The following is a 57,671-nucleotide window of genomic DNA, read 5'->3' on the forward strand; positions in this document are numbered from 1 at the left end:
CGGCTCAAAATGCATTGCATTCACAGGCGCTTTTGGAGCTGAAAAAGCAATATTGCGATATAAATAAGTGTCTCTATTGCGAATTGGGTGCTTCCTTATTAAGAAAATCTCCCAAATACGTTTAAATTTGTAGTATGACGACTCTTGTTTCCAACATAAGATACTATTTGGAAAGACATGGCTTTTATGTTTCTTCCCGAATGGCCGATAAACTTGGTATGAGGGCAAAGAATGTAAGATTGTTCTTTATTTACGCTTCATTCTTTACCATGGGAGCTGGCTTTATCGTTTATCTTACCCTCGCCTTCTGGCTTAAATTAAAAGACCTTATCTATACCAAGCGAACTTCGGTATTCGACCTATGAGAAAGTTGATCGATTCAAGAATTAAACTTGCTATTCTGCTCATCATTCTGGTGTTTTTCATCGGAGTTGTAGGTTTTAGATTTCTGTATGATTATTCCTGGGTGAATGCTCTTTATATGACGATCATTACGATTAGTACTGTTGGTTATGGAGAAGTACAGCCTATGGGTACGTATGGGAAGATCTTCACCTCACTTTTTATACTTGCCGGACTTTTTATTTTTGGTTTTGGCCTATCAACCATTACCGAACATATCTTGAATAAAAACAATATTGGTAATCTAAAGCGTAACAGAATGAAAAAGAGAATAGATTCTTTTAAAGATCACATTATCGTTTGTGGATATGGCCAGAATGGAAAGCAGGCTGCTCAGAAACTGGTTGATTACCGAAAGGAGTTTGTGGTGATAGATGATAATGAAGAAGTGTTTCAGGGGATTGAAGATAACGGACTGCACTACCTAATAGGCAATGCCACCGAAGATGAGGTGCTTGCCAGTGCAGGAGTGGATAGGGCTTCAACTTTGATTTGCGCTCTTCCCAGGGATGCCGATAACCTTTTTATAGTGCTTTCTGCCCGGCAACTCAACAAGGACCTTAAAATCATTAGTCGAGCGACTGAGGAGAACAGTTATAAGAAATTGAAACTGGCTGGAGCAGATAACGTGATCATGCCAGACAGGATTGGGGGTAGTCATATGGCCTCTTTGGTGGTTGTCCCGGACCTGGTGGAATTCCTGGATAATCTCTCGGTTTCCGGTCAGCAGGATAGCATAAATGTAGAACAGATCCCCTTTGCCAAGGTGTGTGCGGATGGAAGGGAAAAGACCATTGCCGAGACTGACATAAGAAAACGCACTGGCTGTTCTATAATTGGATATAAATCCCCGTCGGGAAATTATGTGGTGAATCCCGAACCCGGTCTTAAACTTGAAAAGGATTCAAAACTGATCATGATAGGCAGGCCGGAACAAATTGAGAGTTTGAAGAAGTTCTATGCCGTCTGATTAAATTTATTGTGGATTTGGTTGTTTATCGGTATTTTCATTAACAATTAATTCACAATTTAACTCCCAAAAGTTTGAAATAGCCTAATTTTTTAGCATATTCACCCGCTGTAATTTTAACGTTAAATTAATAACCGAAATTCTATATGAGAAAGTATTTGCTTTCAATGTTCTTTTTATTGTCATTTTTTGGGCTTTCTGCACAAGAATTGAATGTAAAAGCTAAAGTTGGTAACCCTTCTAATGTAATCAATAACGGGTTTATAGAGCTCAATGTTACAGGAGGTACCCCTCCATATCAGTATAAATGGTCTAATCAAGCCACAAGTCTCACTTCTAACAGGTCTGAAGGCCTTACTGAAGGCGTGCCATATACTGTGGTTGTTACAGATAGTGAAGGAAATTCTGTACAAAAAGAATTTACGGTAGAGGCAGAGGCTATTACCGAGCATTTTAATGGAACATTTGCTCCAATAGTGGCCGGAATGGGAAGTGTTCTTTTCTGGGATCCTTTTTCTGCGATCGGTATTTACGATCCGGTTGTTTATGCCGATGTTAAAAGAATAGAAGCTCCCCAATGGAATGCTCAGGAGGATGCCAAATTCGTTCTTAAAGAATGGAAGGTGGCCGAAGGAGAGCATGTTGAAGAAGGAGATCTTGTTGCAGTGGTATCAAAGAATAATGAAGATATCAATGCATATGCAAACGCAACAGGGACTTTGAAGCATTTCCTAGATGAAGGAGATGTTATTTATAATTCTGAAAATAAGGCTCATATAATTGAACAGGGGGCTCAGTATTTTGCGAGTATCCAGTACGATGAGCCGGTGGCCTTACTACATCCTAACGGGGACCCTCAGCAAAAGAATATCCCTTTTATCGTAGTATGGCTTGTTTTAGGAGCCTTGTTCTTTACTCTTCGACTAGGCTTTATAAATATCAGGGGATTCAGGCATTCGTTACAGCTTGCTAAAGGTAAATTTGATGATCCAAACGCCCCAGGGCAGGTAACTCACTTCCAGGCGTTGGCAACTGCGGTTTCGGGAACTGTAGGTCTTGGAAACATTGCCGGTGTGGCCGTAGCTATATCTCTTGGAGGAGCCGGAGCTACCATGTGGATGATCGTAGCAGGATTGCTTGGTATGTCTTCTAAATTTGTGGAATGTACGCTTGGTGTAAAATATAGATTTATCAATTCTGAGGGCCGTGTGTTTGGTGGGCCAATGAACTACTTAAGATATGGTCTCGAGAAAAGAAATAAAAGAGGCCTCGGGAAATTCCTGGCGGCTTTCTTCGCTATTCTGGCTATCGGAGCTTCTTTTGGTGGAGGTAATATGTTTCAGGCTAACCAGTCTTTCTCAATTCTTGCCGGAGAGTTTCCAATGCTTGTTGGAAACGGATTCTGGTTTGGGGTTGTAGTTGCGATCTTCGTTGGAATTGTGATTATCGGAGGTATTAGTAGTATTGCGAAGGTAACCGGTAAGATCGTGCCAATTATGGCCGCGATCTATGTTCTTGGAGCTTTTGTGGTGATTGGCGTGAATATTGAAAATTTAGGGCCTGCCTTTGCGGCTATCTGGGACGGAGCATTTAGTCCAAGTGCGCTTAAAGGTGGAATAATAGGAGTGTTAATAGTAGGCTTCCAGCGTGCCGCGTTCTCGAACGAGGCCGGTGTTGGTTCTGCCGCGATCGCTCACTCTGCAGCGAAAACCAATCATCCCCCTTCTGAAGGTTTCGTTGCTTTACTTGAGCCTTTTATCGATACGGTAGTAGTTTGTACCCTTACAGCTCTGGTACTTATCTTTACAGGTATGCATGAAGTTGAAGGGGTTGGAGGAGTTGAGCTTACATCTACTGCTTTTGGTAGTGTGATCTCATGGTTCCCATACGTCCTGGCAACGGCAGTTTTCCTTTTTGCATTCTCAACGATGATCTCATGGTCATATTACGGAATGAGAGCATGGACCTATCTCTTTGGAAAAAGTAAGAAAACGAGATGATTTATAAATCTCTTTTCCTTGTATTCGTAGTGGTAGGAGCTTCTGTTAGTTTAGGAGCGGTTCTGGACTTTTCAGATATGATGATTCTTGCAATGTCTTTCCCTAATATTATTGGATTGTACATTATGATTGGTGAAGTAAGCGACGACCTCAAGGAATATTCTCACCGGCTTAAGAAAGGTGAGTTATTTCAGAAGCCCGCTAAATCTAAAGCCCAAAAGGCCGAGGTTTCCTAGACCTTTCTGAAAAATGAAATTTCTAAAATCCCATTTTGCACTTTCACGAAGTCAGCAAAATGGGGTTTTTGTATTAGTAGGTCTGATAATCATTTTTCAGGTGATCCTCTTTTTTGATTTTTATCCTGAAGATACATCCGAGCCTGTTCCTGAAGCGCAGATCGAGGCATACGCAAAACAGCTTGATTCTTTAAACAGTATAAGCCCTGGGAAAAAGGATACACTATATCCTTTCAATCCTAATTTTATAACAGATTTCAAAGGCTATGAACTTGGAATGAGCGTGGAAGAAATAGACAGGATTTTGGCCTACAGGGAAAAAGGAAAGTGGATCAATTCTACTGAAGAGTTTCAGAAGGTTACAGGAGTCTCAGATAGTTTAATGAAAGTTGTAGGCCCTTCCTTCAGGTTTCCTGAATGGGTGAGGGGAAGGCCCGCTGCTCCCACAAATTTTTCAAAATCTACCAGTGAAACGGTAGCTTTGGCCGACCTTAATTCAGCTACGGCCGAAGATCTGAAGACAGTTAACGGAATAGGGGATGTGCTCTCTAAGAGAATCGTCAAATATAGGCAGAGCATAGGAGGATTTAGATCCCATATTCAACTTAATGACGTATACGGTCTTTCCCCTGAGGTGGTTGGGAATATCCTTCAGCGATTTGAGATACAGACTGCCCCGGATATAAAGTTAAAGAATATCAATACGATTGGGGTAGATGAAATGTCAGACTTACCCTATTTCAATTACGATCTTGCTCAAAAAGTGATCACTTACCGCAGGCTCAATGAGGGTATCACATCTTTTGAGGAATTGATAAAAATCGAAGGTTTTCCTTCCGATAAAATCGACAGAATTAAATTATATTTGGCCTTGCAATGAAATTCTGGGAAATTTCATTCCAAAATTGAGAATAATTTATTGAGAGATTGATTGTCTTTAGATATCAGTCAAAACAGCTTGAAAATGAGTAGATATTTTACAGAGGAGCACGAACTGTTTAGGAAAAGTTTTAAAGAATTCTTGCAGAAGGAGGTGGTACCTCATATAGAGAAGTGGGAAGAGACCGGAACCATAGAGCGCTTTATTTGGAAGAAATTTGGCGAGATGGGTTATTTTGGTCTGGAACAGCCTGAAGAATATGGTGGTTTGGACCTGGACCTGTTCTATACGGTGATATTTCTTGAAGAATTACAAATGATCAATTCCGGAGGATTTGCTGCAGCTATGTGGGCGCATGCTTATTTAGCCATGACTCATCTTAAGTATGAAGCTAGCCACGAGTTGAAGGAAGCTTATCTTACCCCGGCTATTGAAGGAGAGAAAATAGGATGTCTTTGTATATCTGAACCATTTGGTGGTTCTGATGTTGCAGGGATGAAGACCACAGCGATCAAAAAAGGGGATAAGTATATAGTGAATGGCTCCAAGACATTCATCACAAATGGTGTCTATGCCGATTTCTATGTGGTCGCTGCCAAGACCGATCCCGAAAAAGGTAATAAGGGGATGAGTATTTTTCTTATTGATAAGAAGGAGAAAGGTATTTCAGCTACTAAACTCAACAAATTAGGATGGAGAGCTTCAGATACAGCAGAAATTGCGTTCGACAATGTGGAGGTTTCTGCCGAAAATCTGCTGGGTGAGGAAGGGAAAGGCTTTAATTATATAATGCAGCATTTTGCGATGGAAAGACTTATTATGGGGATAAATGCGCATGCGCGATCTGAGTTTGCTCTTGAATATGCAATGGGATATATGAAAGAACGGGAGGCTTTTGGGAGAACTCTTGATAAATTCCAGGCTTTAAGACATTCGGTTGCCGAAATGGCGAGTGAGATTGAGATGATGAAAGAATTTAATTATTCGGTGGCCCAAAGACTTAATGATGGCGAGTATGTGGTGAAAGAAGCCAGTATGTCTAAATTACTTTCAACCAAGATAGCAGATGAGGTTATTTATAAATGTCTCCAGATGCTTGGAGGTTATGGCTATATGGAAGACTATCCTATGGCACGTTTATTCCGTGATAGCAGGTTGGGGCCTATTGGCGGGGGAACATCAGAAATCCTTAAAGAGATTATCGCCAAAATGGTACTAGATAATAAAGAATATAAGCCAGCTGCAAAATAGAATTTTGGCGAAATATAGATTCCTATTCGCCAAAATGGTATTAGATAATAAAGAATATAAAAATTATATCAGGCCCGGGACTCTATTCCCGGGCTTCTTTTTTTAGGTCATCATAAAACGTCTTTCTGATCTTAGGTCCCGAAATGAAAGAATCCTTCATTTCTTCATCTGTATGGAATTTCCCGGTAAGGCTTTCATCGTTGACGATCTCTTCCTCACTTTTCCCTTCATTAATCGCCTTTAAAATATTATCTCTGATTTCCTCCAGCATTTTCATGTATGCTTCATATTCTGCATAAGTAGCGATCTTACCATGGCCCGGAATGATCCTGGTGTTTTCATTTATCAGGGACAATCCGGTTCTGGCAGCTTCTATATCTCCCTTTACTGAGCCACCACTTTCTAGATCTATATAAGGAAATCTTCCGTTAAAAAAAGTGTCGCCGGTATGTAAAACATTGCTCTGGGGGAAATATATTAAAGCATCCCCATCTGTATGAGCATTATGAACATGTGCGACTACAATATCATTGCCGTTAATATGGAGACTCATATTCTGATCAAAGGTAACCACTGGTAATCCATCCATTCCTAATTCTTCATTATTCTTCATTCTTTTCCTGACATTCTCATGAGCGAAAATAAGAGCACCTTCTTCCTGGAAATTTACATTTCCTCCCACATGATCGCCATGATGGTGAGTATTTACCAGGAATTTCACAGGCTGGTCACTCAGGGACTTTATTTTGTCCATTATCTTTTGAGATAGAGGCGCAAACTGATCATCTATCATAAACACGCCGTCCTCTCCGGTCAGGATACCAATGTTTCCGCCAGCTCCTGTTAACATATAAACATCCTTGTTTACAGGGATGATTTCAATTTCGACATTATCAAAATCCTGAAAGGCTAAAACAGAAGAGTAGCTAAATAGCAGGAATAGGAAAATGGAAGTAAAATTTTTCATAGTTCATATTTTTAGAAGCTTAATTTACAGAAAATTATAATATAGGGCGGGTATAAAAGCTTACAATGAAATATCTCAAATAAATATTGGCAGATAATTAAAATGAGTTATCTTTGCAGCCGATTCCAAAAGAAAGGAGGTGATGACACTATGTTAATTATACCAGTTAAAGACGGAGAAAATATAGATAGAGCTCTTAAGCGTTTTAAGCGTAAGTTCGATAAAACCGGAACTATGCGTCAGCTAAGAGATCGTCAACATTTTACAAAACCTTCTGTTGAAAGAAGAGCACAGATCCAAAAGGCTCAGTACATTCAGCATTTGAGAGACGCAGAAGATATCTAGTATCTCGTGAAGCGATTGTAAAATCAGTCGACAATAATATTGAACTGTTGATAGATTAAAGTTTACTAACTTTGTTTATCAACAGTTTTTTTATGCCCTTTTCTGCCTTTCTAGACTATCTTCAGCTCGAAAAGAATTATTCTGCTCATACAGTGAAGGCGTATGCGACAGATTTGCATGAATTCCAGCGTTTTCTGCAAGAATCTTTTGGGGAAGAGGATCTTCAGGTTGTGAATTATTCCCAAATTCGAAGCTGGATAGTTCATCTTTCGGAAAATGAAATCTCCAATCGTTCCATAAACAGGAAGGTCTCTTCCTTAAAAGCTTATTATCGATTTCTGCTAAGAATCGGTGAAATAGATTATTCTCCTTTGACTAAACATAAGGCGCTCAAGACTGCTAAAAAAGTTCAGGTTCCTTTTTCTGAAGATGAGATCATCCGGGTGCTTGAAAATATTGATGATTCCACTTTTGAAGGAATTCGGGACAGGTTCGTGGTAGAATTGTTTTATTCAACGGGCATCAGGCGCATTGAGCTTATTGAAATCAAACTAAGCGATCTGGACCTTGCTTCGGGTGTTTTGAAGGTGCTTGGAAAAAGGAATAAGGAAAGATATATTCCGCTGATAACCTCTGTAAAGAATACAGCGGTGAAATACCTTGAATTCAGGAAAGAAAAGATCCCTTTAGATTGTTCCTATCTCTTTTTGACTTCCAAAGGAGAGAAACTATATGAAAGTTTTGTTTATAGAATTATAAATAATTATTTTAGTGAGGTATCTGGTAAACTAAAAAAGAGTCCGCATATCCTGCGGCATTCGTTTGCCACTCATTTATTGAACCAGGGTGCTAATCTAAATGCGGTAAAAGAATTGTTGGGTCACTCCAGTCTGGCGGCGACCCAGGTCTACACTCATAACAGCATTGCCGAGCTTAGCAAGATCCATAAACAGGCACACCCCAGGAACAATAAGAATTAACTTAATCTTTTTGTTTAATTAAATTCTACTGAATATGAAAGTAAATCTGCAGTCCGTAAACTTCAATGCCGATCAGAAACTGATTGACTTCACTCAAAGAAAACTTGATAAACTGGAAACCTATTTTGATAAGATTATTTATGCCGATGTTTACTTTAAAGTTCAAAATACGAGCGGCAAGGAGAATAAAATAACTGAGATTTTACTAAGTGTACCAGGTGGAGATATAATGGTAAAGAAAACCTGTAATAAATTTGAAGCCTGTGTGGATGAATGTGTTAATTCTTTACAGCGACAACTCATTAAAAGGAAGGAAAAAATGAGCGCCCATGTTTAGCTGATTTTTTTGGAAATTATTTTTTGATAAAGGAATAATTTATATACATTTGCAGTCCGTTAGAAATAGCGGACTTTTTTATGTTGAAAAAGTGGCTTTAAAGGCCGATGTAGCTCAGCTGGCTAGAGCAGCTGATTTGTAATCAGCAGGTCGTGGGTTCGAGTCCCTCCATCGGCTCTTGAAATACTGAAATAGTAAAATTTGGGAGAATTTTGAATATTTAAAACGCTAGGTTTTAAGCTGTTAAAATTTTCTTCTTAAAATTTGAAATAAATGCTTTGGATGGTGCTTCAAATTTACTTTAATTTGCAGCCGTTTTAAAAACCATCATGAAGCTTAGTCGAAAGACTACGGTTCTATGAAATAGTGATGAAATTGGGGAGATACTCAAGCGGCCAACGAGGACAGACTGTAAATCTGTTGGTTTTTACCTTCGCAGGTTCGAATCCTGCTCTCCCCACAAAGATTTTTTTGAAAATCGCGTAGAAAATTCATTTTCTTAAGCGATTTGAGAATAAAATCTTGGTAAGGGTTTACCCTTACGGGATCACCAAATGAAATGCGGTAATCCTATAAAAGAATGCGGGAGTAGCTCAGTTGGTAGAGCGTCAGCCTTCCAAGCTGAATGTCGCCGGTTCGAACCCGGTCTCCCGCTCTAAGCAGTATATTATCACGCTACAGGCGTGATTTTCGGCTGCATATAAATTAAGATCAGGATATTCCCCGGTCAATAGGAATGGGTAAAATTAAAGGTTTTCCAGCCTTTTCATTTTTTACTTTATTCTTTAGATTATCCAGTATGGGTTATATCGGCGCTGTACCTCGATCCTGATTTTCCATAAACCGATATAGGTTTATGGTTGTTGCTGTTTAAAAAACAGTAGGTTTTTAGGCCGACGTAGCTCAGGGGTAGAGCGTTTCCTTGGTAAGGAAGAGGTCACGGGTTCAATTCCCGTCGTTGGCTCTAGTTTTGTATAAAATTGAACACTAATATATAACTAAGATTAAATAAGTATTAATTATGGCAAAGGAAACTTATGATCGTTCCAAACCGCACCTTAATATTGGTACAATTGGACACGTAGATCACGGAAAAACTACTTTAACTGCGGCTATTACTAAGGTTTTAGCTGATGCTGGATATTCAGAGGCTAGTGCTTTTGATCAAATTGACAACGCTCCTGAAGAAAAAGAAAGAGGTATTACTATTAACTCTTCACACGTAGAGTATGCGACAGCAAACCGTCACTATGCTCACGTTGACTGTCCTGGTCACGCCGATTATGTTAAGAACATGGTAACTGGTGCTGCTCAGATGGACGGTGCTATTCTTGTTGTTGCTGCGACTGATGGTCCTATGCCACAAACTCGTGAGCACATCCTTCTTGGACGCCAGGTGGGTATCCCAAGAATCGTAGTGTTCTTGAATAAAGTTGACCTTGTGGATGATGAGGAGCTTCTTGAGCTAGTTGAAATGGAAGTTAGAGATCTTCTTTCTTTCTACGAGTATGATGGTGATAATGGTCCTGTAATTTCAGGTTCTGCACTTGGAGCTCTAGAAGGAGATGAAAAATGGTCTAAGACTGTACTTGAGCTTATGGAGGCTGTTGATAGCTGGATTGAACTTCCAGAGCGTGATGTAGATAAGCCTTTCTTGATGCCGATTGAGGATGTATTCTCTATTACTGGTCGTGGTACTGTTGCGACTGGACGTATCGAAACTGGTGTTGCTAACACTGGAGATCCTGTAGAGATCATTGGTATGGGAGCTGGAAAACTTACTTCTACTATTACTGGAGTTGAGATGTTCCGTAAGATCCTAGATAGAGGTGAAGCTGGTGATAACGTTGGTATCCTTCTAAGAGGTATCGAGAAAAATCAGATCTCTCGTGGTATGGTAATTACTAAGCCAGGATCTGTAACTCCTCACGCTAAATTTAAAGCCGAGGTTTATATCCTTAAGAAAGAAGAAGGTGGACGTCACACTCCATTCCACAATAACTACCGTCCTCAGTTCTACGTACGTACAACTGACGTAACGGGAACTATCAGTCTGCCTGATGGAGTTGAAATGGTAATGCCTGGTGATAACCTAACTATTACAGTAGAGCTTATCCAGCCAATTGCAATGAATGTTGGACTACGTTTCGCAGTACGTGAAGGTGGTAGAACAGTAGGAGCTGGTCAGGTAACTGAGATACTAGACTAAGAATTGTTTTAATATAAAAAGGTATCCCGTGAAGAGCGGGATGCCTTCACTTATATTTACGGGTTTAGCTCAGTTGGTAGAGCACTGGTCTCCAAAACCAGGTGTCGGGAGTTCGAGTCTCTCAACCCGTGCAAATATTTTTAAAGGAAAATGGCAGGAATTGTTAATTACATATCAGAATCGTATAACGAGTTAAAAAACCACGTTACCTGGCCAACCTGGACAGAAGCGCAAAAACTTACAGTTCTTGTAGCGGTTTTTTCGATTATATTTTCATTGGCAATTTGGGGTGTTGATACACTGTTTAGCGGTGCTATTGAGCAATACTTCGAATGGGTTAAATCATAAATTATAACGGCAATGGCGGAAGCAAAGGATAAAAAATGGTATGTGGTTCGTGCCGTTAGCGGACAGGAGAACAAGGTTAAGGACTATATTGAGAAAGAAATCGCTCATTTAGGACTTGAAGACTTTGTTGAGCAGGTTCTGGTTCCTACCGAAAAGGTTATCCAGATTAGAAATGGAAAAAAGGTAAATAAAGAAAGAGTTTACTTTCCAGGATATGTTATGATTCAGGCTAACCTTGGAGGGGAGATTCCTCATATTATAAAGGGTATTAACGGAGTAATAGGTTTTCTTGGTGAAACAAAAGGAGGAGATCCTGTGCCGCTTAGGAAATCTGAGGTGAACAGAATGTTAGGTAAAGTAGATGAGCTTTCTGTGAAGTCTGATAATGTTGCAATTCCGTTTACTATAGGAGAGACTATTAAAGTTATTGACGGGCCGTTCAATGGATTTAATGGTACTGTGGAAAAGATAAATGAAGAAAAGCGTAAGCTTGAAGTGATGGTGAAGATCTTCGGAAGAAAAACACCGTTGGAGTTAAGCTATATGCAGGTAGAAAAAGTATAAAAATAACTGTTACATATTTTTTGATAGTTTTTTCAGCTTCCACTCAACAAACTATCACTCAAAAATTTGAAAAATGGCAAAAGAAGTAAGTAAAGTTGTAAAACTACAAGTTCGCGGAGGTGCTGCTAACCCATCACCACCAGTTGGACCTGCTTTGGGTGCTGCCGGGGTAAACATCATGGAATTCTGTAAGCAATTCAATGGTAGAACTCAGGATAAGCAAGGAAAGGTACTGCCAGTTGTGATTACTGTTTATTCAGATAAGTCTTTTGATTTTGTTATCAAAACTCCACCTGCAGCAGTACAATTGATGGAAGCAGCTAAGACTAAGAAGGGTTCTGGCGAGCCTAACAGAAAAAAAGTAGCAAGTGTTTCTTGGGATCAGGTTAAAACAATTGCAGAAGACAAAATGCAGGATCTTAATGCATTTACCATAGAATCTGCAATGAAAATGGTTGCCGGAACAGCTCGTTCGATGGGAATAACTGTAAAAGGTGATGCACCGTTTTAATCCAAAAAGAAATTAGAAAATGGCAAAATTAACTAAAAAGCAAAAAGAAGCTCAGGCCAAGATCGAAAATGGGAAGACCTATACGGTTGCCGAGGCTTCAGCTTTGATAAAAGAAGTTTCCAACGAAAACTTTGACGCTTCTGTAGATCTTGCGGTTCGTTTGAACGTAGATCCAAGAAAAGCAAACCAGATGGTGAGAGGTGTGGTAACGCTTCCTCATGGAACTGGTAAAGACGTTAAGGTTTTGGCGCTTGTAACTCCAGATAAGGAAGAAGAAGCAAAAGAAGCTGGTGCCGATTACGTTGGATTAGATGAATACCTTGATAAGATCAAAGGTGGCTGGACTGATGTTGATGTGATCATCACTATGCCTAGCGTTATGGGGAAACTTGGACCATTAGGACGTGTTCTTGGACCAAGAGGTTTAATGCCTAACCCAAAGACAGGTACTGTGACTATGGATATCGCAAAGGCAGTTTCTGATGTGAAAGCTGGTAAAATCGATTTCAAGGTTGATAAAACCGGAATTGTACACGCTGCAATTGGAAAGGCGTCTTTCGATGCTGAAAAGATCGCAGGGAATGCAAGAGAATTATTAACTACGCTGGTAAAATTGAAGCCTCAGGCCGCAAAGGGTGTTTATATGAAGAGTATTCATATGTCTACCACTATGAGCCCGAGCGTGGCGATAGATACTAAAAGGTTTACTGAGCAATAAAATTAGGTTATGACAAGAGAAGAAAAATCACAGGTTATAGAAAATTTAACTGCCCAGTTAGCCGAGACAAATACTATCTATTTGGCTGACATTTCTGGCCTTGATGCCGGAAGTACTTCTAACTTACGTAGAGCTTGTTTTAAAGCTAATGTGAAGTTATCGGTAGTTAAAAATACGTTGCTCGCTAAAGCTATGGAAGCCACCGAAAAAGATTTTGGTGACCTTTCAACAGTTTTAAAAGGCAATACCTCTATCATGCTTTCTGAAACCGGAAATGCTCCGGCGAAAGTTATTAAGGAATTTAGAAAGAAATCTGACAAGCCTCTACTTAAAGGAGCTTTTGTAGAAGAAGCGGTTTATGTAGGCGATAATTATCTTGAAACACTTGTTAACATCAAGTCTAAAGAAGAAGTTATCGGGGATATTGTTGGACTACTTCAATCTCCTGCCAAGAATGTTGTTTCAGCACTTAAATCAGGTGGTGGAAAACTTGCGGGAATCCTTAAGACTCTTTCAGAAAAAGAGGGATAATATAGTACGCACTTTTTAACAATTATAAATTTTAAAGAACTTTTTAAAAACGATAGAAAATGGCAGATTTAAAAGATTTCGCAGAACAATTGGTTAACTTGACCGTAAAAGAAGTAAACGAGTTAGCTGATATTTTAAAAGAAGAATATGGCATTGAGCCTGCTGCTGCTGCAGTAGCTGTTGCTGGTGGTGCTGCCGCTGGTGGTGGTGAAGAAGCTGAGGAGCAATCAGAATTCGACGTAATTCTTACCGCTCCAGGTGGATCTAAACTTGCAGTAGTTAAACTTGTAAAAGAACTTACAGGTCTTGGACTTAAAGATGCTAAAGAACTAGTTGACGGTGCTCCTAAGCCAGTTAAGGAAGGAGTTGCTAAAGACGAAGCTGAAGCTCTTAAAAAGCAATTAGAAGAAGCAGGAGCTGAGGTTGAGCTTAAATAAGCTTGACGAAAGCAATATTATTTAGGTTTAGGCCTCAGGATATGCTCCTGAAGGTCTAAACCCTTTTGCGTATATAGAGCCTAAGCTCTTTTCGCACTTATTTTTACATAAATTATAATCCCGTCCATTGATGTTAGCAAAGCAAACTGAAAGATTGAGTTTCTCTTCTGTGAAGAACAAGCCTGCATATCCGGACTTCCTGGATTTGCAGATTAAGTCGTTTCAGGACTTCTTCCAATTGGAAACCAAATCAGAAGAACGGGGAAATGAAGGTCTTTACAACACCTTCATGGAAAATTTCCCCATTACGGACACCCGTAATCAATTTGTACTAGAATTCTTAGATTATTTTGTGGACCCGCCAAGATATTCCATCCAGGAATGTATCGAGCGCGGACTAACTTACAGTGTACCGCTTAAAGCGAGACTTAAGCTATACTGTACCGACCCTGAACACGAAGATTTTGAAACCATCGTACAGGACGTATACTTAGGGACTATCCCTTATATGACGCCGAGTGGTACCTTTGTTATTAATGGTGCCGAGCGTGTAGTGGTTTCTCAGTTACACCGTTCACCGGGGGTATTCTTTGGACAGTCTTTCCATGCCAATGGAACAAAATTATATTCAGCCCGTGTAATTCCTTTCAAAGGATCATGGATTGAATTTGCTACCGATATAAACAGCGTAATGTACGCATATATCGATCGTAAGAAAAAATTACCTGTTACCACGCTTTTCCGTGCTATCGGATTTGAGCGTGATAAGGATATTCTGGAGATCTTTGACCTTGCTGAAGAGGTGAAAGTTTCCAAATCTGGACTTAAAAAAGTCCTTGGCCGCAAACTTGCTGCCCGTGTATTGAACACCTGGTATGAAGATTTTGTTGATGAAGATACAGGAGAGGTTGTTTCAATTGAAAGAAACGAGATCGTCTTAGATCGTGACACAGAGCTTGAAAAAGAGCATATTGAAGAGATCCTTGAAACCGGAACTAAAACTATTCTTCTTCATAAAGAGGATAATTCTACCGGGGACTACGCGATCATTCATAACACTTTACAAAAGGACCCTACCAACTCCGAAAAGGAAGCGGTAGAACATATCTATCGTCAGCTTCGGAATGCTGAACCGCCAGATGAGGAAACTGCTCGTGGAATTATCGACAAGCTTTTCTTCTCAGATCAACGTTACAGCCTTGGAGAAGTAGGTAGATATAGAATGAACAAAAAACTTGGTCTTGATGTTGAGATGGATAAGCAGGTGCTTACCAAAATAGATATCATAACCATTGTTAAATATTTAATTGAGCTAATTAACTCAAAAGCTGAGATCGATGATATTGATCACCTTTCTAACCGTCGTGTTAGAACTGTAGGTGAACAGTTGTCTCAGCAGTTTGGTGTTGGTCTTGCACGTATGGCAAGAACCATCCGTGAGAGAATGAACGTGCGTGATAACGAGGTGTTTACTCCAATTGACTTGATCAATGCGAAGACATTATCTTCTGTGATCAACTCTTTCTTCGGAACAAACCAGTTATCTCAGTTCATGGACCAGACCAACCCTCTTGCAGAGATCACGCACAAGCGTAGACTTTCGGCACTAGGACCAGGTGGTCTATCCAGAGAAAGAGCAGGTTTCGAGGTACGTGATGTTCACTATACTCACTACGGAAGACTTTGTCCGATTGAAACTCCTGAAGGACCAAACATTGGACTTATCTCTTCACTTTCGGTTTATGCGAAGGTTAACGGAATGGGCTTCATTGAAACACCATACCGTACAGTTACTGACGGAAGAATAAACATTTCCGAAGAACCGGTATACCTTAGCGCTGAAGAAGAAGAAGGTAAAAAGATAGCTCAGGCTAACATCCCATTAAAAGATGACGGTACTATAGAAAATGATAGGGTTATTGCCCGTATGGAAGGTGACTTCCCGGTAGTGGATCCAAAAGAGGTTCATTATACCGATGTTGCACCAAACCAGATCTCTTCTATTTCAGCTTCATTGATTCCATTCCTGGAACATGATGATGCGAACCGTGCGCTGATGGGATCTAACATGATGCGTCAGGCTGTACCTCTTCTAAGAGCTGATTCTCCTATCGTTGGAACAGGTCTTGAAAGACAGGTTGCTACAGATTCACGAGTACTTATCAATGCTGAAGGTGAAGGTGAAGTAGAATATGTAGACGCTAATAAGATTGTTATTAAGTACGATCGTACTGATGAGGAAAGAATGGTAAGTTTTGACGATGATTCCAAGACTTACGAACTCATCAAGTTTAGAAAGACCAACCAGGGTACCAGTATCAACCTGAAGCCTATCGTTAGAGTAGGTGACAGGGTTACTAAAGGTCAGGTGCTTTGCCAGGGTTATGCAACCGAAAATGGAGAGCTTGCACTTGGTAGGAATATGAAGGTTGCCTTCATGCCTTGGAAAGGTTATAACTTTGAGGATGCGATCGTGATTTCAGAAAAAGTGGTAAGAGATGATATTTTCACCTCTATCCATATAGATGAATACTCACTTGAAGTAAGAGATACCAAACTAGGTAATGAAGAATTGACCAACGATATTCCAAACGTTTCGGAAGAGGCTACAAAAGACCTTGATGAGCACGGAATGATCCGCGTTGGTGCTGAAGTGAAACCCGGGGATATCCTTATTGGTAAGATCACTCCTAAGGGAGAAAGCGATCCTACTCCAGAAGAAAAACTTCTTCGTGCGATCTTTGGTGACAAGGCCGGTGATGTGAAAGATGCTTCATTGAAAGCTTCTCCATCATTGAGCGGTGTTGTTATTGATAAGAAATTGTTCGCGAGAGCTATTAAAGATAAGCGTAAGAGAGCACAGGATAAAGAAGATGTTGCAGCACTTGAGAAGAAATATGATGCGAAATTCGCACTGTTGAAATCTCAACTGGTTGAAAAACTCTTTGCTATTATTGGTGGTAAGACAGCTCAGGGAGTATCTAACGACCTTGGAGAAGAAGTTCTTCCAAAAGGTAAGAAGTATACTCTTAAGATGCTTAACGCTGTAGACGATTATACTCACTTAACAAGTGGTACATGGACTACAGATGATCACCTTAATGAGCTTGTTGCAGATCTTATCCATAATTACAAGATCAAGGAAAATGATCTACAGGGTAATCTTAGAAGAGAGAAATTTACCATTTCTGTTGGAGATGAGCTTCCATCAGGAATTCTTAAACTGGCTAAAGTTTATATCGCTAAGAAACGTAAGCTGAAAGTTGGTGATAAGATGGCAGGACGTCACGGTAACAAAGGTATTGTTGCACGTATCGTTCGTCAGGAGGATATGCCATTCCTGGAAGACGGGACTCCGGTTGATATCGTGTTGAACCCACTTGGTGTACCATCACGTATGAACATCGGTCAGATCTATGAAACAGTTCTTGGTTGGGCAGGTCAGAAATTAGGTAAGAAGTACGCTACTCCTATTTTTGATGGTGCTACTATCGATGAGATCAATGAGCTTACCGATGAGGCTGGAATTCCAAGATTCGGTCACACTTATCTTTATGATGGTGGTACCGGTGAAAGATTTGACCAGCGTGCAACGGTTGGTGTGATCTACATGCTTAAGCTTGGTCACATGATCGACGATAAGATGCACGCCCGTTCTATTGGACCATACTCACTTATTACCCAGCAGCCGCTTGGTGGTAAGGCACAGTTTGGAGGTCAGAGATTTGGTGAGATGGAGGTATGGGCACTTGAAGCCTATGGAGCATCCAGCACTCTTAGGGAAATCTTAACCGTGAAGTCTGATGACGTGATCGGAAGAGCTAAGACCTATGAGTCAATTGTGAAGGGTGAGCCAATGCCTGAACCAGGATTACCAGAATCTTTCAATGTATTAATGCATGAATTGAAAGGTCTTGGATTGGATATTAAATTAGAAGAATAAAGAGTCACCAGTATGCGGTAAGCAGTATTTAGTAATGATTTACTCAATACTGCTTACTAAAACTGATTACTAGATAAAAAGTATTATGGCTAGAAATAATGATAAAAATACAGTACAGAGGTTCAACCAGATCTCTATAGGTTTAGCTTCTCCAGAGTCCATCCTCGCGGAGTCTCGTGGTGAGGTGCTAAAGCCGGAAACCATCAACTACCGTACGCACAAACCTGAGCGTGACGGATTGTTCTGTGAGCGTATTTTTGGTCCTGTGAAGGATTATGAGTGTGCCTGTGGAAAATACAAAAGGATCCGATATAAAGGGATCGTTTGTGACCGTTGTGGTGTAGAGGTTACCGAGAAAAAGGTACGTAGGGATCGTGTTGGTCACATTAACCTTGTTGTGCCTGTAGCTCATATCTGGTATTTCCGCTCGCTGCCTAACAAAATTGGTTATTTGTTAGGGCTTCCTTCCAAGAAGCTGGACATGATCATCTACTACGAAAGATATGTAGTGATCCAGCCAGGTATCGCGAAGGATGAAGATGGAAAACCATTAAAGAAAATGGACTTCCTTACTGAAGAAGAATATCTGAACATTTTAGATGAACTTCCTCAGGAGAATCAGTATTTAGAAGATAGCGACCCCAATAAATTCATCGCGAAAATGGGTGCTGAATGTCTTATCGAGATCCTTAAGAGAATAGATCTTGATGAGCTTTCATACGAATTAAGACATAAAGCTAACAACGAAACTTCCAAGCAACGTAAGACAGAAGCTCTTAAAAGACTTCAGGTTGTGGAAGCTTTCCGTGATGCTAACGCAAACCGGGAGAACCTTCCGGAATGGATGATCATGAAAGTGGTTCCTGTAATTCCACCGGAATTAAGACCACTTGTACCTCTTGATGGTGGGCGTTTCGCAACTTCAGACCTTAATGATCTTTACCGTCGTGTAATTATCCGTAATAACCGTCTGAAGCGTTTAATGGAGATCAAAGCTCCTGAAGTGATCCTGCGTAATGAAAAACGTATGCTTCAGGAATCGGTGGATTCATTGTTCGATAATACAAGAAAATCATCAGCAGTTAAAACTGATTCTAACCGTCCGCTTAAATCACTTTCAGATTCATTGAAAGGTAAACAGGGACGTTTCCGTCAGAACCTGCTTGGTAAACGTGTTGATTATTCTGCACGTTCGGTGATCGTTGTAGGACCAGAATTGAAGATGTTTGAGTGTGGTCTTCCAAAGAACATGGCAGCCGAGCTTTACAAGCCTTTTATCATCAGAAAACTGATCGAAAGAGGTATAGTAAAGACTGTGAAATCTGCTAAGAAGATCATCGATAAAAAAGAACCTGTAGTTTGGGACATACTGGAGAACGTATTGAAAGGACATCCGGTATTATTGAACCGTGCCCCCACGCTTCACCGTTTGGGTATCCAGGCATTCCAGCCTAAACTAATTGAAGGTAAAGCAATTCAGCTTCACCCACTGGCATGTACCGCATTCAACGCCGACTTTGACGGTGACCAGATGGCGGTTCATTTACCACTTGGGCCAGAAGCTATACTTGAAGCACAGCTATTGATGCTAGCTTCTCATAACATATTGAACCCTGCAAACGGTTCGCCTATTACTGTACCATCTCAGGATATGGTGCTTGGTCTTTATTATATGACCAAACACAAGAAATCTACTGAGGAGGAACCTGTAAAAGGTGAAGGACTTACTTTCTATTCTGCAGAGGAGCTTGTTATAGCTTACAACCAGAAGAGAGTAGACCTTAACGCGGGAATCAAAATCAGAACTAAAGATTATAACGAAAAGGGAGAACTGGTTAACCAGATCATTGAAACCACTGTAGGTAGAGTTTTATTTAATGAAGCTGTACCTGAAAAAGCAGGATATATCAATGAGGTACTTACTAAAAAATCCCTTCGTGAGATCATAGGTAAGATCCTTAAAATTACCAGTGTACCTGAAACTTCTGAATTCCTTGACGAGATTAAACAACTTGGATATGGATTCGCATTCCGTGGTGGACTTTCCTTCAGCTTAGGTGATATTATCATCCCTGAAGAGAAACAGGCTATGATCGATGAAGCCAATGAGCAGGTTGAAGGTATCATCGGTAACTATAACATGGGTCTTATTACGAATAACGAACGTTATAACCAGGTTATTGATATCTGGACTTCTACCAATGCGGGTCTAACCGAATTGGCTATGAAACGTATCCGTGAAGATAAGCAAGGATTCAACTCCGTATATATGATGCTTGATTCCGGAGCTCGTGGTTCTAAAGAACAGATCCGTCAGCTTACCGGTATGCGTGGTCTTATGGCCAAGCCTAAGAAATCTAACTCTGGTGGTGGTGAAATTATCGAGAACCCGATTCTTTCTAACTTTAAGGAAGGTCTTTCGATTCTTGAATACTTTATCTCTACTCACGGTGCTCGTAAAGGTCTTGCAGATACCGCACTTAAAACGGCCGATGCTGGTTACCTAACCCGTCGTCTGGTAGATGTTTCTCAGGATGTTATCGTAAATGAAGATGACTGTGGAACTCTAAGAGGTGTTGAAGTTAGACCGCTTAAGAAGAACGAAGAGATCGTTGAATCACTTGGAGAAAGAATTCTTGGACGTATCGCACTTAATGATGTGATCAATCCATCGACTGATGAAGTTATTGTTGCTTCCAATGAAGAGATTACCGAAGAAATAGTAGCACAGATAGATGAAGCGCCGATTGAAAGTGTGGAAGTACGTTCTCCGCTTACTTGTGAGGCGAAGAAAGGTATCTGTATCAAGTGTTACGGTCGTAACCTGGCCACGAACAAGATCGTTCAGACAGGTGAGGCGGTAGGTGTTGTGGCAGCTCAGTCAATTGGTGAGCCTGGTACACAGCTTACACTTCGTACCTTCCACGTGGGTGGTATTGCTGGTAACATTTCAGAAGAAAATAAACTTGAAGCTAAGTTCAACGGTATTGCCGAGATCGAAGACCTTAAGGTTGTGAAGGGAGAAGCTCCTGACGGAGGTACAGCAGATATTGTTATTTCCCGTACAGCTGAAGTTAAGATCAAGGATAAGAAGACCGGAGTTGTTCTAAGTAATAATAACATTCCTTACGGTGCCCAGATCAATATTGGAGATGGTGCGGAAGTTTCTAAAGGAGACGTGATCTGTACATGGGATCCATATAACGGTGTGATCATTTCTGAATTCGCCGGTAAGATCAAGTACGAAAATGTTGAACAGGGTGTGACTTATCAGGTTGAAATCGATGAGCAGACAGGGTTCCAGGAAAAAGTAATTTCTGAATCGCGTAACAAGAAGCTTATCCCAACCCTTCATATTTTAGGTAAGAAAGATGAAGTGATCCGTTCTTATAACCTTCCTGTAGGTGCTCACCTGATGGTGGACAACGAAGAGAAGATCGGAGTTGGTAAGATTTTGGTGAAGATACCACGTAAATCTTCTAAAGCAGGGGATATTACAGGTGGTCTTCCAAGGGTGACAGAGCTTTTCGAAGCACGTAACCCATCTAACCCAGCGGTTGTATCTGAGATCGATGGTGTGGTATCATTCGGTAAGATCAAGCGTGGTAACCGTGAGATCATCGTAGAATCTAAACTTGGAGAGGTTAAGAAGTATCTTGTTAAGCTTTCTAATCAGATCCTTGTTCAGGAGAATGACTATGTAAGAGCTGGTATGCCACTTTCTGATGGTTCTATTACTCCGGAGGATATCCTAAATATCAAAGGTCCGAACGCTGTACAGCAGTATCTTGTGAACGAAGTTCAGGAGGTATATAGGCTTCAGGGTGTGAAGATCAACGATAAGCACTTCGAGGTTGTAGTACGTCAGATGATGCGTAAGGTTCAGATCGTAGATCCGGGAGATACTATCTTCTTAGAGAATCAGCTGGTTCACAAAGATGACTTCATCGATGAGAATAACAAGCTGTTTGGAATGAAGGTTATCGAAGATGCCGGAGATTCTGAAAACCTTAAGCCAGGAAAAATTATCACTCCAAGAGAACTTAGAGATGAGAACTCTATTCTTAGAAGAGAAGATAAGAACCTTGCAACAGCAAGAGACGTAGTTCCTGCGACTGCAAATCCTGTTCTTCAGGGTATTACCAGAGCTTCGCTGCAAACTAAGTCGTTCATTTCGGCTGCTTCTTTCCAGGAAACAACCAAAGTGCTGAACGAAGCTGCGGTAAGCGGTAAGATCGATGAACTTGAAGGATTGAAGGAAAATGTAATTGTAGGTCATAAGATCCCTGCAGGTACAGGTATGAGAAAGTACGATAGCATCATTGTTGGTTCTAAAGAAGAATTTGACGAAATGCTTGAGAAGAAACAGGAAGTTAACTATAACTAATCCTGATAATAATTCAGAAAAGAGGCTCGCAATCGCGGGCCTTTTTTTATTTATCCCGATATTTGAAATATGAAGGATCACCTTAAAGATTTACTGGAATACTCTCATTATTTTAATGTTGAACTTATTAAAAAGTTTAATGATGGTGATTTGCATCTTGCAATTCCTGAAAATTCACTGAAAGTGTTTTCTCATATCCTGAATGCCCAGCATATCTGGAATAGCAGGTTGGAAGAGAGGGAAACAGAATTTGATGTCTGGACAGTTCATTCCAAGGATGAGTTGATGGAACTTGAAAACAATAATTTTGAAAAGTCTCTTTCTATTTTAGAAAGACTGGAATTGGATAAGAGTATCTTTTATAAAAATTCCAAAGGAGAGCAGTTTCAGAACTCTGTTCAGCAAATTTTGTTTCATATAGTGAATCACTCCACCTATCATCGGGGGCAGATAGCATTTGAAATGAGAAAAAGCGGATTGGAGCCAGTGGCATCTGACTATATTATTTACAAAAGAGAAAACTAGTCTGACTTCCTATATAAGAATATTATAATTAACTTGAATAAAATTTTAATCATGAGCGAAGAGAAAAAAAATAAAGGCGGAAAGATAAATATAGAGCTTGACGAATCGGTTGCCGAGGGAACCTATTCAAACCTTGCCATTATTAACCATTCAGTTTCAGAATTTGTTGTGGATTTTGTAAATATCATGCCTGGAAGACCAAAAAGCAAAGTGAAGTCAAGGATTATTCTTACCCCACAACATGCAAAGAGATTGCTAAAGGCATTAGGCGATAATATCAATAAATTTGAGCAGGCTCACGGTGAGATCAGAGATTATGATAAAGCTCCCATCCCACTTAATTTTGGGCCAACAGGACAGGCATAAAGCATAAAACTTTTTATTCTAAGTCTATAAAACATCCCGATATTATTTCGGGATGTTTTATTTTTAAACGGAAATTACCATCACGGTCAATTTAAATATTTGTCCTATGAATCTGGAACTAAAAAAATATGTGCTTGAGCTAAAGCATACTTTTACAATCTCAAGGGAGTCCCACGACACCCAGGATACCCTTATTGCCTGTCTAAGTCTGGACGGGCATACCGGCTATGGAGAATCTACTTCAAATCCATATTATAAGATCACTTTTGAGAGTATGGAAAATGAAATTGAAGCAATTCGTAAAAAAATTGAAAATTTTGATTTTAAGGAACCGAAAGCTTTTCATGCCTTTCTAGTTTCCAAAGGACTTTCCAATTTTAGTATTTGTGCGCTGGATCTTGCCGCTCATGATCTTTACGGAAAACTTCAGGCTAAGCCTTTGTATAAACTCTGGGGAACTGACAATGCTAATTATCCGGTCACCAACTTTACCATAGGCCTGGATAGTATTGAGAAGATGCTTGAAAAGATGGAGGAGCAACCCTGGCCTATCTATAAGATCAAACTAGGGACCGATGATGATCTTGAGATCGTAAAAGAGTTGAGAAAGCATACAGATGCCAAATTCAGAGTGGATGCGAACTGCGCCTGGGAAGCTTCGCAGACTATTAAATATTGCAAGGCATTCAAAGAGCTCGGTGTCGAATTCATTGAACAGCCTCTTAATGCAGAAGACTGGCAAGGCATGGAAAAACTGAAGAAAGAAGCTGTACTTCCTCTTATTGCTGATGAAAGCTGCATAGTAGAAGAAGATGTGGAGAAATGTGCCGGTTATTTTGATGGAATTAATATCAAGCTTACCAAGTGTGGAGGTATCACTCCGGCATTAAGAATGATAAAAAAAGCAAAAGACCTTCACCTTAAAGTGATGGTGGGTTGTATGACCGAAAGTACCGTGGGGATTTCGGCAATTGCCCAGTTACTTCCCCAGCTTGATTATGTGGATATGGATGGAGCGCTATTGCTGAAAAATGATATAGCTGAAGGAGTTCAAATTCTGGACAATGGAAAGGTAATCTTTCCTCAGGAAAATGGGAGCGGAGTAAAATTGCTGAAATGAATCATTACTTAGATAAGGCCCCTGGTTCCCGAATGATAAATGAGGAGCATGACCTGCTTTATTTTGGAGGAACTTCTTATCTGGGACTACAAACGAATCCGGAGTTTCAGGAACTTCTTTTTAAGAATATTAAGAGGCTGGGCACCAACTGGGGAGCCTCCAGGAAGTCGAATATCAGATTGTCCATATTTGAAGAATTTGAGAAGTATCTTTCTCAAAAAGCAGGCACCCAGGATGGTATGTGTGTTTCATCTGGTTATATGGCGGGTCAGATGCTCGCAAGATATTTTAGTGAAAATGGCTATACGCTATTGTGTGCGCCTAACACCCATCCGGCATTGATACATGAGAACAGCAGGTTATTTAAGGATTATGAAGAGCTGGATAGGTTTCTAAAGGAATCTGTAAATTCTCCAGATCAGGATAAACCGGTGCTTTTTCTTGATACCGTTGATTTCTCAGGAATTAATTATCCACATTTTAAATCTCTTAAAGAATTACTTCTGAAAGATGTAATTCTGGTTGCTGACGACTCTCATGGATTTGGTCTGATAGGGGAAGATGGCTATGGCATATATACCCTGCTAAAGCAAATCGAGGCTAAGGAACTTATCGTATGCGGCTCACTTGGCAAGGCTCTTGCCACACCCTGCGGTGTGGTTTTAGGGGATAAAGCCAGGATTGAGGGACTTAGAAATATGGACTTTTTTGCCGGCGGTAGTCCGCCATCTCCTGCTGCACTTAAAACTCTTATGGAAGCTGAAGGTATTTCTCGTTCCCAACGGTTACATCTTCGCAGCAATATTAAAACATTTATTGATTCGGTAACTTCAGAATTTCAGATGGTCCTCATGGATGACCATCCTGTGTTTGGTTACAATAATGAAGCCCTGACGGAATATCTGCTGAAGAAAGGAATTCTCACAACGAATTTTCGATATCCTACCAAAACATCACCTTTAGTCAGCAAAATTGTATTGAATGCTGAGCATAGCCGGGAGGATATTCTGGAATTGACTGAAGCTATCAATTCTTTTTTTGAACAAGCCTAGATCAATTATATTTCTTAAAATAGATCTTTGCAGCCTTCATTACCCTAGGAGCCAGGATAAGCGTAGAGATCATTGTGGGTATGGCCATTAAGGCAAAGAATCCGTCAATCAGGTTCAGGATAAAGCTCAATGAGGTTGTCGCGCCCACTATGATACTTAGTATATAGATCCAGTTATAATATTTTTTGTTTTCGGCTCCTATCAGGAAAGACAAACATTTGGTTCCGTAGTAAGAGTAAGAAAAAAGCGAGGAAATGCTAAAAGCGAGTATACACAGCAAAAGCAGATAATTGCCAACATAAGGGATTGACTGATCGAATGCCGCGGCCGTAAGGCTTACCCCATTCACATCGGTGCTCTGCCATACACCTGTTACCAGGATAGCCATAGCGGTTAGCGTACACACCACCAGCGTATCTATTGCCGGGCCTAACATGGCGATAAGTCCCTCGCGGATAGGTTCAGAAGTTTTACTCGCTCCATGGGCCATCGTTGCCGTACCAATACCGGCCTCATTGGAAAAAGCACCCCGTCTGATTCCCAGAAGAATTAAGCCTCCAAGAACTCCGCCAAGTAGAGGATCTCCTTTGTAATTATTAGCGGCAAAAGCATCTGTGAAAATAAGGGTGAAATATTTTATTACCTCGGTGTAATTCACAAAGAGAATTATAAGAACCGAAATGAAATATAAGGCCACCATCGCGGGGACCAGTTTTGAAACCGTTTTACTTATCCTGTCCAGTCCGCCAATGATCACAATTGTGGTGATGATGGTAAGTACGATCCCGATGATAAGACTTGAAGTGAAACCTGTTTCAATATTATTGGGTTCAAGCAGAATATAATTAATAGCCTGTGTAAGCTGGTTTACATTAAAGACCGGCAGCGCACCTACAAGTCCCGCCACAGCAAAGAATACTGCAAGAGGTTTCCATTTTTTACCAAGACCCTCAACTATAAAATACATCACACCACCCTGTATCTTACCTTCGGTATCCCTTCCACGGTACATCACCGCTAAACTGTTCGTAAAGAATTTGGTGGCCATACCAACCACAGCGCTAACCCATAGCCAGAAGATAGCACCAGGCCCTCCCAGGGCGATTGCCACGGCTACACCTGCAATATTACCCATTCCAACGGTAGAAGATAAAGCGGTAGAAAGCGCCTGAAAGTGATTGATGTCCCCGGGATCATCGGGATTATTATATTTTCCCCGAAGTACCTCTACCGAATGGCCCAGATACCTGAAGGGCAGAAACCTTGAGTAGATCAGGAGATAGATCCCTCCGCCAATAAGAAGTATAACTAATGGAATTCCCCATACGGCTGAGGCGAAATCTGAAATAAACTGATCAATTCGGGACATGGATTTTTATTTGTTTCCGAAAATAATAAAATTTCTCAGCCTATCTTATAGGTGATGATTTAAATTACAGGAATACTACAGTCATAGTGAACTTGGTTCAGCATATATCCGTTGAAACCCTGAAACCAGTTCAGAGCGATAGAAATATAATTTTTAGATTAAAACTCCGAGGTGAAATGGAACTTTATAGATGGATACTTCTGCTGGGTCATCTGCAATGAGAATTGAGAGTCAGCAAGAAATACCAGTTGACCAGATTTATCCTTTGCCAGGAATTTAGCTTTTACTCTCTTAAAATCCTTGAATTCCTCGCTCTTTTCATCCTCAGCTTCCACCCAGGTTGCCTTATGAACATTCAGGTTTTCATAAGTACATTTTGCACCGTATTCATGTTCAAGTCGGTATTGTATCACCTCGAATTGAAGCGCTCCCACAGTACCAATTATCTTTCTTCCGTTTAGTTCGAGAATGAATAACTGTGCCACTCCTTCATCCATCAACTGGTCGATCCCTTTTTCAAGCTGTTTAGATTTCATAGGATCGGCATTGTTGATATACCTGAAATGTTCCGGAGAGAAGCTCGGAATCCCTTTATACATAAGATTTTCACCTTCGGTAAGGGTATCACCGATCTTAAAATTTCCGGTATCATGAAGCCCAACAATATCTCCTGGATAGGAAACATCCACAACTTCTTTCTTTTCTGCAAAAAAAGCGTTCGGTGAAGAGAACTTCATATTCTTATTATTCCTTACATGGAGATAATTCTTGTTCCTTTCGAACTTTCCTGAGACGATCTTAATGAAGGCAAGCCTGTCTCTGTGTTTTGGATCCATATTGGCATGGATCTTAAAAACAAAGCCGGTGAAATCCTTTTCTTCAGGTTTCACCACTCTCGTATCACTTTCCTTTGGTCTAGGTGGAGGCGCGATATTAATAAAACAGTCCAGTAATTCCCTTACTCCAAAATTATTAAGAGCCGAACCAAAGAAAACTGGCTGCAGGCGTCCTTCCAGATAAGCTTCCCTGTCAAATTCAGGATAAACTCCCTGGGCAAGCTCGAGTTCATCTCTTAGAGTTGCTGCAGGTTTCTCCCCGATAAGATCATCCAGCTCATCTGTAGAGAGATCATCGATTTCTATAGTCTCTTCAATATCTTTTCTCGGGTCACCGGTAAAAAGATTTACATTTTTCTCCCAGATATTATAGATTCCTTTGAAATCATAGCCCATCCCGATTGGGAAGCTGAGAGGTGTAACAGTGAGATTCAGTTTTTGTTCTATTTCATCCAAGAGCTCAAAAGCATCCTTTCCTTCACGATCAAGTTTATTGATAAATACTATCATGGGGATGTTACGCATCCGGCAGACTTCTACAAGTTTTTCGGTTTGTTCCTCAACCCCCTTGGCGACGTCAATGACCACTATCACACTATCAACCGCTGTAAGGGTTCTGAAGGTGTCTTCAGCAAAATCCTTGTGCCCGGGTGTATCCAGGATATTAATCTTGATATCGCGGTATTCAAAAGCAAGTACTGAAGTTGCCACAGAGATCCCTCTCTGTCGTTCGATCTCCATAAAATCACTTGTAGCGCCTTTTTTTATCTTATTCGATTTTACCGCGCCGGCTTCCTGGATAGCTCCTCCAAATAAAAGTAGTTTTTCGGTAAGCGTAGTCTTACCCGCATCGGGGTGAGAAATGATACCAAAGGTTCTTCTTTTATTGATCTCTTTCTGATACTGCTTCATGCTACTGCTAATTGAGCGGCAAAAATACTATTATTTTGAGGAATTTCCTTTTTCAAAGAAAGCCTTTTCAGAAGCCTTATTTATTTGAGGCTTTTAACTCATAAGTTTATTGGGTATATGAACAATTTGTAAGATATTTAAGCAAAGTTTTTTGCACATTATGCTTCTCTCCCTACAGAAACTAAAGTTACTTTTCACAATACCTGTCCTTATTTTTTTTACTTCTGAAATCACGGCGCAATACGGGGAAGAGGTTCTTGCTAAGGGTTCGTATGCGATCAACATGGGAATCACTCCCCAGACGCGGTCGAATGCTCTTAAACCCTATGGGCTTATTTATGAATTGCTGAAGGAGTACCCCATGGAGATCAAATGGGTTATAAATCCTGATAAAATTAAGGACGGAGTGGATTTTTCACTGGGGGATCAGGATTTTCGTTCCGGCTCCTTCGTGATTCCTGTTTCTTATATTACTGAAGATCTGAAAAAGAATATTGAAAAGTGGGAAGAAAGAGGAGTAGTGGGAAGCTATTTAGACCAGGATCTAAAACTTCCTGTTTTTACAGATCTCTCGGTAGCTCCAAAATGGACGCTGGACAAACAGAATGGAAAGATAGCTCTGGCTTATTTTGAGGCTGCAGGAATCCCCGCTTCGGCTTATGGTGGGGCGGATCGTGAGAACTGGAAGATGCCTTATGAATTAGGAATATGTGATGATATTTTTGTCATGCCTCACGCCGAACCCAAATTTGAAAGCCATAAAAATCTTTATTACTGGAATCGTAAATTTAAAGGTGCTATTTGGGCAGGTTGTCATGCCGGTAGTGAGCTGGAAAATCTTTATGGAATGGCCTCAGATAGTGGAAAAAAAGAACTTATTCAGCTCAACTTTCTTTCTGAAGGTAAGGCGGCGGCGAGAACAACGGGACTTATTCCGTTTCATAAACACAGGTATGCCACCCCGCCTTATTCACACGAAATTCCCGCCGATCCTGTTTCTCAATATCTGGGAAAAAATGACCGGGCCATGCTAAATGGTTCAGAACGTATTTTCTATCCAAAAAAAGCCAATGAATGGCGAAAAGGCACAAAAAAGATAGTAGTTGATCGTTCTGCACCAGATGTTCCCTCTTTATCCCATGGTCCCGGATGTGTGATTATCTACGGCCACGGCTTCGATGATCCAAAGAACGGTTTGGTAATGTATCAGGCTTCTCATGATTTTAATGGGAATGGTCCTGGAAATATAGCTGCCATCAGGGCGTTTCTCAATTGGAGCTTGTATGCTTCTGAAATAAAGAGAAAGGAAAATATCATCAGGTTTCAGAACATGAATGGTGATAAAATATTTGCCGCCAGGGTTGGTGACGACCTTGCAAGAAAACTCAACCTGGACCCTATCCTTTTTGACCTTGATAAAGCAGAGATCAAAGCAGGTGCGGCAGAGCAGCTTGATGAAATAGCCGCTTATATGCTGGAATATCCCGAACTGCTTATAGATATAAGGTCTCACACCGATAGCCGGGCAGATGACGATTACAATATTGCTCTGTCTGAACAAAGAGTGCGGGTCACCCGGGACTACCTGATAGAAAGGGGAGTAGATGAATCCAGGGTTTCGGGACGGGGCTACGGGGAAACCGAACTGGTGAACATTTGCAGAAATGGTGTGCCCTGTTCAGAAAGTGAACACGAAAGGAACCGGCGATCTGAGTTCATACTATCCATTAACTGTGATCTTTATAGTGGAGATCTGAAACTTTAGGAATTGCTTAATCAGCTTTGCTGTGATAAAAATAGCCGTTTTTGTACATTTGAGCACAAACAAAAAAATGGCAGAAGAAAAAGTAATTTTAGTGAACGAAAAGGACGAGCAGATCGGCCTTATGGAAAAGATTGAAGCTCATGAGAAAGCCTTGCTTCACAGGGCATTTTCAGTCTTTGTTTTTAATGAGAATAATGAGCTTATGATTCAGCAGAGAGCCTTTTCTAAATACCATTCACCGGGTTTATGGACCAATACCTGTTGCAGTCATCAGCGTGAAGGAGAGAGTAATATACAGGCAGGAAAAAGGAGGCTTCAGGAGGAGATGGGTTTTACCACAGAGCTTAAAGATACTATTTCCTTCATCTATAAAGCGCCCTTTGATAATGGACTGACCGAACATGAATTTGATCATATTCTTGTAGGGAAATTTGATGGTGTCCCGGTGTTGAATCCCGATGAGGTTGCAGCCTGGAAATGGGTCTCCCTTGAAGACCTTAAAAAGGATATGAAAAAAAATCCGCATATTTATACCGAATGGTTTAAGATCATCTTTGATAAATATTACTCAACTATTGAGCAATGAGAATAACCGTACACCGTAAAGCCCATTTTAATGCCGCGCACCGCCTGTTCCGGAAGGACTGGGATGATGAGCGGAACCGTGAGGTGTTTGGAAAGTGCAGTAATCCCAATTACCATGGTCACAATTATGAGCTTATAGTGTCGGTGACCGGAGAACCAGATCCTGAAACCGGATTTGTAATGGATTTGAAGATTTTGAAAGAGTTGATCCGTGACGAAGTAGAAGATTACCTGGACCATAAAAACCTAAACCTTGAAGTTCCTGAATTTAAGGATCTGAATCCCACTGCCGAGAATATTGCAGTCGTGATCTGGAAGAAACTGCGAAGCAGGATAAGGAAAGAACATGATCTGGAAATAACTCTCTATGAGACTCCGCGTAATTTTGTAAGCTATAAAGGCGAATAATATGAAGCTAGGAGATAAGGTTCCGGATATTGTACTTACCGATCAGAATGGAGCAAATTTCAGTTTTGAAAAACTTAGAGGCAAAAAATCATTTGTAGTCTATTTCTATCCTAAAGATTTCACTCCAGGATGTACCAAACAGGCCTGTAGCTTTAGGGACAGTTACGAGGATTTCAGGGAGCTGGGCGCTGAAGTGATTGGTATTAGTGCCGATTCACAGGAATCTCACACTAAGTTCGCAAATAAATACAATCTGCCTTACATTTTTCTTTCAGATGAAAATAAGAAAGCGAGGGAAGCTTTCGGTGTGAAACCCAACCTGCTTGGTCTTTTACCTGGCAGGGAAACATTTGTATTTGACAAGGAGGGAAAGCTTTTGCATAAATTCAATAGTATGAATGCAGGGAGACATATGCCCGAGGCACTTACGGTGCTGAGAAAAAATAAAGATTAATTTTATTTAAAAGCGTTTTCATATTAAAAAATAGTTTAAATTCGCAGCCGAAATTTATTGAAAATGGCGAGTAAAAGATTATTGAAGAAAGATGTGAATTATGTGTTTGCCGATATTATCGATGCTGCATATATTCACCAAATGGCTCATCCAAAAGAAGACCCGGCTAAGTCTGAGGCGATTGTGGATGAGGCAATCAAGGATTATGATGAATTGATCACCAAGATCAACAATCGTGATGTTGAGAACAAGAAAAAACACTTTACTGAAATTCAGTCAGAGCTAGAGGCTAAAGCTAATGCTCTTATTGAAAAGATAAACGCACTGTAAAGCATAAGTCGCCGATGTAGCTCAGCTGGCTAGAGCAGCTGATTTGTAATCAGCAGGTCGTGGGTTCGAGTCCCTCCATCGGCTCTTAATAAAAGCCTCTCCAAAAGGAGGGGCTTTTTGTTTGAAAATATTTGATGGCGGGCCTGTTCTGAGTGGAATCAAATGAAATCTCTCTATCAACCTTAATGAACGTCTTCCTGAAGGAGGCTGCCTGTTAACGTATAAATATTATTGCCTTAATTTGTTTCCGCTTGTACTGGAACTTATCAAGACTTTTAAGGATAAAAAAAAGGAGCCGAATGGCTCCTTTCTGTTTTTATTTTTTACCTGGAATCAGGAATTATCTGTAGTTGACTGCTCTTCCACTTTTTCTTCCAGTTTTTCCTGTTCCCGACGTTCTTTCAGAAACTTTTTTAATTCCTCTCCGTATTTGGACTTTTTCACCTTGGGGCTTAAAGAAGTATAAATAGTATCCAGATATTTGATATTTGCGTCAAACACTTCCGATAGTGCAAGATAAGGAGCGATCTCCAGGTCCTTATTATTGACCGCAAAATTCACGGTATATAAATATTTCCTTTTTAAAAGTCTGTCATACTTCTTATCGACTTCCATAAGTCTCTCTTCATCCTCTGCCTTTTCCGCTTCAAAACTCTCTTTAATGAGATCCAGGTTTTGATTGTTAAATCGGCTCATCATCTTACGGTATTCCATAAGTTTCTCCTGGTTCGCCGATCCTACAATTTTAGCCTCTGTCTCAAACTTTTCGAGGTTGGTATTAATAGTTATCTCCCCTTTATCTGCAAAGAAGTCTATACGGTCATCAAATCGGTTGTTATCTACTTTTTCAAGGTAGAGGTACATCATCTGCGGACTATCAATATAAGCCTCAAGGGTGAAAGCGGGGTCACCATCCACAACCATCGAGTCAACATTTACCATTAGCGTATCTTCGATCTTTTGAAGATACAAAGTTCCTTTTTTAAGGCCTTTTACGGTACCAGTCACCGTGAGATTGCTTTCTTTTTCAGAACAGGCAGTTATGCCAATTAATATTAATAAAAGAAGAGCTAGTTTTTTCATTTTTCTTATTCAGATTTTTAGGAGCGCAAATATCTTATATTTTTCCGTTTAATACTAACCGCCGGCAGCGATTTGCATTAAAATGGTACAAAGAATGGCTCCATAGGTTCCCACTACATAACCAAATACTGCAAGTAGTACGCCAACAGTAGCTAAGGAAGGATGAAATGCAGCCGCTACCACAGGGGCTGAAGCCGCGCCGCCAACATTTGCCTGGCTTCCTACGGCCAGGAAGAAATAAGGAGCTTTAATAAGCTTAGCGGTAGTAAGCAATACGATTACATGAATAGCGATCCAGATGAGTCCTATTCCCAAAAGTCCGGGATTGTCAAATATTGTAGTGAGGTCCATTTTCATACCAATTGTGGCAACAAGGATATATATAAAAATACTACCAATTTTACTTGCACCTGCGCCTTCATAGGTTTTGAATTTTGTAAAAGAAAGTAAGATTCCTATTGCGGTGGCTATCGTGATCATCCAGAAGAACTGGGAAGAGAAAGAGGATAGGGCACTTTTTGTATCGTTGAAAACCTCAAAATTCGCCATTAACCATGTCGAGATATTATCTGCTCCCCAGTGGGCAATACCTACCGCTACAAATGCCAAGGCCAGCATGATCATAAAGTCGGGAAGGGAAGGGTTTCGTGTTACCTTTTTTGCATAATTGCTCACCCTGTCCTTTAATTCGCCAATCGCAGAATTATCTGCTTTTAACCACTTATCCAGCTCCTCATTCTTTCCAATTCCCATTAGAATGATGGCCATCCAGAGGTTGGCAACTACGATGTCTACCAGGACCATACCTCCATAAAGATCAGGGTTGTACTCATATATTTCAAGCATGGCTGCCTGATTTGCACCCCCGCCGATCCAGCTTCCGGCAATAGTTGAAAGTCCCCGCCAAATGGCATCAGGACCAACCCCGCCAAGTGCTTCGGGATAAATGACAGACATGATAAGGATAGCAATGGGCCCTCCAAAAATGATCCCAATGGTTCCCGCAAAGAACATTATTAGTGCCTTTGGACCGAGATTAAAAATTGCTTTAAGGTCTATACTTAAGGTCATAAGAACCAGTGCGGCTGGTAACAGGTAACGGCTGGCAACAAAATATAGCTGCGAGGTTTCATCATCTATAAGCCCCAGTGAATTGAAGATCGCAGGGATCAGGTAACACATTAAAAGGGCCGGGACTACCTTATAAAATTTCTTCCAGAAACCGTCTGTTTTTGAAGAGGTATAAAAAACGAAACCAAGAGCAAGCATTAATAGGCCAAAAACGATCGCATCGTTAGTGAAGAGGGTTGTATTTTCCATATAATTCAGACTAGATTGGCCGGCAAAATACAATTTTTATTGAATCCGGCTATGAGAAACTCTTTGTTAGATTTTCAATATTTCGGTAATACTTTTGGCTACCCCGTCTTCTTTTCCTGGAGTAGTAACCATATGTGCGATTTCCAGGACTTCCGGTTTGGCGTTTCCAACGGCAATGCCCATGCCTACACCTTTTAGCATCTCAATATCATTATAATTGTCTCCGAAAGCCATACTCTGGGAAAGAGGGAGCTTAAAATGGTTTTCCAGGAGATGTTCTATGGCCGTAAGTTTTGAAATAGATCTCGGTGCAATCTCAAGATAGGAAGGCTTGGAGCGGTAGAGGTGGAGATCCTCTTCGAAATTTCCCTCCAGGAAATCCTTTATGGCGTCGATTTTTTCTTCTTTGCCCATGGCCATTATCTTATGAGCTCCTTTATCTTCTCCCTGCCATTTATTTATAACCTCCTCGTTACTTTTAAATTCAGGATGCACTTTGGTATTATTGATCTCTCTTTGCGTCCAGAAATCATCTCTTGGAACATACCACTCATCGTTGTGAAAAAGACTAAGGTGTACATCATCCTGTTTATTAAAATTGTGTAGTTCCTCTAGAATACGGACCGGGATTTCGGTTGAGCTTACCGGTTTATCATTTACGAGGATAAGACCACCATTATAACTTATAAGAGGAAGATGTGTGATGTTCATTTTTTCCTGAAGATGCCTCATAGCAGCTGGCATTCTTGAAGAAATAAGAATAAACGGGATCTGGCCGTTTATTTTTTTTACGGTCTCTATAGTATAATCTGAAAGTTCTCTATCGGCATTTAACAGAGTGCCGTCAATATCTGAAAAAATAATCTTAAACATTAATCGTCTTGCTTTTTTGATTTAGGGTGTCTTTTAGCTTCTTTTAAAGTTTTGTTCAGCATCCACTCGATTTGTCCATTGGTACTCCTGAATTCATCAGCAGCCCATTTCTCAATGGCTTTGAGCATGTCTTCGTCGACTCTTAAGGCGAATGCTTTCTTTTTGCCCATGATTTATTCGAGTTCTTTGATGAATTCCGTTAACACAGGTATCAGTTCAGGGTGCAGTGGCAGGTTAGGCTCATTATAAGATTTTGTATTTTTAAGCCTGTCTTCACTTTCGATCTTCCTGAAGATATGGTTCATATTATCAATGATCACAAGTTTAGCTTCTTCACTTGCAATTTTAAGCGCTTCAGCCTCTTCGGTTTCAACCTGTATATCGGCTGAACCATTAATGATAAGAACTGGGATATCGAGTTTGGTTATTTCCTCTACCGGATCGTACTTCATCCAGCTTTCCATGAATTGCTGAATAGTAGGTTTAAATATTGATTCGAGCATCGGGCTATAGTTTGTGGTGCTGCCTGTTTCTCTTATTTCGTCAAACGCGGTCCTGGCATTTTCGGCAAGTGGTGGTGCCATTTTATGGATCTGCTCTACGATTATATTGTCTATCGGCTGGCCTGCACCTGCAAGCGAGATAAACCCGTCTGCCATTTCTTCAGAAGCCAAAATTCCTACAAGCGATCCCTGACTGTGACCCGCTACTAGAAGATTATCAAATTGGTCTTTTTCCTCAAAATATTTTAAAATATCCTTTACATCGTTCACAAAATCATCGAATCTAAGATCTTCTTCTTTAATCTTAAGTTCGGTCATTTTAAAGATTCGCTTGTCAAATCTAAATGAGGCAATCCCATTTTTAGCTAGCTGATGAGCTATTTTCTTCATTCCGTCATTCTTCATCATGGGCTGGTTTCCATTCCTGTCGGTAGGCCCGGATCCCTGGATGAAGATCACCAGGCTCTCCGTTTCTTCAAGTTTTGGGATGGTCAGGGTGCCTTCTATAGCTTGAGTTATTTTAAGGTCTTCCTCAACATAATTTAATTCCTGGCTACTACCTTGCTGAAAGAGTATTAAAAGTATGACTGTAAGAATATGATTTTTCATAGCTAAGCTGTTTTTTTATGGTATCGCTGAATAGCTTTTTCTGCTTCTGCTGGTTTATTGGTTCCTATCAGAAATCTTTCATTATCCTTTGTAATTATCTGGATTCCCATATTTCCCGAAACATTATAAGCTTTGGCCTTATTCAAACCTCGAATTCCCCAGCCCCCATATTCTCTAAGAGGGGCATATTGCCGAATATAGCACCTGCTAATATCGTTCCAACTAAACGATCTTTTAAAAATGCCAAAGGGCTCAAACCTGGTCTCTATTCCTGAAGGTCCTATCTTCGTATGAAGCCTGGTATTCCAGAATAATACCATAAGAATAGTCACTGGTATGAGGCTGAGAATTTTCCATTTACCAGTTTCAAGGTTAGTGAGATTATTTACAAAGGCAAGACCAATTGCAATGAAGCTACTACTGAGAATAAGCAGAAGCCACCATTGCCTGAAAGCCTGTCTTTCTTTAAAAACACGCATCTTAGTGATTTAGTGTTCCAGCATTCACCACTGGGGTGGCATCCCGGTCCCCACAAAGCACAACCATCAGGTTACTCACCATAGCTGCTCTTCTTTCATCATCGAGATTTACAAGTTCTTTTTGACTCAATTCATTTAATGCCATTTCAACCATACTTACTGCACCCTGCACTATCTTATGGCGTGCAGCTACTATGGCTGTGGCCTGTTGTCTTTTAAGCATGGCACTGGCGATCTCATTGGCATATGCCAGGTAACCAATTCGGGCTTCCAGAACTTCAATCCCGGCAATATCGAGTCTTTCTTCCAATTCTTTTTCAAGAGCGTCGCTCACCTCATTCATACTGGATCTTAATGTGATATCCTCATCCAGCCCTTCGTCTGCAAAATTATCATAAGGATAAAGACTTGCAAGTTTTCTTACCGCAGCATCGGTTTGCACTACTACGAAATTTTCAAAATTGTCAACATCAAATGATGCCTTGAAAGTATCCATCACCCTCCATACCAGAATAGTACTGATCATTACCGGATTTCCCAGTTTATCATTTACTTTTAGCCTTTCACTATCAAAATTACGGGCTCTTAGGGAGATTTTCTTCTTGGTGTAGAATGGATTTACCCAGAAAAGGCCATTGTCCTTGACTGTTCCTTTATAGTCTCCAAAAAGCAGCAAAACCCTTGATTCATTGGGATTCACGAGAATAAGGCCGAATAAGATAATGATTGCGCAAATAGTTGCGATTCCCCATAGAGGATTACCTGTAGTAGTGAAAGCCACTATACTTCCTATAAATAATACAAAGAAAACAAAGAGCATTAAATAGCCATTTGAGGCTTTAAGAGTTTTTTCCTGAGTCATGATTGAAATATTTTCTGATATTAAAATGATATTATAAATATATGATATTAAAATTTAATATTTAAGATTCTTAATATGAAAATTTTAAAGGCTTGGTTATATTTGCCAAAAACTGATAAGAAATGAAGAAATACTTATTCACTTTACTTTTTATATTTTCCATGATTTTCAGTTATGCAGCTGATGCCGATTGGGGGAAGACCGGTCACCGCGCAACCGCAGAGATTGCTGAAAAATATCTCAGTGTAAAGGCGAAAAAAGCTATAGACAAAATTTTAAATGGTCATGGCCTCGCTTTCGTAGCTAATTATGGCGATGATATCAAAAGTGACCCGGCATATCGAAAATACAATCCATGGCATTATGTGAATATTCACCCTGACTCGGAAGAATATGTGATCGAAGAGGCCAGTGAAGATGGGGATCTGGTACATGCGATCAGAAAATGTAAAGAGGTCCTGTTGGATAAAAACGCCTCAATTGAAGAAAAGCAATTCCATCTGAAAATGCTTGTTCATTTTATGGGAGATCTTCACCAGCCTTTTCATGTTGGTCATGCTTCAGATAAAGGCGGGAATGATATTCAGGTAAGATGGTTCAATGATGGTTCCAATATACATCGCGTATGGGATAGTGAAATGATAGATTTTTATCAAATGAGCTATACGGAGCTGGCTATTAATACTAAAGAATTGTCCAGGAGTCAGATCAAGTCGATTCAGGATGGGAAGTTGCTGGATTGGGTCTATGAGTCCAGAGAAATGGCAGAAGAGTTGTATGCGGGTGTAAATAGTGGTGACAAATTAGGGTATACTTATATGTATCATCATATGCCAACTGTTCTGGCACAACTTCAAAAAGGCGGACTGAGACTTGCTAAAATTCTGAATGAGATCTATTCTTGATAAATCTTTCTGAAAGTTAAGTTTATCCGGGGGGCTACACTCTTTTTTGTTTTGGGAAGCTGATGTTTCCAGAATTGCTGTGTTGTTCCTTTCATAATTAAAAGGCTGCCATGTTGCAGCCTTATTTTATGCCTGGCCGTGGGGTTAGTTTTATGTTTTAAATGAAAAACCCTTTCACCTCCAAAGCTTACCGAAGCGATCAACGGTTGAGAACCCAGCTCTTTTTCGTCATCAGAATGCCATCCCATACTGTCAGAGCCATCCCGGTACAAGTTTGCCAGGCATGCATTGAAACGGGTTCCGGAATACTTTTCACATTTCAGTTTTATTTTTTCCAGGGTTTGGGTAAAAGGAAGTGGACTTAACTTAAGTCCGGAATAAGTATAATCTCTGCTTGCTTCACCATAGAAGGACGTCAATCTGGGCTGGAATATTTCCTTACCAAACATTTTGATTTTGTCTTGTTTCCATTCCAGGGAAAAAAGAAGTTCATCAAGAAACTCATCGGCTTTTTGAGCTTCAAAAAACTCCGGATAATATTCTACGGAAGCGTCGGGCAGGTTTATGATTTCCTTATCCATTAACTAGTATTTTAAATAATACCATGCCCAGTACATTAGGAGAAATTGTAGGGGAATTCTTAATATTAATAACCATTGAGGTAGTCCGACTCCTGCTTTTTTAGAGGACAACATATGGAAGTGAACCAGCAAAAATACCATCAGCATGAGAATTATTCCATAGATACTCAGATCTTTGGTAGCGGGAATACATAGGAGTATGCCTAGAAAGATTTCCGCTTCACCGCTAAGCTTTACCAGGAGCCTATGATTAGGGAGATAATCTGGCATTATTCTCATATATATTTTAGGTTTCAGAAAATGAAATATGCCGGCAAGGATATAAAGAATTGCCATTAAATAAAGGTGCCAGGGGTAGATCATGGAAAAACATTTTTTTTTAATATACTACAAATTTCCGGTTATTTAAATTAGTTAAAATTTGATTTTTCCTTAATTAAAAAGTTGCCTAAGTCCTTTAAATAGAGTAATTTTCGGGCGCCTAAATCTAATATTAACCTGGTCTGCGTTTGAAAAAAAACTACTTTTTCTTCTTACCGGTATTTTTTTTACTGTGGAACTTTAGTATTTCTCAGGAAGCAGATTCTTCCAGTCGGGATACTCTATTCGCACTTTTAGCCAGGATAGAACGTTCCATACAGGCTTATGACTACGAAAAGGCAGTAGAATATTCGCACAGCCTAATTAGTCTGGCTAAAAATGCCGATGATCCTTATTTTGTAGCGAAAGCCTATAATCAGTTGGGCCATGTTTATGTGGACCTTGACGATAAGGCTCGTGCACGCCGAAATTATATACTTGGTCTGGAATATGCAAAAAAGGGAGAAAATGATACGCTAATCATGCATTCCTATAATTATTTGGGAAATATATATTCCGAAATCCCGGAAACAAGGCAAAAAGGCATTAATTACTATAATAAAGGGATAGAACTGGCAGAAAAGATTAACGATCCCGTTGAGGCCGTAATTCCAAAAGCGAATATTGGGTGGACCTATCTTGATAATGGGGAGTATGATAAGGCATATCCTTATATAAGTCAATCCCTTGCGACGGTAGATTCTGCTAAGTCCACTTACGAGAAAAAGGAGAGACTGGACTATATATATTCCCAGTTGTATATGCTTCATGGCAGGTATTATACTAATAAAAGGAAATATGAAACCGCCGCTTATTTTTTTACGAATTCTATTAGACTGGCAGAAGAAGATAGTTTGATCCTCCCTGCAGCTGAGGCATATTATGAATACGCCGAAATGCTGGAACAAAAAGGAGAGTTTGAAGAGGCTTATAAAGCACAGGAGAAATATGTGGAATTTAACTCCAAAGTCTTCGAAAGTGAAAAATTGAGGCAAATGGAAATTGCTAATGCACGGTTTAACCTCAATGAATATCGGAAGGACCTGGAGATAGCCGAAAAAGAACAGCAGTACCATGAACAGATCATAGAAAAATCCAGAGAAAAGGTGATCGTGATGGTTCTCTCTTCACTTGGCCTTATCTTTATACTCGTGTTTCTGCATAAAGTAAACAGGGATCGGCAGGGCCTTATTAGTAAGCTTAAGATTAAGAACAACCAGTATAAAGAGGCTAAAGATGAAGCAGAAAAACTTTCAGTTTTAAAGACAAAATTCTTTAGTACGGTGAGTCACGAGATTAGGACGCCGCTATACGGGGTTATAGGTTTAACCTCCCTTCTTCTGGAAGATAAAAGTCTTGAAAGGCATAAAGGAGATCTTAGGTCGCTGAAATTTTCAGCTGATTATTTGCTGGCTCTTATCAACGATGTCCTTCAAATGAACAAGATGGAGTCAAATGAGGTGAAACTTGAGCATGTTTCATTTCAGCCAAAGGAGTTGATGGAAAGTATCGTTAACAGCTTTGAGTTCACCCGTATTCAGAATAAAAATAAAATTCATCTGGAAATAGATGAGGCGATACCTACTCATCTCATTGGAGACTCTGTAAGATTATCCCAGGTATTGATGAATCTGGTAGGAAATGCCATGAAATTTACTGAAAGAGGCCACATCCATATTCAGGCAAGCCAGATTGAGAATGACGGTGAACATTCAAAAATTTATTTTGAAGTAAAAGATGATGGTCCCGGAATTCCTGAAAGTAAGAAAAAAGTAGTATTTGAAGAGTTCTCTCAGCTCAACAATTCAAATTACAGTTACCAGGGTACAGGGCTTGGTTTACCTATAGTAAAAAGACTTCTTACCTTATTCAATTCAAAGATAAAACTGGACAGTAAGGAAGGTGAAGGCTCAACTTTTAGTTTTACGATTGAGTTTAAGATTGATCATTCCAAAAGAAAGAAATCTAAGATACAACCCGAATTACTGGATACCGTGGGCTATAACTCCTCCCGAAATATACTTATCGTAGATGATAACAGGATCAATCAGGTGGTTACGAAAAAGGTGCTGGTGAAAAAGGATTTTAGCTGTACGGTGGCCGGTGATGGTCACACGGCGATAGCACTTGCCAAATCAGAGGATTTTGATCTTATACTTATGGATGTTAACATGCCCGGAATATCTGGTTTGGAAGCTTCCAGGGAAATTAGAAAATTCAATAAGGAAATACCAATTCTTGCACTAACAGCGGTTGAGGTAGACGAAATAAGGGAAGAGATTATGGCGGCAGGTATGACCGATATTATAGTGAAACCCTATGATGTCAAGCAATTCTATCAGATCGTCTATAAACATCTAAGCCTTAGAAATCATCCTCAGAAAGTATAGGATCATTTATTTATTATCCTCGAATTTTCGGGAGTTTTAAAATAATTCTCTTCCGGAACGAAGAATTTGATATCAGTAATTTCTGCTTCACCCAGCTTTTCTCCTAGCCCATCAGTTTCATTCCAGTTGTGGAAGGACCATTTTGTAGATATTGCTACATTTTCTATCATTTCGTAATCTGAAAAAACTATGGCATGCGGATTTTCTTCTGCTTTAGCCTGTTCTTTACTGAAGGTCACTATGTATGCGGCTGCCTTTATTCGCCCTGTTTCAGGATCCTGATAAATAATGTACCAATCGTCGGGAGAATCACCGGTCCCGGCTTCAAAACTGAGTTTGGCAGTATTATATTCCAGACTGTCAAGTTTACGTTTTTCTTGTACTTCCCATACAGTTCCCGGATCGGTGAGCTTAAAAGGCATCGCAAAAAAGTACTGCCAGGTGAAAAGATCAAATCTTGCCCCCTCTGTTTTAGCCGAAGCAGGAGTAATCACACTAGTTTTCTCATCATAAATTATTGATGTTCCGTCAGCTTTGTCCACTCTTACTCCTGTAGAATTTGTCATTATACTAATCCTGGCGTCCAGTTGAGTCTTTTCTCCAAATTTTAATTTTATTTCAAAAGAGATCGCTTCATGGGTCATAAAGGCCACTTTGTTATGAGCTTCTTCTATATTCTCCGAAAATGAAAGGGCAGGGGGAGGGCCGGCTCCATCACCGATACCATTGTCAGGCTCAACCGGAATTCTTTCTTCAGATTTATTCTCTTTGCAACTGAATAGGATCAAAATGCCGATCAGGAAGATTATCTTTTTCATAGACTGATTTTTATTAAAAGTACAAAAGCTAAATTTAGAAAATAAAAAAACCGCTATCCCGAAGGAAAGCGGTTCTTCAGATTAATTATATTTCAGTCTATTTAACCATATCAAAACTCCTCTTAATAAAGGCTGTAAGCTCTTCACCCTTCAGAAGGTTCTGAGAAAGCCTGGCAAGGTCAAGGGACTGTTTGATAAGTCTTTGCTGTTTCTTCTCGGTTTTAGTATTTAGAATTGTATTTATAAGGTCGTGGTTCGTATTCACCACCAGGTTATACATTTCCGGCATATTGCCCATTCCAAACATTCCGCCGCCACCGGTTTGCTGCATTTCCTTCATTCTACGCATGAATTCCGGCTGAGTGATGATGAGTGGGGCAGCATTACTGTCCATGGCTTCCATCTGGATAGTATATTTTTCCGATGGGATTACCTTTTCGAAATCAGCTTTAAGTTTCTCTTTTTCTTCATCAGAAAGTTTGGAGATCTTCTCTTCATCCTTCTTAATAAGGTTATCAATATGATCTGAATCTACCCTTACAAACGAGATCTTTTCTTTGGAAGTTTCCAGTTTTTGAAGAAGGTGGGAAATGATTGGTGAATCCAGGAGAAGAACTTTATATCCCTTATCCTTAGCGGCTTCGATATAACTGTGCTGCTCATTCTCATTGGAAGCATAAAGAACCACAAGGTTTCCATCCTTATCGGTCTGGTTCTCCTTGATCTTTTCTTCTAGTTCTTCAAATGTGAAATATTCATCTTCGGTTGTAGGATATAGAGCGAATTTCTCAGCTTTCTCGAAGAATTTTTCCTCGGTAAGCATACCATATTCAATAACGATCTTAATATCGTTCCATTTCTTCTCGAAATCCTCACGATTGTTGTTGAAAAGACTTTTCAGCTTATCTGCGACCTTTCGGGTGATATAGCTGGAGATCTTTTTCACGGCACCATCAGCCTGAAGGTAAGATCTGGATACATTCAACGGAATATCCGGTGAATCGATCACACCACGCAGCATCGTAAGGAATTCCGGCACGATACCTTCAACATTATCGGTAACAAATACCTGATTCTGATATAGCTGGATCTTATCCTTCTGGATGTTCATATCCTGAGTCATTCTCGGGAAATAGAGAATCCCTGTAAGATTGAACGGATAGTCTACATTCAGGTGAATATGAAATAACGGATCTTCAAACTGCATTGGGTAAAGTTCGCGATAGAAGTCGTTATAGTCTTTTTCCTCAAGATCGGTAGGTTGTTTGGTCCATGCCGGCTCGGGATTGTTTATGATATTATCAACCGTTTTAGTTTCTGGCTTCGCATCTTCCTTGGCATCTTCAGGTAGTGGAAGGGTTTCTTCCTTAGTTCCGAATTTGATAGGGATTGGCATGAATTTGTTATACTTCACAAGCAATTCCTGGATTCGATTCTCTTCAAGGAATTCCTTGTCATCTTCATTAATATGAAGGATGATCTCGGTACCATGTTCCTTTTTATCGGCTTCTTCCAGTTTGAATTCGGTGGTGCCTTCACATACCCAGTGAGCCGCAGGCTCGTCTTTGTGAGATTTTGTAATGATCTCCACTTTATTCGCCACCATAAAGGCAGAATAGAAACCAAGACCAAAATGACCTATTATTCCACTGTCTTTGGCTGAATCCTTATACTTCGCAAGGAATTCTTCAGCACCAGAAAAGGCCACTTCATTGATATACTTTTCAACCTCTTCTTTGGTCATCCCGATTCCCTGGTCTATTACGTGAAGAGTATTCTTCTCTTTATTGATTTTGACCTCAATCACAGGGTTACCATATTCAACATTTGCCTCCCCCAGACGGCTAAGGTGTTTTAGTTTCAGGGTTGCATCGGTTGCGTTAGATATAAGCTCTCTCAAAAAGATTTCGTGATCACTGTACAGAAACTTTTTGATGAGCGGAAAAATGTTTTCAACAGATACATTTATTTTTCCGGTTGCCATATTTTAAATTTTAAGTTTTATTCATCCTCCTATTTTCAAAAAAAGTACCATTAGTGATTCGCTGCCAAACTGACACGCCCTGTAATTAAATCTGTCTCTAAGCGTCTAAAATTCTGAAATTCAAAAGCGAAACGAAATATTTAACAAACTTTTTGTTTAAAGTTTGGTGTTTATAATTAAACAAAATTGTATTTTTGAAAACAATAAATGAATTATGGCAAAGTCAAAAGGAAATAGTAAAGTGAAAAAGAAGCCCGATGCAGATAAGCTGATTGCCATTTATATGGATTATGTGCTGGAAAATGAGAAGACGCCTAGAAGTGTATATAAGTTTGCCAAAGAGAATGAAATGACAGAGCAGGACTTTTATAAGCTTTTTGGTAGTTTTGAAGGATTACGCAAGGCGATATGGGAGAAATTTTTTGAGAACAGCATGGAGGTTATGGAAAAATCCAAGGAATATGCCTCCTTCTCGAATCGAGAAAAGTTGCTCACCTTCTTCTACACCTTCTTTGAAGTTTTAACGGCCAACAGAAGTTATGTTCTTTATACCCTTAGAGAGAATTCTCAGCCATTAAAGAACCTTGATCAGTTAAAGAGCCTTCGGAAGAATATTAAAAATTATGCGAAGACCCTTATAGAAGAAAGGAATAAAGAAAAATCGCTGAAATTATTTCAGCAAAGTGAACTTATCTTTTCTGAAGGTGTCTGGATTCAATTTTTGTTTCTCCTTAAATTCTGGATGGATGATAATTCACCGGCATTTGAGAGTACAGATGTAGCCATAGAGAAATCAGTGAATACTGTATTTGATGTATTCGATAATACTCCTCTTGAGCGGATAGTAGATTTTGGAAAATTTTTGTGGAAAGAAAGAATGGCTTAAGCCGGAGTTATGAAAACCATAGATAAAATACCAACAGGGAAACTGGGAAGAACGAGTAAGCTTGTTCAAACCGGAGTAAAGATAGGAGGGAATTACCTAAAATATTATGGTAAGAAGGCCTTTAATTCAGAGTTGACCAGGGAGGAACTGGACGAAGACAATGCGACCGATATCTATGACGGCTTAAAAAGCCTCAAGGGAAGTGCTTTAAAGGTAGCCCAAATGTTATCTATGGAAAAAAATCTGCTTCCGGGAGCTTATGTTGAAAAGTTCAGCCTTGCACAATTCAGCGTTCCTCCGCTTTCGGCTCCATTGGTTAGAAAGACTTTTAAAAAATATCAGGGAGATTATCCTGAAAATTTATATGATACGTTTGCAACCCAGTCGGTAAATGCTGCCAGCATCGGTCAGGTGCATAAGGCTACGAAAGACGGGAAAAAACTTGCTGTGAAAATCCAATATCCGGGGGTTGCAGACAGTATCAGTTCAGATCTCGCGATGGTTAAGCCCATTGCTTTAAAGATGTTCAATCTCCAGGCAAAGGATTCTGAAAAATATTTTCAGGAAGTAGAAGGGAAATTGCTGGAAGAGACAGACTATATTCTGGAAGTTAAACAGAGCAAGGAGATTTCTGAAGCCTGTGTACAAATTCCGAATATCAGGTTCCCTAAATATTATGAAGCTCTTTCCAGTGAACGTATCATCACTATGGACTGGATGGATGGCATTCATCTGAGTGATTTTGCAAAGCAAAATGAAGATCAGGAACTGGCAGATAGAATAGGACAGGCGTTGTGGGATTTTTATATGTTTCAGATCCATGGCTTAAAACAGGTTCATGCCGATCCGCACCCCGGTAATTTTATGGTGAGTAAGGATGATAAGTTAATCGCGATCGATTTTGGATGTATCAAACAGATCCCCGAAGATTTTTATGAACCTTATTTTTCTTTAACAAACAGAGAGAATCTGAATAACGAAGATTTCTTTTACAAAAGATTACTGGAGCTTGAAATTCTGAATGAGAACGATTCGGAAAAAGAGAAGAAATTCTTTTCTGACATGTTCTACGAGATGTTCACTATGTTCTCAACTCCATTCCAACAGGAGAGATTCGATTTTACTGATGAGAAATTCTGGCAGCATCTTACCCAATTAAGTGAAAAATATTCTAAAGACCCTGAATTGCGAAGAATGAATGGAAATAGAGGAAGCAGACATTTCCTTTATATGAGCCGGACCTTTTTTGGCCTCTATAATCTATTACATGATCTTAAAGCTAATGTTGATATAAATAAGTTTAGAGCTTATCTCTAATGGTTGATTTATTGGTTAGGTTGTTAGAAAGCGTGGTTGGTACCCTACATCAGCTGCGCTTTCTTAATTAAAAAACCCGGCAATGGCCGGGTTTTTTAGTTTTATTTATCTAAGAACTCTAATTTCCAAAATCCTCTTCGGGAACTTTCACAGAATTCCTATCCTTATTCTTTACATATTTTTCCAGCCACTGATCCTGTTCCCATAACACATGAAGAACCGATTCTTTTGCGCTGTATCCATGGCTTTCCTTAGGCAGCATTACCAGTCTAGCTGTGGCACCAAGACCTTTTAAAGCATTGAAGTAACGCTCGCTTTGCATTGGGTAGGTTCCCGAATTGTTATCGGCTTCCCCGTGTATAAGTAGTAGCGGCGTTTTCATTTTATCGGCATGCATAAAGGGAGACATTGTGTAATACACTTCGGGAGCTTCCCAGTAATTTCTTTCCTCGCTCTGGAAACCAAAAGGGGTGAGTGTTCTGTTATAGGCACCGCTCCTCGCAATTCCGGCGGCAAAAAGATCGGAATGAGAAAGTAGGTTGGCTGTCATAAAGGCTCCATAACTGTGGCCACCAACCGCAACACGATCCCTGTCTATATAACCCATGTCGTCTACTGCATCTATAGCAGCTTTCGCATTATCCACCAGTTGTTTTCTAAAGGTATCATTAGGCTCTTCCTCTCCTTCGCCAACAATTGGGAAAGAAGCATCATCCAGTACCACATATCCTCTGTTTACCCAATAAATAGGTGATCCATAGTAAGGATAGGTGAAATCATTAGCGTTGGATGTGTTCTGTGAAGCAGAGTTTTTATCCTTATACTCTCTTGGGTAAGCCCACATTAGCATAGGTAATTCCTTCGGGTTTTCCTTGTCGTAGCCGGCAGGAAGGTATAAAGTAGCGTTAAGCTCCAGTCCGTCATCCCTCTTATATGTTATTACTTCCTTACTTACATCCTCGAGACTCTTGAAAGGGTTCTCAAAAGATGTAATTTGAGTGAGCTCATCATCAGAATCTATGTCCCTTATATAATAATTGGGATATTCAACTGAAGACTCAATTCTAACAAGTATTTTTCCTTCTTCCATATCGAGGCCTTCTACCAGGGTCTCTTTTTTATCTTCAAATTCACTCTGGTAAAGTCTTTCCGTATCTCCATCTTCCAGATCGATCTTATCTACGAACGGGTACTGTCCATTTTCAGTAAAACCTGATCCAAGGAGGAAGGCATCTTCATCATCCAGTTTCAGTACATTTCTTCCGAATTCATTTTTGGTGGTCACGAATCGGCCGGGATCACTGTATACATCCTGGTAATTTCTGTCAAAAATGATTTCCGGCTCTTCGGAAGCATCTGAAGGATCAAACACATAGGTCTTTGTATTTCGGTTATTCCACCAGTAGTCCGTCGCGACTGCCAATTCTTCATTTCCCCAGAGGATTCTGCTTCCGCGGTTCCTCACTTTCAGTAAAGATCTTCCTTCCCCTTCAAAAGGAGCCTCCAGCTGGAAGAATTCATCACGATATTCAGCCTCCACTTCAGGATCACCGCCATCTAAAGCTGTAACATACACCAGTGTGGCAGGCTTGTCATCTCTCCATTCAAAATCCCTTTTTCCTTCACGTTCTGCCATAAAACCTTTGGGAAGGTCTTCTATAAGCGGCACGTCATTAATCATATTAATAAGGTTGCCGTCTTTGTCATACACATTTGTTTCTGAAGGGAACCTGTAATAAGGCACCAGGTAGGAAAATGGTTTCTTTATATGTGTCACCATCACGTAATTCCCATCGGGTGAAAATGAAATACCACTGTACATTCTGGGTTCCATCCATTTTGAAGTAGTTCCGTCAAGGTTCACCTTAACCAATTCGGCTCTTGCCAGCTGCTCAAAATTGTATTCATCATTAGGATTTTTGAGTAGATCCTGGTAGGTTCTGTTCTGGGCTTCCTTGCCATCACTGACCGAAACGGTTGGGCCTGTTGGAACAGATGTTTCAGTATCTATAAGTGCCTTTCTGTCCTGAGGCAGCATACTAACAAGGAGGCCAGAATTATCCCTGAACCAGTTAATTGTGCTTCTCATATTGGCGTTGAGGTTAGCACCGGTTAACTTTCGAGCCGTAGCTGAATCTACATCCAGTACCCATAGTTCAACTCCTTTATTGGTGGTATGGGTGAAGGCTATTTTGGATTCGTCCGGTGACCAGCTAAAGTTGGTCATTCGGGGAGCTTCAGGCAGTCCGGTTACGTCAGTTGGGGTATCAGCATCTATTGGTTTAACCTTTATATCATTATAATATCTCGCCCTGCTGCTGATATTCGTAACAGGGTTTATTCTTAATCCTGCCAGTCTCATCTCCTCTTCACTTAATTCAGCAATGCTCTTAAACTGATCCCTGTACAGAAATATCATCATTTCTCCGTCACTGTCCAATATTGTGGAAGGGGCAAGGGGGACATCCACAAGTTCAAGGATCTCCATGGGTGGTTTTTGGTAATCCAGATTTTCCTGGGCAAGTACATTTGCTGCAAATAATAACAAGCCCGAGAGGCAAATAATAATTCGGTTCATATAAAAAGTTTTAAGTTGAATTTTATCAACGGCAAAAACGGAAGGAATGTTAATGTTTAGTATATTGCACGTCAATTTTTTTACAATTTGATTAAATTTAATAAGAATTATTTTCAAAATCATAATTATTCTCGATGTATCAAACTAAAATTGCCGGATTAGGCAAATATGTTCCCGAAAATGTGGTTACCAACGATGATCTTTCCAAAATGATGGATACCAATGATGAATGGATCACCGAGCGTACCGGTATTAAAGAACGTAGGCATATAAAAAAAGGAGATGGAAATTCAACGGCCGTTATGGGCGTTAAGGCAGCCAAGATAGCCCTGGAGCGTTCGGGTATTTCGAAAGATGACATAGATCTTATAGTTTTTGCCACCCTTAGCCCCGATTACTACTTCCCTGGCTGTGGTGTACAGGTACAGGAAATGCTTGATATTGATACCTGCCCGGCCCTGGATGTTAGAAATCAGTGTAGTGGATTTGTCTATGCTATTTCGGTAGCCGACCAATTTATAAAAACAGGCATGTACAAAAATGTTCTCGTGATAGGTAGTGAGAATCATAGTGGCGGTCTTGATTTTACCACAAGGGGACGTTCTGTTTCAGTGATATTTGGGGATGGAGCAGGAGCTGCAGTGCTTACCCGAAGTGATCATAACGGTCAGGGTATTCTGTCAACTCATTTACATTCTGAAGGAAAACATGCTCTGGAGCTTTCACTAAAAGGACCGAGTACGAATTACTGGGTCCCGGAAATTATTAAAGATAACCCGCAAGGGGACGATATTCCATATTATCCATATATGAACGGGCAGTTCGTTTTTAAGAATGCCGTGCAGCGATTTTCCGAAGTGATCCACGAAGGCCTCCAGGCGAATGGGCTTGAAGTTTCTGATATCAATATGCTTATTCCGCATCAGGCCAACTTGAGGATTTCGCAGTTTATTCAGCATAAGTTCAGGTTAAGCGACGATAAGGTCTATAATAACATCCAGCGTTATGGTAATACCACCGCTGCTTCTATACCAATTGCTCTTACAGAGGCCTGGGAAGAAGGGAAAGTGAAAGATGAAGATATAGTTGTGCTGGCCGCTTTTGGTAGTGGATTTACCTGGGGTAGTGCGATCATAAAATGGTAAAATAAAGAGCCTCGTATAAACGGGGCTTTTTTATTTTCCGGTGAAGTATTTATATAGGTCGTAGATCCCAAAGATTATAAATGCAATCGCCAGAACTATCCCAAAGGTATCAGATTCTGAAATGCTCATTTTCTGATAAAGCCTGAAACTTCCATATCCCAGAAAAATAATACCAAGCACCAAATTCCAGATATTCCTTTTAGGTGCCTGTTCTTCTAATTCAGATTGCTCATTATTCATTTTCGAAGTCTTTCGGAAAGGTTGATTTTGCCATCTTTAATGCTTCATCATAATGATTCTGCATTACAAAAAGTTGTGCCTGGTTAGGTACGCCCCCGCCAAATCCAGCCCGAAGTCCGGAATCAAAATCATTTCTCACACGGGAATGTATACCTGCCTTTTCATATAGTTCCTGAAGGTACTGTACATTGGTTTCGGGTCCTGTATAAACCCTTTTATAATTTTCTTCTTGACTCATCTCAATGAATTTATAAGCCTAAATTACAAATAAGCGCAAAGCTTTACGGCTAATTTAATCTGAAATTAACGTTCTAGGCATTGTAGTATTTACTGTTCCAGATCTCTGTATTAAAATTCTTTCCCATTTTGAATCCATAAAATATGGCCAGACCGGCAAACCATTTAAAGATAAAGAAGAAAACAATGAAGAATTCTGTGGTACTGTGCTCAGGTGAGAATAAGCCATCAGGTACCAGCAAAGCAGTAAGAAAACTGGCGACAATAAGTAATAATACGAAATTCTCGAGGGTCCTGAAGGGCCACATTATGAGTTTTCTAAAGGGGTGGAGGTCGTTACCCCACTTATGAATAAGATAATAATAGTCGTTTCCTATAGGCGCAAAAAGTAAGGGGTCATCGGCGTTTTCAAGTTTGAAGAGACTTGAAGGAGCAACGATCCTAAAACCTTTAAGACTAGTGTTATGCTGACTTTCCAGTTCTTTTATCCTGATAAGCGCCTCATAGGGAATTTCCCCTTTAAAATACTTAGACTCAAGAAATCTAAGCCGATATTCAATACAAATCCTGTATATCTGGTTCAAATGAAAGATCCTGTCTGTATCAATCACTTCTGGATTAAAATCGTTCTTTTCTACCTGGGTGCCATTCTCAATTTCCTTGATAACCTGCTTGTCCTTTTCTTCCGTTTCGCGAAAAATCAATGCGATCTCATCCAGTATCTTTTCTTCTGAAAGGCTTTTATTACGGACTTTTAATAGCTGGTGTTCAATATTCGTGCGGGGAATTCTCAACTTCATTTTCTTTTCCTTTAGCCTCACTAAATTAGGTAATTAACCTAAGAATAACAATTGAAATAAACGGATTGCTCTAATCCTGCCAGGTGTACACTTGTTAATTATAACCCAATTGGCTGCTTTTTAAAAACTGTTTAGGGGGCTTAATCCTTAAATTAATATAAAAATTTTAAAACTGCAATTATGAAAAAGCTAAGAATTTTTACCGTATTAAGTTTACTCCTTTTGATAGGAAATCTGTCCTTTGGTCAGAATGATATGGCCGAGACCAAAATGGTTGGTGGCGCCGAGATGTATCCTAGCAAGGATATTGTTGAGAATGCTGTCAACTCCCAAGATCATACAACCCTGGTAGCTGCTGTAAAGGCAGCAGAGTTGGTTGATATACTTAAAAGCGATGGGCCGTTTACGGTTTTTGCTCCTACAAACTCTGCTTTTGAAGATCTTCCCGCCGGAACCGTGGAGAGTCTTCTGAAGAAAGAAAACCAGAAGAAACTCCAGGCTGTTTTAACCTATCATGTACTTGCAGGGGATTATAAAGCCGGTGACATTGTGAATGCTATTCAGAAAGGTAATGGAAAGGCCAGTTTTGCTACAGTAAATGGAGGAAAAGTTTCTGCTATGTTGGATGGGAATCAGGTAAAACTGCAGGATGTTGCCGGCAACGTTGCTACCGTAACCACGGCCGATGTAGATCAGTCTAATGGAGTTATCCACGTAATAGACAGTGTTCTTTTGCCAGCAGACTAGGATTTTCTAAACAGAACTTAAAAAAGCGGCCTAAAGCCGCTTTTTGCGTTAAATAAACGTCAAAATCAGGAAGCAAGCTTTTTATTTACTGGTATTACGGTTATTTTGAATAAAACTGAAAATTTTTAATGCTATGAAATTTGTAAAATCCATGCTTCTTTTGCTTGGTGTTACTTTGGTCTTTGCCGCCTGTGGATCGGGTGGTCCCAGTGCCAAAAACGATGCAAAAAAGCTGAAATCCTATAACACCTATGCTTTTCTTCCCAATAAGGATACCATTATGAGTCGGGAATATGACAATGATTTGATCCAGTCAACCATCATAGAAACGGTAACTGCCAATATGAGCGAAGAGGGTTACAGGCTGGAAACAAGGCAGCCTGATGTGCTGGTGCATATTCACCCTATGTTTGATGAAAAGGTGGAAGTTAATGCGAATCCCGTGTATACCAATTACGCCTATTACCGTCCGGGATTTTATCTGGGGCCGTATTATAATAATAATATGTATGAGAACTATTTCACCATACAGAGAGTTGATGGGCCACGAGTTAATCAGATACCTTACAGGGAAAGATCTATAGTTATAGATTTTATAGACCGCAGAACTAAAGAGATATTATGGAGAGGAACCTCTGGTGAAACCATTGAAACCCGAAGGATCCAGCGGGAGATAAGACAGTATGTAGATGAGATATTTAAAGATTTTCCATAAATACAGGAAAACGGACCAAAAAAAACCGTGTGAGGATCACACGGTTTTTTTAATTTATCTTAATTCAGCTTTCAGTTCTTTTTCAAACCTGTGCTGTAATTTACTCATCATCTTATCTACCTGCTTATCGGTAAGGGTTTTATTCTCGTCCTGGAATACAAAGCTAATCGCATAACTCTTTTTGCCTTCAGGCAGGTTCTTTCCTTCATAAACATCAAAAAGGTTCACTTCTCTTAAAAGTTTCTTTTCGGTCTGATGAGCGATCTGCTCTATTTCGTCATAAGAAACCGAATTATCCAGAAGCAACGCAAAGTCTCTTCGCATACTTGGATACTTCGGAATGGGTGAGAAGCTCATTTTCTGTGTTTTGGTCATCTCCAGAACTTCCTGCCAGTTGAAATCGGCAAAGATCACTTCCTGATCTATATCGAACTTTTTCAGGATAGATTTCCTTACAACACCAAATTCTACCAATCTGGCCTTTTTGGTGTTCAGCTGAATTCCTTCAGAAAAGATATCGCTTTTTGCGGCCTTAGCCTTAAGATTATTTATTCCCAGTTTTTGAAAGATCGAATTAATGACTCCCTTGAGGTAAAAGAAGTTTCCGTTCCCCGGAACGCTGTTCCAGCTCTCGGCCATTCTTTGACCGGTAAGGAACAGGGACAGGTGTTTGTTCTCTTCCCTTCCGCTTACATAAGAATGGTAAGTCTTTCCAAACTCGAAAACCTTTACATTATTCCTTTTTCGATTAATATTATAGCTGAGCGTTTCCAGACCAGAGAACAACATGCTTTGACGCAATACCCCTAGATCCTGACTCAGTGGATTCAGGATATCTACCTGATATTCATCTTTAAGCTCCTCGCTCAACTCATTATATTCAGCTGAAGTGAGGGAATTCGCCATTGTTTCATAGAATCCCTGACCTATTAGCTGGGAAGCGATCAGGTTCTGGACCTTATAATCTTCGAATTTTGAAGAATTGGCAACAGAAAGACTAAGCTTATCACCAAATTTGATATTGTTATATCCGTATACCCTAAGTATCTCTTCAATCACGTCAGATTCCCTCTGGACATCTACACGATAGGAAGGAATGGTTAGGCCCATTCCGGTTTCCGTCACATTATTTACTCTTATTTCCAGAGAGGCCAGGATTGACTTGATCGTTTCCTTAGCCAGATTCTCACCAATGAGCTTATTCACTTTTTCGAAGGTGAGAAATACCTGGAAATCTTCAATTTTCTTAAAGTAAAGATCATCAATGTCACTGGTGATCTCACCCCCTGAAATTTCCTTAATCAGTAAAGCCGCACGTTTAAGAGCATATTCCACGGAAGTAGGATCGATTCCTCTTTCAAATCTGAAAGAAGCATCTGTATTAAGACCATGTCTCTTGGCCGTTTTTCTTACACTAACCGGATTGAAATAGGCGCTTTCCAGGAATACCTGTGTAGTACTCTCGGTAACTCCACTGCTTATTCCTCCAAAAACACCGGCAATACACAATGGTTTTTCGGCATCGCAGATCATAAGATCCTCTTCATGCAGTTCTCTTTCAACCTCATCCAGGGTTGTAAATTTGGTTCCCGCCTTAAGTGTTTTGACATTTATTTCATTTCCGGCGATCTTGCCGGCATCAAAAGCGTGAAGTGGTTGCCCCAGTTCGTGCATCACATAATTGGTGGCATCCACGACATTATTCTTTGGAGTAATACCTATGGCTTTCAATCGATTCTTAAGCCATTTAGGCGATTCGGTAACTTTAACATCAGATAAGGTTACCCCGCAATAACGCGGTGCAAGATTGGAATCCTCCACCTTGATCTGGATCTTAAGGCTACGGCTATCTACATGGAAACTGCTCACCGACGGGGTGATTAGTTCCAGTTGTTGACCCTTTTGCTGATAACCGGCCTTCAGGTCGCGTGCAACCCCCCAGTGGCTCATAGCATCTGCCCGGTTAGGAGTTAGACCTATTTCAAAAACATCATCGTTTTCAACTTCAAAAATTTCGGCCACAGGAGTACCTGGAACCAGTTCATTATCCATTACCATGATACCTTCATGGCTTTGTCCAAGACCTAGTTCTTTTTCTGAACATATCATTCCATAGCTGGCTTCCCCGCGAATTTTTCCTTTCTTTATCTCCCAGGATTCTCCGGTTTTATCATAGAGAACTGTTCCTATGGTAGCTACGGGTACCTTCTGTCCTGCACCAATATTTGGCGCACCGCATACTATTTGCACCTCTTCACCATTCCCGATATTTACCCTGGTAAGTTGCAGTTTGTCTGCATTAGGATGTTTGTCGCAGCTTAAGACATGTCCTACCACTACGCCTTTCAGACCACCTTTTATACTTTGAAAGCTTGTGATGCCTTCTACTTCAAGACCGAGGTCTGTTAATAACTCTCCGGTTTTTTCGGCGTTTTCCGGTAACTTGATAAACTGTTTCAGCCAGTTATAAGAAATCTTCATGAATATTCTTTTTCAGGCTGCAAAGATAGTATTACCAATTTTTTTAGCATAATTATCGGCCAACTTTGAAAAGTCTATTATCAAAAAAGGGAAGCGTTCCCACTTCCCTTTTTAATTCTGGCTGAAGATATCTTAGTTATTTTTCTTAAAATTCATCTCGGCCACGGGGTTGTTTCCATCAGTATTACTAAGATCGTGGATTTCCCAGGCAATTTCATCTGATTTCTTTTTAAGAACATGTTTTACCTTTCTTTTTTTACCATCCTCTTCAAATTTTTCTATCATTACTATTTCTTGTGGAGAGGATTTTTCAATTTTAATGGTGGAAGGATCAATTCCCGTCAAGGAATTCCCTATCCAGACCATATCATATTCTTCATCTATGGCATCGTAGGTAATTATACGTGTACCTATATAGTCTCCGGCTTTATTATGCAGGGTTCCGGTAAGAACGGTTTTATTTTCATTGGTGGTGAATTGAACATTCCCCTCATTACGTAAGGTTTTTTTCCCATCCTGGTAACCAAAATTCTGCATTGCCCATTTACCTTCCAGGAACTGAAGTTCAGTGCCGGCCCCTTCCAGTTTTGCTAATTTGGTTTTGGAAGCTTCCAGCATCTGTGCTTTTTCTTCAAGATCTTCCATCGTGGCCGAAAGTTCTATAGCCTTTTGATAATGTTTTTTAGCTTTCTCCTCATCTCCTTTTTCCATTAACAGATCGGCATACGAGTCATAAGGGTTTGCTTCATTTGGATATTCATCTATCTGGGCTAAAAACACCTTCTCGGCGGCTTCCAGATCTCCTTCGCTCATCAACCTGTACCCCAGAACATTTAATGGTTCGGAAAGGAAGGTGTATTCATTCCCTTTTACCGGATTCTTGTCATAATTCTTTAGGGTTTTGTCAATTCCATTTTGTTTATAATCATTGTAAAGTTTTTCCGGAACATTTCCGGTTTCCTGTGCTACAGCAAAGCTCATGCAGAAAAGAAGCATAAGGCTCATCATTACTTTTGTGATACTTTTCATTCTCATAATCCTGAATTTTATAGTTTACTAATTAATTCTAATTAAAATCCGGGGGCGTGGGAAAGCAAAAGTGGGGAGGGTAAACAGGGGGTACTGATTTTATAAAACCTTAAGTTTATTGAAAATCAGGTTCTTAAAGATAAGGAAAAATGTTTTAAAGTTTTGGTGCTAAAAATAAAAAAAGGGCCGGAGCCCTTTTCTAAATATGAATTTTATTAGTTCTTTAATCTTCGCAACTTTGAGTGATGTTGGGTGTTAACTCATTCTTCTTAGAAATGTCATTAACTTTAAAATCGGTCCAGACATTATTATTTGGTGTGCTGCCATTGCACTCTTTTTCTAGACTCACAGTCCACCAATATGTTTCACAGGCCTCTAGATCTAAAAAAGCATGTTCGGTTTGCCCGGATTTAGACCATTCGGTTGTCACACTGCTATCACCCCATACAGAATTTACTGTTTGGGCAAAAGTGAAGATTATTTCGGCATTTTCCATATCTTCAGCAGGTAAATATGTAAAGGTGTAACTTCCGTCAGGGTTAATTACATAACTAAAATTTTCTTCACATTCAGAGCAATCCAGTACTTCCGCCTGGACATCAGTAAAACCTCCTGAGCCTATAATATACCGAAGGTCATAGGTGTCAGCTTCATCAAAGGTATAGAAGAAGCAGGCCTGAGTATTTTCAGCAGTATGAAATATTTGGTCGTAATACTCGTGATCTTCAGGTTCAATCTCTTCAGTCTCAGGATCGTCGCCATATTTTAGCAATTGAACCTGAACATTGGTAGTCTTTGGGTCGCCTTGTGGTTTCTTGGCCTGTGGAAAATTTAAGCAAAATTCGGCTTCCTCTCCTGCGCATAGATCACCAAAATCTAAAGATTCTTCAGTATTCTGTATTGCCGGTGTTGCATCGGCAGTCATAAGATCTTCATTTGAATCATAAGATTCTACACTACATCCTGAAAAGGCCAAAACAAGCCCAATCAG

The 57,671-nt window shown here is 40.1% G+C and carries 54 protein-coding genes, 6 tRNA genes and 1 pseudogene (2 of these 61 running past the window's edge); 40 read left to right on the forward strand and 21 right to left on the reverse strand.

The features are described 5' to 3' along the window. The 6 genes and pseudogenes from EZJ28_RS06320 to EZJ28_RS06345 form a co-directional block, all read left to right on the forward strand. Nucleotides 1-125 carry the 3' portion of a DUF2851 family protein gene (locus EZJ28_RS06320; protein ID WP_131396062.1) on the forward strand. 1,159 nt of this gene lie to the left of the window's left edge, so 125 of the gene's 1,284 nt are visible here — the last part of the coding sequence; the start codon falls outside the window, past its left edge; it ends in the stop codon at nt 123-125. A gap of 9 nt (nt 126-134) precedes the next feature. Then, complete coding sequence (locus EZJ28_RS06325) at nt 135-365, forward strand: PspC domain-containing protein (RefSeq protein ID WP_131396064.1); 231 nt, start codon at nt 135-137, stop codon at nt 363-365. After that, the gene (locus tag EZJ28_RS06330) at nt 362-1,372 is read left to right on the forward strand and encodes a TrkA family potassium uptake protein (RefSeq protein ID WP_131396065.1); all 1,011 of its coding nucleotides are present in this window, start codon (nt 362-364) and stop codon (nt 1,370-1,372) included. The genes EZJ28_RS06325 and EZJ28_RS06330 overlap by 4 nt, the downstream gene beginning before the upstream one ends. 146 nt (nt 1,373-1,518) lie before the next feature. Beyond that, nucleotides 1,519-3,608 (forward strand): annotated as a pseudogene (locus tag EZJ28_RS06335) (amino acid carrier protein). 13 nt (nt 3,609-3,621) lie between these two features. Further along, the gene (locus EZJ28_RS06340; RefSeq protein ID WP_131396067.1) at nt 3,622-4,488 is read left to right on the forward strand and encodes a helix-hairpin-helix domain-containing protein; all 867 of its coding nucleotides are present in this window, start codon (nt 3,622-3,624) and stop codon (nt 4,486-4,488) included. An 84-nt stretch (nt 4,489-4,572) separates the two neighbouring features. After that, the gene (locus EZJ28_RS06345; RefSeq protein WP_131396069.1) at nt 4,573-5,739 is read left to right on the forward strand and encodes an acyl-CoA dehydrogenase family protein; all 1,167 of its coding nucleotides are present in this window, start codon (nt 4,573-4,575) and stop codon (nt 5,737-5,739) included. Nucleotides 5,740-5,821: 82 nt separating this feature from the next. Here the strand turns inward: EZJ28_RS06345 and EZJ28_RS06350 are convergent, their stop codons facing one another. Then, nucleotides 5,822-6,706 carry an MBL fold metallo-hydrolase gene (locus EZJ28_RS06350; protein ID WP_131396071.1) on the reverse strand — a complete coding sequence of 295 codons (885 nt, stop codon included), beginning with the start codon at nt 6,704-6,706 and terminating at the stop codon, nt 5,822-5,824. A gap of 150 nt (nt 6,707-6,856) precedes the next feature. Here EZJ28_RS06350 and rpsU point away from each other — a divergent pair, with 150 nt between their 5' ends. From rpsU to EZJ28_RS06455, 21 genes are all read left to right on the forward strand, one after another. Further along, on the forward strand, nt 6,857-7,051 hold the full coding sequence (gene rpsU, locus EZJ28_RS06355; RefSeq protein ID WP_131396718.1) for a 30S ribosomal protein S21: 195 nt from the start codon (nt 6,857-6,859) through the stop codon (nt 7,049-7,051). A 92-nt stretch (nt 7,052-7,143) separates the two neighbouring features. Then, nucleotides 7,144-8,031 carry a tyrosine-type recombinase/integrase gene (locus tag EZJ28_RS06360; protein ID WP_131396073.1) on the forward strand — a complete coding sequence of 296 codons (888 nt, stop codon included), beginning with the start codon at nt 7,144-7,146 and terminating at the stop codon, nt 8,029-8,031. Between the two features lie 34 nt (nt 8,032-8,065). After that, entirely contained in the window at nt 8,066-8,368 is a 303-nt protein-coding gene (gene hpf, locus EZJ28_RS06365; protein WP_131396075.1) for a ribosome hibernation-promoting factor, HPF/YfiA family, read from the forward strand. Nucleotides 8,369-8,471: 103 nt separating this feature from the next. Further along, nucleotides 8,472-8,545, forward strand: a tRNA-Thr gene (locus tag EZJ28_RS06370). 200 nt (nt 8,546-8,745) lie between these two features. Then, nucleotides 8,746-8,828, forward strand: a tRNA-Tyr gene (locus EZJ28_RS06375). A gap of 122 nt (nt 8,829-8,950) precedes the next feature. Then, nucleotides 8,951-9,023, forward strand: a tRNA-Gly gene (locus tag EZJ28_RS06380). Between the two features lie 237 nt (nt 9,024-9,260). Further along, a tRNA-Thr gene (locus EZJ28_RS06385) sits at nt 9,261-9,332 on the forward strand. A 57-nt stretch (nt 9,333-9,389) separates the two neighbouring features. Then, nucleotides 9,390-10,577 (forward strand): elongation factor Tu, encoded by a 1,188-nt coding sequence (gene tuf, locus EZJ28_RS06390; protein WP_131396077.1) that lies wholly within the window; start codon nt 9,390-9,392, stop codon nt 10,575-10,577. 58 nt (nt 10,578-10,635) lie between these two features. After that, nucleotides 10,636-10,708 (forward strand) — tRNA-Trp (locus EZJ28_RS06395). A 19-nt stretch (nt 10,709-10,727) separates the two neighbouring features. Further along, nucleotides 10,728-10,925 (forward strand): preprotein translocase subunit SecE, encoded by a 198-nt coding sequence (gene secE, locus EZJ28_RS06400; protein WP_131396079.1) that lies wholly within the window; start codon nt 10,728-10,730, stop codon nt 10,923-10,925. 12 nt (nt 10,926-10,937) lie between these two features. Next, entirely contained in the window at nt 10,938-11,489 is a 552-nt protein-coding gene (nusG, locus tag EZJ28_RS06405) for a transcription termination/antitermination protein NusG (protein ID WP_131396080.1), read from the forward strand. Nucleotides 11,490-11,562: 73 nt separating this feature from the next. Beyond that, the gene (gene rplK, locus EZJ28_RS06410; protein ID WP_084839964.1) at nt 11,563-12,000 is read left to right on the forward strand and encodes a 50S ribosomal protein L11; all 438 of its coding nucleotides are present in this window, start codon (nt 11,563-11,565) and stop codon (nt 11,998-12,000) included. 19 nt (nt 12,001-12,019) lie between these two features. Then, complete coding sequence (gene rplA / locus EZJ28_RS06415) at nt 12,020-12,718, forward strand: 50S ribosomal protein L1 (protein ID WP_131396082.1); 699 nt, start codon at nt 12,020-12,022, stop codon at nt 12,716-12,718. A 9-nt stretch (nt 12,719-12,727) separates the two neighbouring features. After that, nucleotides 12,728-13,249 carry a 50S ribosomal protein L10 gene (rplJ, locus tag EZJ28_RS06420; RefSeq protein ID WP_131396084.1) on the forward strand — a complete coding sequence of 174 codons (522 nt, stop codon included), beginning with the start codon at nt 12,728-12,730 and terminating at the stop codon, nt 13,247-13,249. Between the two features lie 59 nt (nt 13,250-13,308). Beyond that, nucleotides 13,309-13,686, forward strand: coding sequence for a 50S ribosomal protein L7/L12 (gene rplL, locus EZJ28_RS06425; protein WP_131396086.1), 378 nt, complete (start codon nt 13,309-13,311; stop codon nt 13,684-13,686). A gap of 130 nt (nt 13,687-13,816) precedes the next feature. Beyond that, nucleotides 13,817-17,629, forward strand: a complete 3,813-nt coding sequence (rpoB, locus tag EZJ28_RS06430) for a DNA-directed RNA polymerase subunit beta (protein ID WP_131396088.1) — start codon at nt 13,817-13,819, stop codon at nt 17,627-17,629. Nucleotides 17,630-17,714: 85 nt separating this feature from the next. Next, on the forward strand, nt 17,715-22,016 hold the full coding sequence (rpoC, locus tag EZJ28_RS06435) for a DNA-directed RNA polymerase subunit beta' (RefSeq protein WP_131396090.1): 4,302 nt from the start codon (nt 17,715-17,717) through the stop codon (nt 22,014-22,016). 69 nt (nt 22,017-22,085) lie between these two features. Then, nucleotides 22,086-22,541, forward strand: a complete 456-nt coding sequence (locus EZJ28_RS06440; RefSeq protein ID WP_131396092.1) for a DinB family protein — start codon at nt 22,086-22,088, stop codon at nt 22,539-22,541. A gap of 51 nt (nt 22,542-22,592) precedes the next feature. After that, the gene (locus tag EZJ28_RS06445; protein ID WP_131396094.1) at nt 22,593-22,907 is read left to right on the forward strand and encodes a DUF3467 domain-containing protein; all 315 of its coding nucleotides are present in this window, start codon (nt 22,593-22,595) and stop codon (nt 22,905-22,907) included. A 106-nt stretch (nt 22,908-23,013) separates the two neighbouring features. Then, nucleotides 23,014-24,027 carry a dipeptide epimerase gene (locus EZJ28_RS06450; protein ID WP_131396096.1) on the forward strand — a complete coding sequence of 338 codons (1,014 nt, stop codon included), beginning with the start codon at nt 23,014-23,016 and terminating at the stop codon, nt 24,025-24,027. Beyond that, nucleotides 24,024-25,079 (forward strand): aminotransferase class I/II-fold pyridoxal phosphate-dependent enzyme, encoded by a 1,056-nt coding sequence (locus EZJ28_RS06455; protein ID WP_131396098.1) that lies wholly within the window; start codon nt 24,024-24,026, stop codon nt 25,077-25,079. The genes EZJ28_RS06450 and EZJ28_RS06455 overlap by 4 nt, the downstream gene beginning before the upstream one ends. A 1-nt stretch (nt 25,080) precedes the next feature. On the opposite strand, the gene EZJ28_RS06460 is transcribed toward EZJ28_RS06455, so the two are convergent. After that, nucleotides 25,081-26,448 carry a sodium:alanine symporter family protein gene (locus tag EZJ28_RS06460; protein ID WP_131396100.1) on the reverse strand — a complete coding sequence of 456 codons (1,368 nt, stop codon included), beginning with the start codon at nt 26,446-26,448 and terminating at the stop codon, nt 25,081-25,083. A 158-nt stretch (nt 26,449-26,606) separates the two neighbouring features. After that, nucleotides 26,607-28,196: a peptide chain release factor 3 gene (locus EZJ28_RS06465; protein WP_131396101.1), complete on the reverse strand. Its 1,590-nt coding sequence runs from the start codon at nt 28,194-28,196 to the stop codon at nt 26,607-26,609. 160 nt (nt 28,197-28,356) lie between these two features. Between EZJ28_RS06465 and EZJ28_RS06470 the strand changes: the two genes are divergently transcribed. The 6 genes from EZJ28_RS06470 to EZJ28_RS06495 all read left to right on the forward strand — a co-directional run bounded on the left by EZJ28_RS06470 (nt 28,357) and on the right by EZJ28_RS06495 (nt 31,822). Continuing rightward, nucleotides 28,357-29,961 carry an OmpA family protein gene (locus tag EZJ28_RS06470; protein ID WP_131396103.1) on the forward strand — a complete coding sequence of 535 codons (1,605 nt, stop codon included), beginning with the start codon at nt 28,357-28,359 and terminating at the stop codon, nt 29,959-29,961. Between the two features lie 67 nt (nt 29,962-30,028). Continuing rightward, complete coding sequence (gene idi / locus EZJ28_RS06475) at nt 30,029-30,547, forward strand: isopentenyl-diphosphate Delta-isomerase (protein WP_131396105.1); 519 nt, start codon at nt 30,029-30,031, stop codon at nt 30,545-30,547. Next, nucleotides 30,544-30,954, forward strand: coding sequence for a 6-carboxytetrahydropterin synthase (locus tag EZJ28_RS06480; RefSeq protein ID WP_131396107.1), 411 nt, complete (start codon nt 30,544-30,546; stop codon nt 30,952-30,954). The genes idi and EZJ28_RS06480 overlap by 4 nt, the downstream gene beginning before the upstream one ends. 1 nt (nt 30,955) lies before the next feature. Beyond that, on the forward strand, nt 30,956-31,408 hold the full coding sequence (locus EZJ28_RS06485) for a peroxiredoxin (protein WP_131396109.1): 453 nt from the start codon (nt 30,956-30,958) through the stop codon (nt 31,406-31,408). Between the two features lie 63 nt (nt 31,409-31,471). Beyond that, entirely contained in the window at nt 31,472-31,738 is a 267-nt protein-coding gene (locus tag EZJ28_RS06490) for a hypothetical protein (RefSeq protein WP_131396111.1), read from the forward strand. 10 nt (nt 31,739-31,748) lie between these two features. Beyond that, a tRNA-Thr gene (locus EZJ28_RS06495) sits at nt 31,749-31,822 on the forward strand. 249 nt (nt 31,823-32,071) lie between these two features. On the opposite strand, the gene EZJ28_RS06500 is transcribed toward EZJ28_RS06495, so the two are convergent. The 7 genes from EZJ28_RS06500 to EZJ28_RS06530 all read right to left on the reverse strand — a co-directional run bounded on the left by EZJ28_RS06500 (nt 32,072) and on the right by EZJ28_RS06530 (nt 37,467). After that, a complete protein-coding gene (locus tag EZJ28_RS06500; protein WP_131396113.1) occupies nt 32,072-32,821 on the reverse strand; it encodes a DUF4369 domain-containing protein in 750 nt (249 codons plus the stop codon). A 54-nt stretch (nt 32,822-32,875) separates the two neighbouring features. Next, a complete protein-coding gene (locus tag EZJ28_RS06505; protein WP_131396115.1) occupies nt 32,876-34,141 on the reverse strand; it encodes a DUF819 domain-containing protein in 1,266 nt (421 codons plus the stop codon). 66 nt (nt 34,142-34,207) lie between these two features. Further along, nucleotides 34,208-35,014: an HAD family hydrolase gene (locus EZJ28_RS06510; RefSeq protein WP_131396116.1), complete on the reverse strand. Its 807-nt coding sequence runs from the start codon at nt 35,012-35,014 to the stop codon at nt 34,208-34,210. Continuing rightward, nucleotides 35,014-35,184, reverse strand: coding sequence for an Arc family DNA binding domain-containing protein (locus tag EZJ28_RS06515; protein ID WP_131396118.1), 171 nt, complete (start codon nt 35,182-35,184; stop codon nt 35,014-35,016). Before EZJ28_RS06515 ends, EZJ28_RS06510 begins: the two co-directional genes overlap by 1 nt. Before the next feature lie 3 nt (nt 35,185-35,187). Then, a complete protein-coding gene (locus EZJ28_RS06520; RefSeq protein WP_131396119.1) occupies nt 35,188-36,126 on the reverse strand; it encodes a S9 family peptidase in 939 nt (312 codons plus the stop codon). Between the two features lie 2 nt (nt 36,127-36,128). Beyond that, nucleotides 36,129-36,605 carry a hypothetical protein gene (locus tag EZJ28_RS06525; protein WP_131396121.1) on the reverse strand — a complete coding sequence of 159 codons (477 nt, stop codon included), beginning with the start codon at nt 36,603-36,605 and terminating at the stop codon, nt 36,129-36,131. A gap of 1 nt (nt 36,606) precedes the next feature. Further along, nucleotides 36,607-37,467, reverse strand: coding sequence for an SPFH domain-containing protein (locus EZJ28_RS06530; RefSeq protein WP_131396122.1), 861 nt, complete (start codon nt 37,465-37,467; stop codon nt 36,607-36,609). A gap of 122 nt (nt 37,468-37,589) precedes the next feature. On the opposite strand from EZJ28_RS06530, the gene EZJ28_RS06535 reads away from it, so the two are divergent. Next, complete coding sequence (locus EZJ28_RS06535) at nt 37,590-38,372, forward strand: S1/P1 nuclease (RefSeq protein WP_131396124.1); 783 nt, start codon at nt 37,590-37,592, stop codon at nt 38,370-38,372. Here the strand turns inward: EZJ28_RS06535 and EZJ28_RS06540 are convergent. Continuing rightward, nucleotides 38,363-38,953: an alpha-ketoglutarate-dependent dioxygenase AlkB gene (locus EZJ28_RS06540; protein WP_131396125.1), complete on the reverse strand. Its 591-nt coding sequence runs from the start codon at nt 38,951-38,953 to the stop codon at nt 38,363-38,365. The two genes, EZJ28_RS06535 and EZJ28_RS06540, sit on opposite strands and share 10 nt — an antisense overlap. A 3-nt stretch (nt 38,954-38,956) precedes the next feature. After that, complete coding sequence (locus EZJ28_RS06545) at nt 38,957-39,316, reverse strand: MauE/DoxX family redox-associated membrane protein (RefSeq protein ID WP_131396127.1); 360 nt, start codon at nt 39,314-39,316, stop codon at nt 38,957-38,959. Between the two features lie 146 nt (nt 39,317-39,462). Here EZJ28_RS06545 and EZJ28_RS06550 point away from each other — a divergent pair, with 146 nt between their 5' ends. Continuing rightward, nucleotides 39,463-41,703 carry an ATP-binding protein gene (locus EZJ28_RS06550; RefSeq protein WP_131396128.1) on the forward strand — a complete coding sequence of 747 codons (2,241 nt, stop codon included), beginning with the start codon at nt 39,463-39,465 and terminating at the stop codon, nt 41,701-41,703. A 2-nt stretch (nt 41,704-41,705) separates the two neighbouring features. Here EZJ28_RS06550 and EZJ28_RS06555 read toward each other — a convergent pair whose 3' ends face one another. After that, nucleotides 41,706-42,521, reverse strand: a complete 816-nt coding sequence (locus EZJ28_RS06555; protein ID WP_131396130.1) for a DUF6503 family protein — start codon at nt 42,519-42,521, stop codon at nt 41,706-41,708. Nucleotides 42,522-42,618: 97 nt separating this feature from the next. Continuing rightward, nucleotides 42,619-44,505 carry a molecular chaperone HtpG gene (htpG, locus tag EZJ28_RS06560; protein ID WP_131396132.1) on the reverse strand — a complete coding sequence of 629 codons (1,887 nt, stop codon included), beginning with the start codon at nt 44,503-44,505 and terminating at the stop codon, nt 42,619-42,621. 214 nt (nt 44,506-44,719) lie between these two features. Here htpG and EZJ28_RS06565 point away from each other — a divergent pair, with 214 nt between their 5' ends. Together EZJ28_RS06565 and EZJ28_RS06570 are read left to right on the forward strand one after the other, a co-directional pair. After that, the gene (locus tag EZJ28_RS06565; RefSeq protein WP_131396133.1) at nt 44,720-45,391 is read left to right on the forward strand and encodes a TetR family transcriptional regulator C-terminal domain-containing protein; all 672 of its coding nucleotides are present in this window, start codon (nt 44,720-44,722) and stop codon (nt 45,389-45,391) included. A gap of 9 nt (nt 45,392-45,400) precedes the next feature. Then, nucleotides 45,401-46,708 (forward strand): AarF/ABC1/UbiB kinase family protein, encoded by a 1,308-nt coding sequence (locus EZJ28_RS06570; protein WP_131396135.1) that lies wholly within the window; start codon nt 45,401-45,403, stop codon nt 46,706-46,708. A gap of 118 nt (nt 46,709-46,826) precedes the next feature. Here EZJ28_RS06570 and EZJ28_RS06575 read toward each other — a convergent pair whose 3' ends face one another. Beyond that, a complete protein-coding gene (locus EZJ28_RS06575; protein ID WP_131396137.1) occupies nt 46,827-49,286 on the reverse strand; it encodes a prolyl oligopeptidase family serine peptidase in 2,460 nt (819 codons plus the stop codon). A gap of 134 nt (nt 49,287-49,420) precedes the next feature. Here EZJ28_RS06575 and EZJ28_RS06580 point away from each other — a divergent pair, with 134 nt between their 5' ends. After that, on the forward strand, nt 49,421-50,431 hold the full coding sequence (locus EZJ28_RS06580; protein ID WP_131396139.1) for a 3-oxoacyl-ACP synthase III family protein: 1,011 nt from the start codon (nt 49,421-49,423) through the stop codon (nt 50,429-50,431). Between the two features lie 30 nt (nt 50,432-50,461). Here EZJ28_RS06580 and EZJ28_RS06585 read toward each other — a convergent pair whose 3' ends face one another. The 3 genes from EZJ28_RS06585 to EZJ28_RS06595 all read right to left on the reverse strand — a co-directional run bounded on the left by EZJ28_RS06585 (nt 50,462) and on the right by EZJ28_RS06595 (nt 51,708). Then, a complete protein-coding gene (locus tag EZJ28_RS06585) occupies nt 50,462-50,671 on the reverse strand; it encodes a hypothetical protein (RefSeq protein WP_131396141.1) in 210 nt (69 codons plus the stop codon). Further along, on the reverse strand, nt 50,664-50,909 hold the full coding sequence (locus EZJ28_RS06590) for a DUF2007 domain-containing protein (protein WP_131396142.1): 246 nt from the start codon (nt 50,907-50,909) through the stop codon (nt 50,664-50,666). The genes EZJ28_RS06585 and EZJ28_RS06590 overlap by 8 nt, the downstream gene beginning before the upstream one ends. A gap of 73 nt (nt 50,910-50,982) precedes the next feature. After that, complete coding sequence (locus tag EZJ28_RS06595; protein ID WP_131396144.1) at nt 50,983-51,708, reverse strand: hypothetical protein; 726 nt, start codon at nt 51,706-51,708, stop codon at nt 50,983-50,985. Between the two features lie 180 nt (nt 51,709-51,888). Here EZJ28_RS06595 and EZJ28_RS06600 point away from each other — a divergent pair, with 180 nt between their 5' ends. Both EZJ28_RS06600 and EZJ28_RS06605 read left to right on the forward strand, forming a co-directional pair. Then, complete coding sequence (locus tag EZJ28_RS06600) at nt 51,889-52,455, forward strand: fasciclin domain-containing protein (RefSeq protein ID WP_131396145.1); 567 nt, start codon at nt 51,889-51,891, stop codon at nt 52,453-52,455. 133 nt (nt 52,456-52,588) lie between these two features. Beyond that, nucleotides 52,589-53,170, forward strand: a complete 582-nt coding sequence (locus EZJ28_RS06605) for a DUF4136 domain-containing protein (protein WP_131396147.1) — start codon at nt 52,589-52,591, stop codon at nt 53,168-53,170. 54 nt (nt 53,171-53,224) lie between these two features. On the opposite strand, the gene pheT is transcribed toward EZJ28_RS06605, so the two are convergent. The 3 genes from pheT to EZJ28_RS06620 form a co-directional block, all read right to left on the reverse strand. Further along, entirely contained in the window at nt 53,225-55,651 is a 2,427-nt protein-coding gene (gene pheT / locus EZJ28_RS06610; RefSeq protein ID WP_131396149.1) for a phenylalanine--tRNA ligase subunit beta, read from the reverse strand. Nucleotides 55,652-55,783: 132 nt separating this feature from the next. Further along, entirely contained in the window at nt 55,784-56,686 is a 903-nt protein-coding gene (locus EZJ28_RS06615) for a M48 family metallopeptidase (protein ID WP_131396151.1), read from the reverse strand. A gap of 217 nt (nt 56,687-56,903) precedes the next feature. Beyond that, nucleotides 56,904-57,671: the 3' portion of a membrane lipoprotein lipid attachment site-containing protein gene (locus EZJ28_RS06620; protein WP_131396152.1), read on the reverse strand. 18 nt of this gene lie beyond the right edge of the window; the window shows 768 of its 786 coding nt (coding positions 19-786); the start codon falls outside the window, past its right edge; the stop codon is at nt 56,904-56,906.

Source organism: Gramella sp. KN1008, assembly GCF_004332155.1.
Taxonomy (GTDB): domain Bacteria; phylum Bacteroidota; class Bacteroidia; order Flavobacteriales; family Flavobacteriaceae; genus Christiangramia.

Coding starts and splice junctions, on each gene's coding strand:
- EZJ28_RS06325 (WP_131396064.1), top strand. CDS start 135: ATGACGACTCTTGTTTCCAACATAAGATACTATTTGGAAAGACATGGC.
- EZJ28_RS06330 (WP_131396065.1), top strand. CDS start 362: ATGAGAAAGTTGATCGATTCAAGAATTAAACTTGCTATTCTGCTCATC.
- EZJ28_RS06340 (WP_131396067.1), top strand. CDS start 3,622: ATGAAATTTCTAAAATCCCATTTTGCACTTTCACGAAGTCAGCAAAAT.
- EZJ28_RS06345 (WP_131396069.1), top strand. CDS start 4,573: ATGAGTAGATATTTTACAGAGGAGCACGAACTGTTTAGGAAAAGTTTT.
- EZJ28_RS06350 (WP_131396071.1), bottom strand. CDS start 6,706: ATGAAAAATTTTACTTCCATTTTCCTATTCCTGCTATTTAGCTACTCT.
- rpsU (WP_131396718.1), top strand. CDS start 6,857: ATGTTAATTATACCAGTTAAAGACGGAGAAAATATAGATAGAGCTCTT.
- EZJ28_RS06360 (WP_131396073.1), top strand. CDS start 7,144: ATGCCCTTTTCTGCCTTTCTAGACTATCTTCAGCTCGAAAAGAATTAT.
- hpf (WP_131396075.1), top strand. CDS start 8,066: ATGAAAGTAAATCTGCAGTCCGTAAACTTCAATGCCGATCAGAAACTG.
- tuf (WP_131396077.1), top strand. CDS start 9,390: ATGGCAAAGGAAACTTATGATCGTTCCAAACCGCACCTTAATATTGGT.
- secE (WP_131396079.1), top strand. CDS start 10,728: ATGGCAGGAATTGTTAATTACATATCAGAATCGTATAACGAGTTAAAA.
- nusG (WP_131396080.1), top strand. CDS start 10,938: ATGGCGGAAGCAAAGGATAAAAAATGGTATGTGGTTCGTGCCGTTAGC.
- rplK (WP_084839964.1), top strand. CDS start 11,563: ATGGCAAAAGAAGTAAGTAAAGTTGTAAAACTACAAGTTCGCGGAGGT.
- rplA (WP_131396082.1), top strand. CDS start 12,020: ATGGCAAAATTAACTAAAAAGCAAAAAGAAGCTCAGGCCAAGATCGAA.
- rplJ (WP_131396084.1), top strand. CDS start 12,728: ATGACAAGAGAAGAAAAATCACAGGTTATAGAAAATTTAACTGCCCAG.
- rplL (WP_131396086.1), top strand. CDS start 13,309: ATGGCAGATTTAAAAGATTTCGCAGAACAATTGGTTAACTTGACCGTA.
- rpoB (WP_131396088.1), top strand. CDS start 13,817: ATGTTAGCAAAGCAAACTGAAAGATTGAGTTTCTCTTCTGTGAAGAAC.
- rpoC (WP_131396090.1), top strand. CDS start 17,715: ATGGCTAGAAATAATGATAAAAATACAGTACAGAGGTTCAACCAGATC.
- EZJ28_RS06440 (WP_131396092.1), top strand. CDS start 22,086: ATGAAGGATCACCTTAAAGATTTACTGGAATACTCTCATTATTTTAAT.
- EZJ28_RS06445 (WP_131396094.1), top strand. CDS start 22,593: ATGAGCGAAGAGAAAAAAAATAAAGGCGGAAAGATAAATATAGAGCTT.
- EZJ28_RS06450 (WP_131396096.1), top strand. CDS start 23,014: ATGAATCTGGAACTAAAAAAATATGTGCTTGAGCTAAAGCATACTTTT.
- EZJ28_RS06455 (WP_131396098.1), top strand. CDS start 24,024: ATGAATCATTACTTAGATAAGGCCCCTGGTTCCCGAATGATAAATGAG.
- EZJ28_RS06460 (WP_131396100.1), bottom strand. CDS start 26,448: ATGTCCCGAATTGATCAGTTTATTTCAGATTTCGCCTCAGCCGTATGG.
- EZJ28_RS06465 (WP_131396101.1), bottom strand. CDS start 28,196: ATGAAGCAGTATCAGAAAGAGATCAATAAAAGAAGAACCTTTGGTATC.
- EZJ28_RS06470 (WP_131396103.1), top strand. CDS start 28,357: ATGCTTCTCTCCCTACAGAAACTAAAGTTACTTTTCACAATACCTGTC.
- idi (WP_131396105.1), top strand. CDS start 30,029: ATGGCAGAAGAAAAAGTAATTTTAGTGAACGAAAAGGACGAGCAGATC.
- EZJ28_RS06480 (WP_131396107.1), top strand. CDS start 30,544: ATGAGAATAACCGTACACCGTAAAGCCCATTTTAATGCCGCGCACCGC.
- EZJ28_RS06485 (WP_131396109.1), top strand. CDS start 30,956: ATGAAGCTAGGAGATAAGGTTCCGGATATTGTACTTACCGATCAGAAT.
- EZJ28_RS06490 (WP_131396111.1), top strand. CDS start 31,472: ATGGCGAGTAAAAGATTATTGAAGAAAGATGTGAATTATGTGTTTGCC.
- EZJ28_RS06500 (WP_131396113.1), bottom strand. CDS start 32,821: ATGAAAAAACTAGCTCTTCTTTTATTAATATTAATTGGCATAACTGCC.
- EZJ28_RS06505 (WP_131396115.1), bottom strand. CDS start 34,141: ATGGAAAATACAACCCTCTTCACTAACGATGCGATCGTTTTTGGCCTA.
- EZJ28_RS06510 (WP_131396116.1), bottom strand. CDS start 35,014: ATGTTTAAGATTATTTTTTCAGATATTGACGGCACTCTGTTAAATGCC.
- EZJ28_RS06515 (WP_131396118.1), bottom strand. CDS start 35,184: ATGGGCAAAAAGAAAGCATTCGCCTTAAGAGTCGACGAAGACATGCTC.
- EZJ28_RS06520 (WP_131396119.1), bottom strand. CDS start 36,126: ATGAAAAATCATATTCTTACAGTCATACTTTTAATACTCTTTCAGCAA.
- EZJ28_RS06525 (WP_131396121.1), bottom strand. CDS start 36,605: ATGCGTGTTTTTAAAGAAAGACAGGCTTTCAGGCAATGGTGGCTTCTG.
- EZJ28_RS06530 (WP_131396122.1), bottom strand. CDS start 37,467: ATGACTCAGGAAAAAACTCTTAAAGCCTCAAATGGCTATTTAATGCTC.
- EZJ28_RS06535 (WP_131396124.1), top strand. CDS start 37,590: ATGAAGAAATACTTATTCACTTTACTTTTTATATTTTCCATGATTTTC.
- EZJ28_RS06540 (WP_131396125.1), bottom strand. CDS start 38,953: ATGGATAAGGAAATCATAAACCTGCCCGACGCTTCCGTAGAATATTAT.
- EZJ28_RS06545 (WP_131396127.1), bottom strand. CDS start 39,316: ATGATCTACCCCTGGCACCTTTATTTAATGGCAATTCTTTATATCCTT.
- EZJ28_RS06555 (WP_131396130.1), bottom strand. CDS start 42,521: ATGAAAAAGATAATCTTCCTGATCGGCATTTTGATCCTATTCAGTTGC.
- htpG (WP_131396132.1), bottom strand. CDS start 44,505: ATGGCAACCGGAAAAATAAATGTATCTGTTGAAAACATTTTTCCGCTC.
- EZJ28_RS06565 (WP_131396133.1), top strand. CDS start 44,720: ATGGCAAAGTCAAAAGGAAATAGTAAAGTGAAAAAGAAGCCCGATGCA.
- EZJ28_RS06570 (WP_131396135.1), top strand. CDS start 45,401: ATGAAAACCATAGATAAAATACCAACAGGGAAACTGGGAAGAACGAGT.
- EZJ28_RS06575 (WP_131396137.1), bottom strand. CDS start 49,286: ATGAACCGAATTATTATTTGCCTCTCGGGCTTGTTATTATTTGCAGCA.
- EZJ28_RS06580 (WP_131396139.1), top strand. CDS start 49,421: ATGTATCAAACTAAAATTGCCGGATTAGGCAAATATGTTCCCGAAAAT.
- EZJ28_RS06585 (WP_131396141.1), bottom strand. CDS start 50,671: ATGAATAATGAGCAATCTGAATTAGAAGAACAGGCACCTAAAAGGAAT.
- EZJ28_RS06590 (WP_131396142.1), bottom strand. CDS start 50,909: ATGAGTCAAGAAGAAAATTATAAAAGGGTTTATACAGGACCCGAAACC.
- EZJ28_RS06595 (WP_131396144.1), bottom strand. CDS start 51,708: ATGAAGTTGAGAATTCCCCGCACGAATATTGAACACCAGCTATTAAAA.
- EZJ28_RS06600 (WP_131396145.1), top strand. CDS start 51,889: ATGAAAAAGCTAAGAATTTTTACCGTATTAAGTTTACTCCTTTTGATA.
- EZJ28_RS06605 (WP_131396147.1), top strand. CDS start 52,589: ATGAAATTTGTAAAATCCATGCTTCTTTTGCTTGGTGTTACTTTGGTC.
- pheT (WP_131396149.1), bottom strand. CDS start 55,651: ATGAAGATTTCTTATAACTGGCTGAAACAGTTTATCAAGTTACCGGAA.
- EZJ28_RS06615 (WP_131396151.1), bottom strand. CDS start 56,686: ATGAGAATGAAAAGTATCACAAAAGTAATGATGAGCCTTATGCTTCTT.